Below are 55,808 nucleotides of genomic sequence, written 5' to 3'. Positions count from 1 at the left end.
GGGCTCCTGGTGGACGCCGAACGACGCCTGCACGAGGAGGGAATCGCGGGCGACGTCTACCTCTTCAAGAACAACACCGACTCCGCCGGCAACTCCTACGGCTGCCACGAGAATTATCTGGTGGCCCGGCACGGGGAGTTCTCCCGGCTGGCGGACATCCTCATCCCGTTCCTGGTCACCCGCCAGCTGCTGTGCGGGGCCGGCAAGGTGCTGCAGACGCCGCGCGGGGCGGTGTACTGCGTCAGCCAGCGCGCCGAGCACATCTGGGAGGGGGTCTCCTCGGCGACGACCCGCTCGAGGCCCATCATCAACACGCGCGACGAGCCGCACGCGGACGCCGAGCGCTACCGTCGGCTGCACGTCATCGTGGGCGACTCGAACATGTCCGAGACGACCATGCTGCTCAAGGTCGGCGCCACCGACCTGGTGCTGCGCATGATCGAGGCGGGCACCGTGATGCGCGACCTCACCCTGGAGAACCCGATCCGGGCGATCCGCGAGGTCAGCCACGACATCACGGGGCGGCGCAAGGTACGCCTGGCCAGCGGCCGGGAGGCCTCCGCGCTGGAGGTGCAGCGCGAGTACTACGAGAAGGCGCTGGACTTCTGCGAGCGCCGGGGCATCCGCACCGGCACCGTCGAGCAGGTGCTGGAGCTGTGGGGCCGTACGCTGGACGCGATCGAGTCCGAGGACCTCGACCGCATCGGGACCGAGATCGACTGGGTCATGAAGTACAAGCTCCTCGAGCGGTACCGGGCCAAGCACAACATGACGATGTCGCACCCGAGGGTCGCGCAGATAGACCTCGCCTACCACGACATCCACCGTCGGCGGGGCCTGTACTACCTGCTGGAGAAAAAGGGACAAGCGGCTCGGATCTGCAACGATTTGAAGATCTTCGAGGGCAAGTCCGTTCCGCCGCAGACCACTCGGGCCCGGCTGCGGGGCGACTTCATCCGGCGGGCCCAGGAACAGCGCCGCGACTTCACCGTCGACTGGGTGCACCTCAAGCTCAATGACCAGGCCCAGCGCACGGTGTTGTGCAAGGACCCGTTCCGCTCGGTGGACGAACGGGTGGAGAAGCTGATCGCCGGAATGTGAGAGGCGCGTTCCGCCAGGGGACCGGCAAAATTCCCGGAACGTCACACGGGCGCCGTACGTTACACCGTGCGGCGCCCTTCTCACGCCGTAGAGTTGCGCGGACGCCATCCACAAGATCGATGATTACGAGGCCCCCACCGTGCGACGACGCTCACTTCTCATTGCCGTTCCCGCTGGACTGGCCACCCTCGCCGCGTGCGGCGACGACAAGTCCGACTCGGGCAAGGCCAGCGACAGCGCGTCGCCCTCGGCGCCCCGGACGTCCGCGGCGTCTCCGCCGAAGATCGTCGACGGACCGCTGCCGGCGATCACGGCGGGCACGGAGTTCGGTGAGAAGCCCACGGTCGCCAAGGGCAGCGGGGACCCCTCCAAGGACCTCGCGGTCAAGACGGTCATCGCGGGCGGCGGCAAGACGGTCGCGGAGAACGACTTCGTCGTCGCCCACTACCTGGGCCAGGTGTGGAGCACCGCCAAGGTGTTCGACAACTCCTACGACCGCAAGAGCCCGCTGGCCATCCAGCTCGCCCAGGGCTCCATCATCGACGGCTGGCGGTACGCGCTGACCGGAAAGAAGACCGGCAGCCGCGTCCAGATGGCCGTCCCGCCCACCTGGGGGTACGGCGAGCAGGGCAACGCGCAGGCGGGGATCAAGGGCACCGACACGCTGGTGTTCGTGGTCGACGTCCAGGACTCGTTCAACGCCAAGAGCTCCGCCAAGGGCACCGAGGCGGCCCAGGACGACAAGGACCTGCCCCGGGTCGGCACCAACACCGACGGCAAGGCCCCCGCCATCGAGGTGCCCGACGCGGACGCCCCGAAGAAGCTCGTGACGAGCTACGTCATCGAGGGCGACGGCGAGGAGGTCGGCGCCGAGAACAGCGTCCTGGTGCAGTACAAGGGGGTGCTGTGGGACGGCGGCAAGGAGTTCGACTCCACGTACGGCCGGGGCCAGCTGACGTCGTTCTCGCTGCAGCAGGTCGTCAAGGGCTGGGCGCAGGGGCTGACCGGCAAGAAGGTCGGCAGCCGGGTCCTCATCGTCATCCCGCCGGAGCTGGGTTACGGGGACAACCCGCCGGAGGGCAGCGGCATCAAGAAGGACTCGACCCTGGTCTTCTCGGTGGACATCCTCGCGAAGCTGTGACGTCGTGAGGATGTAAGACTGTGCGTGTTCGCCTTTCCGCAGACAAGCAGGAGCGTTAGACGTGAGCATCGACAAGCCCGAGATCGACTTCCCGGGCGGCGAGCCCCCGGCGGACCTCGAGATCAAGGACATCTGGGAGGGCGACGGCGAGGTGGCGCAGGCGGGCCAGACCGTCACCGTGCACTACGTCGGCGTGGCCTTCAGCACGGGCGAGGAGTTCGACGCCAGCTGGAACCGCGGCACCCCCTTCCGCTTCCCGCTGGGCGGCGGCCGGGTCATCAAGGGCTGGGACCAGGGCGTGCAGGGCATGAAGGTCGGCGGACGCCGTCAGCTGACCATCCCCGCCCACCTCGCCTACGGCAACCAGAGCCCCACCCCGGCGATCAAGCCCGGTGAGACCCTGATCTTCGTGGTCGACCTGCTCGGCGTCTGATCCGACCGGAGTCGATCATCCGGGGCCCATGCCTGTCCGGGCGTGGGCCCTCGGCTTTCACCGCGCCACCCCGGGGCGGTACGGTCATCGGTCGTAAGCACCATAGGGAGGCGAAGCGGGTCGATGGCCATTGCCAAGGCCGAGCGGCTGATGAATCTGGCGCTGTGTCTGCTCGGGACGCGGCGGCCACTCAGCAAGCGTGAGCTGCGCGAGTCCATCGAGGCGTACCTCGAAGCGGGCTCGGACGACTCCTTCAACCGCATGTTCGAGCGCGACAAGGACGATCTGCGCGAGCTCGGACTGGTGATCGAGACGGTGGAGAACCTCGACGGCGAGGTCGGCTACCTCGCCCGCCGCGACAGCAACCGGCTGCCGCCCATCACCCTCGACGCCGAGGAGGCCGCCGCCCTCGGGCTCGCCGCCAAGGTGTGGCAGCAGGCCCGGCTCGCCGGTGCGGCCAGCGGCGCCCTGCAGAAGCTGCGCGCGGCCGGCCTCCCCGAGGACGTCGACCCGTACGGCGCCCATGGCGCGCTGGAGCCGCGCATCCCGGTGCACGAGGCGGCGTTCGAACCCCTGATGCTGGCCTGCCGCGACCGTCGGCCGGTCGTCTTCGACTACCGCAAGGCCAACGCCGCCCAGCCCGGACAGCGGCACGTCGAACCGTGGGCGCTGGAGTGCTGGCGCGGCCACTGGTACCTGGCCGGCTGGGACCGCGACCGGGGCGCCGAGCGGGTCTTCCGGCTCTCCCGGATCACCGGGAAGGTGCGCTCGCGCAGCGGCCGGTTCACCGTCCCGGTGCCGGACGTCGTCACCGTGCGGGAGACCGTGGCGAGCTGGGCGGGGGAGACCGCCGACCGCTCGGCGCGGATCCGGCTGCGCTCCGACGCCGGTTACCCCCTCCGGGCGAAGGCCACGGTGGTGCGGGAGCTCGGTGACGGCTGGGACGAGTTGGAGATTCCGTACGGGCACGGCCTGGACGCCTGGCTGGTGGAGTTCGGACCGGACGTGGTGGTCCTGGAGCCCGCCGAGCTGCGGGCCGACGTGGTGGACCGGCTGCGTGCCGTGGCCAAGGGCTGAGGGGGAGCGGACAAGAACGTGGCAGGCAAACCGGTCAGGCCCGTGAACGCCATCGACCAGACCCGGCGGATGCTGTCCCTGGTGACGTATCTGCGGGAGCGCCCCGGCGCCCGGATCGAGGACGTGGCGCGCGCCTTCGGGATCACCGAGGACGAGCTGGTCTCCGACCTCGACGTGCTGCCCATGTGCGGCACCAGCTTCCGCGGCGGCGATCTGCTGGACATCGACACCGACGGCGAGCGCATCTGGTGGCACAACCCGGCCGCCCTCGGCGCCGAGGCGGCCGAGCCGCTGCGGCTCGCCGCCGACGAGGCCACCGCGCTGCTGGTCGCCGCCCGCGCCGTGGCCACGCTGCCCGGACTGCGCGAGGGCGACCGGCAGGCGCTGCTGCGGGCCACCGCGAAGGTGGAGACCGCGGCGGGCGAGGCGGCCGGCGCCAGCTCCCGGCTGTCGGTGACCTTCGAGTCCGAGGGCGGCGTCTTCGCGGACGTCGACCGGGCCATCGCCGAGCGCCGCAGACTGTGGATCCGCTACTACTCGCCCGCGCGCGACGAGGTCACCGAGCGGGAGATCGACCCCATCCGGCTGGTCAGCGTCGGGCACACGTACGTCGAGGCCTGGTGCCGGCGCTCCGAGGCGCGCCGCACCTTCCGGCTCGACCGGGTCGCCGAGATCCGCATCCTCGACGAGCCGTCCGCGCCGCCCGAGATCGAGCTGCGGGACCTGTCGGAAGGGCTGGTGCAGCCCGCGGCCGAGGACCCCGAGGTCGTGGTCGAGGTCGGGCCGGGCGGCCGCTGGGTCGCCGAGTACTACCCGCACGACAGCGCGGACGAGCTTCCCGACGGCGGGCTGCGCATCACCCTGCGCACGCCCGACCCGGCCTCGCTCAGACGGCTGGCGCTGCGGCTCGGCCGCGACGGCCGCATCGTCGAGCCGCACGCGCTGGCCGACAGCGCCCGGCAGGCGGCCCGCGAGGCGCTGGCGGCGTACGACGGGGTCGAGGCGGCCGGACGACCGGGGCCGCACGGACAGGACGACAGGCAGGAGCGAGGGCTTTGAGCGAGTCGGCGACGTCCGGTGCGCGGACGATGACGGTGGCGTCCGCGTTCGCGGGGATGAGAAGCGTGGCCCCGGTGATGTTCCGGGCGGGCTGCCCGGACTGCCGGGAGCGCTTCGAGCTCGCCGCGAGCGCGTTGCGCCTGGCCATCGGCGCCAGCAGCCGCACCACCTTCTACTCCTTCACCTGCCCCGAGTGCGGGGCGGCCGTCCGCAAGCCGGCGGGGGAGCGGATCGTGGAGCTGCTGACCGGCGGCGGGGTCCGGACGCTGCGGCTGCACTCGACCGTCTAGGCTCGCCCTCATGTTCTGGCCGATGTTCGCGGTTGCCGTGGGGTTCCTGGGTCTGCTGGTGATCGGGGTGCTCGCCGTCCGGGTCTTCGTCGAGGCGGAACGGCTCGGCAGGCAGGTCGCGGACTCGGCGCGCCGCATCGGCCGCGCCGCGGAGGACCTGGAACACGCGGCGGCCGCCGCGACCCGTTCCGCCGGATCCCTCTGACCGCCCCGGCCCGGCGCCCTCGACCGCCGAAGCGCTGCGGTCCGGCGCGGTGCCGGCGGCGGCACGCCGGTTCCCGTGTGCGAGCGGCGGCCGGAGGTCCGTGTCCCCCGCGCTCCCGGTGTCGCAGGGACGCAGCGCCTCGGTGCTCCGGGTGATCCGTGTCGTGGTGGGCGGGCCGCGGCCGGACGGGGCCCGGACGCGCGGGGCGTGGCGCGGAACGAACAGCGGTGCCGGTCGTCTCCGGTTCGCCCTGTCACCCTCCGGGTTCCGGCAGGTACGCTGCTGATCGCGGCCCGGAGAACGAGGCCCGGACCGCGGACGGGAGTACGCACGGGGATTGCCTCACGTTCACCCCTGAGCGTTACGATCGCTGACAACACGATCGTTCGGACGCATGTCCGGCCGATCGGACAGCCCCCCACCCCCAGCAGCCTCGGTGAGAAGGTAAAGACTTATGTTCGGAAGGCTCGGAGCCCCCGAGATCATTCTCATCCTCGTCGTCATCATCCTGCTGTTCGGCGCGAAGAAGCTTCCGGACATGGCGCGGTCGCTCGGAAAGTCCGCCCGCATCCTCAAGAGCGAGGCCAAGGCGATGAAGGAGGACAAGTCCTCCGCCCCGGCCGACCCGCCCGCCACCGGTGAGCAGCAGTCCCCGGCGCAGCGCACCATCCAGGCCGCTCCCGGCGACGTGACCAGCTCCCGCCCGGTCACGGAGCCGACGGACACGACCAAGCGCTGACGCAGGGCCGGTGAACTCCGGCCCGCCGCACGAGATGGGAACGTGGGTTGCTCAAGTCTGCCCGCAAGCAGAAGAAGGATCCCGAGGGGCGGATGCCCCTCGCGGAGCACCTTCGTGAGCTCCGCAACCGGCTCGCGAAGGCGCTGCTGGCCATCGTCCTGGTGACGGTCGCCGCAGCCTTCTTCTACAACGACATCATCAACTTCTTCACCGAGCCGGTCTTCGAGTCGGTCGGGTGCGAGAAGTCCTTCGCGGAACTCGCCCGCTCGACGAACGACGCGGAGCCGTGCGCCCAGATCACGATCAACGGTCTGCTCACGCCGTTCACGCTGGCACTGAAGGTCTCCCTGATGGCGGGCGTCGTACTGGCCTCGCCGGTCTGGCTGTACCAGCTGTGGGCCTTCGTCGCCCCGGGGCTGCACCGGCACGAGCGGAAGTACGCCTACGCGTTCGTCGCGACGGGCTTCCCGCTCTTCCTCGCCGGCGCCTACTTCGCGTACGCGGTGCTGCCGACCACCGCCGAGGTGCTCATCACGTTCACGCCCTTCGGCGTCGACAACCTGTTGCCGCTGGACGACCTGCTCGACCTCGTCACGCGCATGGTGGTCGTCTTCGGCCTCTCCTTCGAGCTGCCGCTGCTGCTGGTGATGCTCAACTTCACCGGGGCCATCACGGGCAGGCGGATGCTCGGCTGGTGGCGCGGCATGATCATGGGCATCACGCTGTTCGCGGCGATCGCCACGCCGAGCACCGACCCGCTGACCATGATGGCGCTCGCCGGACCGATCTGGGTCCTGTACTTCGGCGCGGTCGCCGTGGCCCTGATCAACGACCGCCGCAGGAGCCGACTGGAGGCCATGGGTCCCGCCGACGACGAGGCGTCCGAGCTGGATCTCACCCCCGAGGCCATCGACCCCGTGGAGCCCGTGGCCGCCCTGCCCGAGCAGACGGGCAAGGACCGGGTCAACGGTTATGACGACGTGACCTGAGGACCGCCTGGCAGCTCATAGGGTCACTCCCGTGACCAGCGAGATCACCCTCTTCGTCAATCCCGCCGCGGGCCGCGGCCGGGGCGCCCGCGCGGCGCGGCCGGCCGCTTCCGCGTTGCGGGACGCCGGCTTCTCGGTGCGGACCGTGCTCGGCGACGACCCGCGGGACGCCCTGGCCCGGGCGCGCGCCGCCGTCGAGGAGGGCACCGGCGCCCTGATCGCCGTCGGCGGCGACGGCATGGCGAACCTCGCCCTGCAGGCCGTCGTCGGCACCGGCACCCCCCTCGGCCTGGTCGCCGCCGGAACCGGCAACGACTTCGCCCGCGCGCTCGGCATGCCCCTGCGGGAACCGGCCGCGGCCGGCCGGATGATCGCCGACGCCCTCAAGTGCGGCCGGGTCCGCGACATCGACCTCGGCCGGGTCGGCGACCGCTGGTTCGGCGCCGTGCTCGCCTCCGGCTTCGACTCCCGGGTCAACGACCGAGGCAACCGGATGCGGCTGCCCCTCGGGCGCCTGAAGTACGACGTCGCGATGGTCGCCGAACTGGCCGCCCTCCGGCCGCTGGCCTACCGGATCGCCCTCGACGGCGGCGAGGTCCGCGAGGTCGAGGCGACGCTGGTGGCCGTCGGGAACGGGCCGTCGTACGGCGGCGGCATGCGGATATGCCCCGGCGCGGATCTCACCGACGGGCTGTTCGACATCACGGTGGTCGGCGGGTGCAGCCGGGCCACGCTGCTGAGGGTGTTCCCGAGGGTGTACCGGGGAACGCACGTCGACCACCCCGCGATCACCGTGCTGCGGGCGGCGAGCGTGGAGCTGGTCGCCGAGGAGGTCACCGGCTACGCGGACGGGGAGCCGGTGGGCCCGCTGCCGCTGACCGCGCGGTGCGTGCCGGGCGCCCTGCGGGTCGTCGGCCCCTGAGCCGGGCGGCCCCGTCGCCCGCCGGGACGGTCACGGATAATGATCGTCCTGTTGTCGGTGCGGCCCGGTACGCTCGAAAGTACGATGACAGAGGATCTCTCACCGGCCGAGCGGTACGCGGCAGCACGCAGGCGCGCTGCCGAGCAGGCCACCGCGCTCGCCTCCTTCCGCGAGATGTACGACTTCGGCCTCGACCCCTTCCAGATCGAGGCCTGCCAGGCGCTCGAGGCGGGGAAGGGCGTGCTGGTGGCCGCGCCCACCGGCTCCGGCAAGACGATCGTGGGCGAGTTCGCCGTCCACCTCGCCCTCCAGCAGGGCAAGAAGTGCTTCTACACGACCCCCATCAAGGCGCTGTCGAACCAGAAGTACGCCGACCTGTGCCGTCGCTACGGCGCGGACAAGGTGGGTCTGCTCACCGGCGACAACAGCGTGAACTCCGACGCACCGGTGGTCGTGATGACCACCGAGGTGCTGCGGAACATGCTGTACGCCGGTTCGCAGACCCTGCTCGGTCTCGGCCACGTGGTGATGGACGAGGTGCACTACCTCTCCGACCGCTTCCGGGGAGCCGTCTGGGAGGAAGTGATCATCCACCTCCCCGAGTCGGTGACCCTGGTCTCCCTGTCGGCGACGGTGTCGAACGCGGAGGAGTTCGGCGACTGGCTGGACACCGTCCGCGGCGACACCCAGGTGATCGTCTCCGAGCACCGGCCCGTGCCGCTGTTCCAGCACGTGCTGGCGGGACGCCGGATGTACGACCTGTTCGAGGAGGGCGAGGGCCGCAAGAAGGCCGTCAACCCCGACCTCACGCGCATGGCCCGGCTGGAGGCGAGCCGCCCGTCCTGGGGCGACCGCCGGCGCGGACGGGGCAACACGCGCGAGGCGGACCGGGAGCGGGAGCGCAGACAGCGCTCGCGCGTGTGGACGCCGAGCCGGCCGGAGGTCATCGAGCGACTCGACTCCGAGGGCCTGCTGCCGGCCATCACCTTCATCTTCAGCCGCGCCGCCTGCGAGGCCGCCGTCCAGCAGTGCCTGTACGCCGGGCTCCGGCTCAACGACGAGGAGGCGCGGGCGAAGGTCCGCTCCCTGGTCGAGGAGCGCACCGCCTCCATCCCGGCCGAGGACCTGCACGTCCTGGGCTACTACGAGTGGCTGGAGGGCCTGGAGCGCGGCATCGCCGCCCACCACGCGGGCATGCTGCCGACGTTCAAGGAGGTCGTCGAGGAGCTGTTCGTGCGCGGTCTGGTCAAGGCCGTGTTCGCGACCGAGACCCTCGCGCTCGGCATCAACATGCCCGCCCGCTCGGTGGTCCTGGAGAAGCTCGTCAAGTGGAACGGCGAGCAGCACGCCGACATCACCCCCGGCGAGTACACCCAGCTGACCGGCCGGGCCGGCCGGCGCGGCATCGACGTCGAGGGTCACGCGGTCGTGCTGTGGCAGCGCGGCATGAACCCCGAGCACCTCGCGGGACTGGCCGGCACGCGCACGTATCCGCTGCGCTCCAGCTTCAAGCCGTCGTACAACATGGCGGTCAACCTGGTGGAGCAGTTCGGGCGGCACCGCTCGCGCGAACTGCTCGAGACGTCCTTCGCGCAGTTCCAGGCGGACAAGTCGGTCGTGGGCATCTCCCGGCAGGTGCAGCGCAACGAGGAGGGTCTGGAGGGCTACAGGGCCTCCATGACCTGCCACCTCGGCGACTTCGAGGAGTACGCGCGGCTGCGCCGCGAGCTGAAGGACCGGGAGAACGAGCTGGCCCGGCAGGGCGCGGTGCAGCGCCGTGCGGAGGCCGCCGTCGCGCTGGAGAAGCTCAAGCCCGGTGACATCATCCACGTGCCCACCGGCAAGTACGCGGGACTGGCGCTGGTCCTCGACCCCGGTCTGTCCGCGGGGCGGTCCAACGGCCACCGCGGCTTCGACCACCACGACGGTCCGCGCCCGCTGGTGCTGACCGCCGAGCGACAGGTCAAGCGGCTGGCGTCGATCGACTTCCCGGTGCCGGTCGAGGCGCTGGAGCGGATGCGGATCCCGAAGTCCTTCAACCCGCGCTCCCCGCAGTCCCGCCGGGACCTCGCCTCCGCGCTGCGCACCAAGGCCGGGCACATCGCGCCGGAGCGGCACCGCAAGCAGCGCTCCCAGGCGGCCGACGACCGGGAGATCGCACGGCTGCGCAAGGTGTTGCGGGCGCACCCGTGCCACGGCTGCCAGGACCGGGAGGACCACGCCCGCTGGGCCGAGCGCTACCACCGGCTGTTGCGCGACACCTCGCAGCTGGAGCGCCGCATCGAGGGCCGGACGAACACCATCGCCCGCACCTTCGACCGGATCGTCGCGCTGCTGACCGAGATGGACTACCTGCGCGGCGACGAGGTCACCGAGCACGGCAAGCGGTTGGCCCGGCTGTACGGCGAACTCGACCTGCTGGCCAGCGAGTGCCTGCGCGAGGGCGTCTGGGAGGGGCTCGCCCCCGCCGAACTGGCCGCGTGCGTGTCGGCGTTGGTGTACGAGTCCCGGGTCTCCGACGACGCGATGGCGCCCAAGCTGCCCTCGGGCAGGGCGAAGGCGGCGCTCGGCGAGATGGTCCGCATCTGGGGGCGGCTGGACGCCCTGGAGGAGGACTTCCGGATCAGCCAGACGGAGGGCGTGGGCCAGCGCGAGCCCGACCTCGGCTTCGCCTGGGCCGCCTACACGTGGGCGTCGGGCAAGGGCCTGGACGAGGTGCTGCGCGAGGCGGAGATGCCGGCCGGCGACTTCGTGCGCTGGTGCAAGCAGGTCATCGACGTGCTGGGGCAGATCTCGGCCGCCGCGCCGTCCGTCGAGGGCTCTACGGTCGCCAGGAACGCCCGCAAGGCGGTCGACGGACTGCTGCGCGGCGTGGTCGCCTACTCGTCCGTGGGCTGAACCGCCCGGCCCGTCACCCCCGATGAGCCCGGTGCGCCCCGCGCGCGCCGGGCTCCTGCCTTCCGCGCGCCCTCGTCCGGGGGCGTCACCGCCCGGCTCCGCGGGCAGGATCGTGAGGACCGGGGCCTTCCTCACCCGTGACGGTGAGTGGTCTTCGCACTCCCGACCGCGGTGACGCATTGTGTTCGAGTGGCCGCATGGCGTGCAAACGACCTGAGCGTACTCCTGCCCCAGGGGCCGTTTCCGGCACTTGCTGAATATGACATGGCGATGATCCTGTCGGACTAAGCTCGCCCGCAGCGCACCGAGTTGAGATGAATTCGTGCGCTTGTTCCCCTATGTGCACGTTTTCCGACCGTCAGTCGATTCGTTTCAGAGGGCCCACATGGCGAGTGTCCACCATCCCTACACACGCGTGCTGTTGCTGCCGGCCATAACGATGGCCGCGGCGACCGGAGCCGCCGTCGCCCTGGTGGCGGAGCCCGCCCGGATCGCCGTCGGCGTGTGCGGCGCCGTCGCGACCCTGCTGGTGACCGCCGCCGCGGCCGAGGCGGTGCGCCGCGGCCGTGCACTGCGGGAGGCGCAGGCCGAGCACGACCGTCACCGTGCGTATCTGGAGGCCCGGATCGCCGCCCACGACACGGAGACGGACCACTTCATCCGCCAGGTCGCCCCCGCGGCCCTGGACCACCTGCACAACGGCAACGACACCGACGAGGTGATCCGCGCCCTGCCCCGGCTCAACCCGGCCTGGCGCGATCTGCCGGAGTACCAGATCCGGATGCTGCGGACGATGCTCAAGATCATCGACGACGAGGAGAACCTGCGCGACTCCGCCCAGCGCTCCTTCGTCAGCATCGCCCGCCGCGTCCAGGCGATCGTCCACCAGCAGGCCAAGGAGCTCCGCGAGATGGAGGAGGACCACGGCCGCAACCCCGAGGTCTTCGACGACCTGCTGCGCATCGACCACGGCACCGCGCTGATCGGCCGCCTCGCCGACTCCATCTCCGTCCTCGGCGGCGGCCGCCCCGGACGCCAGTGGCCCAACCCCGTCGCGCTCTACAGCGTGCTGCGCGGCGCCATGTCCCGCATCCTCGAGTACCGCCGCATCGACCTGAGGTCGATCGCCAAGGTCAACATCAAGGGCATCCACGTCGAGCCGGTCATCCACGCCGCCGCCGAACTCCTCGACAACGCCACCCGCTACTCGCCGCCGACCTCCAAGGTGAGCGTCACCGCCACCGAGGTGCAGACCGGCGTCGCCATCGAGATCGAGGACGCCGGCGTCAGCCTCGACGAGCAGGCCCGCGCCCGTATCGAAGGCATCCTCGAACAGGCCCAGAAGGGCACCGACCTCCAGGAGATCGGAGAGAACCCGCGCCTCGGCCTCGCCGTCGTCGGCCGGCTCTGCACCGCCTTCAACATGCAGGTCTCCCTGCGCGCCTCCGCCTACGGCGGCGTCCGCGCCGTCCTCGTCGTGCCCAGCGAGATGATCACCGACGAGCCCGGCGTGGGTCTCGCCCACGGCATCGGGGCGACCTCCGTGCCCCGACCGGTCGACGCCCTGCCGGGCCCGGAGCGCACCCCCAAGAAGCGCCGCCCCACCAGCCCCCGCATCCCCGCCACCGTCTCCCTCGAGGACGACGTCCCCGAGGTCACCGAGTGGGCCGCGAGCGGGCTGCCGCAGCGCCGCAGCCGGGTGAAGACCCCACTGGACCAGCAGTACGCCGAGCGGGCGGCCGCCGAGCGAGCCGAGCGGGAGGCCAGGGAGCGGGGCGAGGAGTACCACGACATCTGGGCCCGGCCCGAGCCCGAGAAGAAGCGGGACGACCGTGAACCCGGGCTGTGGGTCGACGCCTTCTGGGAGGGCCTGAAGAAGGACCTCGACCCGGGCGTCCACCCCACCGACTTCACCCGGAACCCGACCGCCTATCTGCATCTCATCAACGAACCGGCCCGCACCGAGGCCGATGACGAGGGAGACCCCAAGTGATCCAGCAGCGAGCCAACTTCGACTGGATGCTCAAGGAGCTCGCCGACGGCGTACCCGGCGTCGAGATGATCGTGGTGCTCTCCGCCGACGGCCTGCGCATCGCCCGCTACGGCGGCGAGCCGGACGCCGCCGACCGGGTGGCCGCGGCCTGTGCGGGCGTACAGAGCCTCGCCGGGGCCGTCGCCCAGGAACTCCCGCACGGCGACGGCGAGATGAAGATGGTGCTCATCGAGATCGACCAGGGTTACTTCTACCTGATGGCGGCCGGCGCCAACGCCTATCTCGCGGTGCTCTCCGACATGACCTGCGAACCCGGCCGCATGGGCGGCATGATGCGCGACCTCGTCGTCCGCATCGGCGCCCATCTGACCAGTCCGCCCCGACGGAACGGGCAGACCGTATGACTCCTCCGCAACGCCAGAGGCGCTTCCCCCGGAACGTCCCCCCTCCGCCTCCGCGACCGGCCGGACCGGCCGGGAAGAAGGGCGGGGGCGGCAACCCGGAGCGGCTGTACGTCGTCGCCGGACCGGACGGCGAACGTGCGGACATCGATCTCGTCACGCTGATCGTGGCCGGCTCCCCGGACCCCCCGCCCTCCGCCACCCCCGAGCAGGCGGCGCTGCTCAGGCTCTGTGCCGCCCCCCTGTCCGTGGCCGAACTGTCGGCCTATCTCAACCTGCCGTTCAGTGTGGTGACCGTGCTGCTCACCGAGATGCTGGCGGCGGAACTGGTTCAGGCGCGCTTCCCGGTCGTCCGCAAGGCGCTGCCCGACCGTTCCCTTCTCGAAGCGGTGATGCATGGACTTCAAAGGCTCTGAGACCCTCCCCGGCCCCCGCGCCGAGGACCAGTTGCCGCACACGGCACAGGCCGCGGTGAAGATCGTGATCGTGGGCGGATTCGGGGTCGGCAAGACGACCATGGTCGGCTCGGTCAGCGAGATCAAACCGCTGACGACCGAGGAGACCATGACACAGGCCGGCATCGGGGTCGACGACGACTTCGGTTCCGCGTCCAAGACGGCCACCACGGTCGCCATGGACTTCGGCCGCATCAAGATCACGGATCAGCTGGTGCTGTACCTGTTCGGCACCCCCGGCCAGGAGCGCTTCTGGTTCCTGTGGAACGGGCTGTTCGAGGGAGCGCTCGGCGCGGTCGTGCTGGTCGACACCCGCCGCCTCGAAGTCAGCTTCGACGTCATGGGGCGGCTGGAGGAACGCGGCGTGCCGTTCGTCGTCGCGGTCAACTCCTTCCCGGACGCCCCCCGTTACCCCGTCGCGGACCTGCGGTCCGCCCTCGACCTGTCCGAGCGCATCCCGATCATGGAGTGCGACGTACGGCGCCGCGCCTCCAGCCGTGACGTGCTGATGACCCTGATGCGGTTCCTGCACTCGCTCGCCATGACCGGCCCGCTCACCTGACCCCGGGCCCCCTTCCGCCCCGCTTTCCCCCTTCGGAGCGACCACTGTGACGCCTGAACCCACCTCCCCGACGGGAGACTCCACGACCGGAACGGACACCCCCCGGCCCGGCCCGCCCCCCGGCTGCCCCGCGCACAACCCGGGCCCCGGCGGACTGAGCCGGCTGCACGAGTCGCCGGACCTGAAGAAGCTGTACGAGGAACTGCGGGCCGAGCACGGCCCGGTGGCACCCGCGCTGCTCCACGACGACGTGCCGGTGTGGGTGGTCCTCGGCCACGCCGAGAACCAGCAACTGGTGCGCAGCCCCGCCCAGTACTGCAAGGACAGCCGGATCTGGTCCGCGCTCGCGGAAGGCCTGGTCAAACCCGACCACCCGCTGATGCCGCACATCGCCTGGCAGCCGATGTGCGCCCACGCCGAGGGCGACGAGCACCGGCGGCTGCGCGGCGCCATCGACGCCGCCGTGGCGGCCACCGACTTCCGCGGCCTGCGCCGGCACGTCAACCGCAGCGTCCAGCGCGTCGTCAACCGGTTCTGCGAGGCGGGCGAGGCCGACCTGGTCGGCCAGTACGCCGAGCACCTGCCGATGGCCGTGATGTGCCACGTCCTCGGCATGCCCGACGAGTACGACGACCGGATGGTCGAGGCCGCCCGCGACATGATCAAGGGCACCGAGACCGCGATCGCCAGCAACGCCTACGTCATGGAAGCCCTGGAACGCCTCACGGCCCGCAGCCGGGCCGAGCCGAAGGACGACTTCACCGGCCACCTCATCAGGCACCCGGCCGGGCTGACCGACGAGGAGGTCGCCCAGCACCTCAGGGTGGTGCTCATCGCCGCCTACGAGGCCACCGCCAACCTCCTCGCCAACGTGCTGCGCCAGGTGCTCATCGACCCGCGCTTCCGCTCCCAGCTCAACGGCGGCCAGATGACCGTGCCCCAGGCGGTGGAGCAACTACTCTGGGACGAACCGCCGTTCAGCACGATCTTCGCCTACTTCGCCAAGCAGGACACGGAGCTCGGCGGCCGGCGCATCCGCAAGGGCGACGGACTGCTGTTCGCGCCCGCGCCGGCCAACGTCGACCCCCGGGTGCGGCCCGACCCGACCGCCGACATGCAGGGCAACCGCTCGCACCTCGCCTTCGGCGGCGGCGCGCACGAGTGTCCCGGCCAGGACATCGGCCGCGTGGTCGCCGAAGTCGGCGTCGACGCACTGCTCATGCGGCTGCCCGACGTGGAACTCAGCGTCGGCGAGGAGGAGCTGTCCTTCACCGAGTCCATCGCCTCCCGGCACCTCGTGGAACTGCCCGTCCACTTCACGCCCCGGCCGCAGCAGGACGTGCTGCAGCGGCCCAGCCACAAGAACGACGCACCCCCGCAGCGCGACTGGCAGGTCGGCGCGACCCGGCCCGCGGCCCCCGCGCCCCACGTGCCGCCCGAGCCGGACGCCGAGGCACCCGCGCCGCAGCCCGCGCCGCCGCCCGTGCCGTCGCGGCCGGCCCCGCCGCAGGGCGCCTGGCAGCGCTTCCTGTGCTGGTGGCGCGGTTACTGACCGGCCGCCCACTCCTCGTACGAGGACCAGGCCGCGAGCGTTTGGCCGCTGGTGAACCGGTGCTCCGCACCCGTCACCGGATCGGTGAACTCCAGCTTCCGCGCCAGCAGTTGCAGCGGACGCCGGAAGTCGCCGGCCGGGACGGGGGCGGTCACCTCGGGATACAGCGGATCGCCGAGGATCGGCACGCCCAGAGCGTTCATGTGCACCCGCAGTTGATGGGTCTGCCCGGTGCGGGGCACCAGCCGGTACCGGCCGAGGCCGTCGGCCCGGTGGGCGGTGAGCTCGACGCGGGTCAGGGCGTTCGGCTCGCCCTCGACCTCTTCGGCGGTCAGCACCCCGCGCTCCTTCACGATCCGGCTGCGTACGGTCCGGGGCAGGTCGAGCGCCGGGTCGTACGGGGCGACGGCTTCGTACTCCTTGCGCACGAGACGGTCGCGGAACAGCGTCTGGTAGGCCCCGCGCTCCCCGGGCCGTAGCGTGAACAGCACCAGGCCCGCGGTGAGCCGGTCGAGACGGTGCGCGGCGCCGAGTTCCGGGACGCCCAGCTCGCGGCGGAGCCGGGCGAGCACGGTCTGGGTGACGTGGCTGCCGCGCGGGGTGGTGGCCAGGAAGTGGGGCTTGTCGACGACGACGATGTGCTCGTCCCGGTGGACGACCTCCAGCGGGAACGGCACCGGCACCTCGGCGGGCGGCTCCCGGTGGAACCACACGAACATGCCGGGTGCGTACGGTGCGTCCGCCGGTACGGCCCGTCCGTCCGCCCCGACGATCAGCCCCGCGGCGAACATCCCGTCCACGACACCGGGGCCCGCCGAAAGCCGTTGCACCAGGTGCTCCCGCACCGTGGCCCACCGGGTGCCGGCGGGCAGCCGCACCCGCACCGGGTCCACGCCGTCGCGCTGCGGCAGGGGAGAGGGTGGAATCGGCCGTCTGCGTCTCACATCGGGCAAGCGTACGGGGCCGCTCAGCCGTGGTCCCCGGTCGCCCGCCTCAGCTCCGCCTCGATCTCGTGGAGCGGTCTGCCCTCGGCCCGGGCGTACTCGGCCACCGCGAGCCGGACGTCACGGGCCAGGTCGCGCCAGGCCCGCCAGGCGGTCTCCCAGGTGATGGTCTGGCGCCCGCTCCACTTGGTCCGGGTGGGCGGGCCGTAGGCGTCCCGCAGCTGCCGGACCCGGGCGTGCGCCTCGTCCGCCGCGCGCTGCTTGGCCACGAGCTCGTCGAAGGTGTGTGCCACGCGCCCGGATCCTGCGGCAGTGGCCCCGCACGGGTGGGCCCGCCACGCCGCCGGCCGTGGTCCGGGGGGCCGCGGTTCACCTGATCAGCCCGCCGGGGCGGGCGGGGGCGCCCCGTGCTGGTGCGGGCCGGAGGGGGCCGGCGCGTCCGCGCCCCGGCCCCTCCGGGAAACCCGGTCGCGCCGGTCCGAGGACGGACACCCCCGGCCCGGCCCACCCACCGGCCGCGGGCGTTGCAGCAAGCCCGTCGGGGGGAGGTCAGGCGGAGGTCTTCACGCCTTCCTGCTCCGCCTCGATGCGGGCGTTCCAGTCGCGCTTGGAGGCCTGCCAGCCGTCCTCGTTGTGGCCGAGCCGCCAGTAGCCGGAGATCGACAGGTCCTCGCGCGGAATACCGCGCTCCACGCGCAGCAGGCGGCGCAGCTCCTTCACGCAGTGGGCCTCGCCGTGGACGAAGGCGTGCACCCGGCCCTCCGGGAAGTCGAGGCTTCGGACGGCCTCCACCAGGGCCTCGCCGACGGGCCGGCCACCGCGGTGCAGCCAGTGGACCTCCGCGTCGGAGTCGATCTTCTGCTCCTCCTCGGGACCGGAGATCTCCACGAAGGCGAACACCCTGGCGCCGTGCGGCAGCGCCTCCAGCGACCGGGCGATCGCGGGCAGCGCGCTCTCGTCACCGGCGAGCAGATGCCAGTCGGCGGCCGGGTCGGGCGCGTAGGCGCCGCCGGGCCCCATGAACCGGACGACCTCGCCCGGCCGGACGTTCGCCGCCCAGGGGCCGGCCAGGCCCGTGTCGCCATGGACCACGAAGTCCAGGGTCAGCTCACGGTGTTCGGGGTCCCACTGGCGCACCGTGTACGTCCGGGTCACCGGCCACTGCTCGCGCGGGAACTCCTCGCGGATGCGCTGGAGGTCGAAGGGCTCCGGATACGTCGCTCCCGCAGCCGGGAACAGCAGCTTGACGTAGTGATCGGTGCAGGTGTCCGCCGAGAAGCCGGAGAGCCCCTCACCACCGAGCACCACGCGCTGCATGTGCGGGGTCAGCCGCTCGGTGCGGACGACCTCGGCGGTGTGCGGCGCGCGCGGGGCGCGTACCGGTCGCTCTGCCATGAGGAGCCTCCCAGTTACCGTAGTTAGGTTTACCTAACCTAACACCTCGATCTCGGTCGACGCCTGGCCGGCGGATTTTCCGTCCTGTTCCGTGATGTGTGCGGTTCACGCCGAGAGGGTCGTCAGCAGGCGCTGCAGTGAGCCGCCCAGACCCCACCGGGCGGCCAGGGACTCCACCCCGGCAGGGTCGCGCGGCCCGCGCGGCAGCGCCGTGTCGACGTCCGGGAGCGGGACGTCGTCCGCGACCCGGACGACCTTGGGGGCGACCGCGAGATACGGCCGCGCCTCGTCCAGGCGCTTGCGCTGCGACGGCGTGAGCTTGGCCTGCGGGTCGTCCACGGCCGCCAGGATCCCGGCCAGGTCGCCGAACTCGGCCAGCAGCTTGGCGGCCGTCTTCTCCCCGATGCCCGGTACGCCCGGCAGGCCGTCGCTCGGATCACCGCGCAGCAGCGCCAGGTCCGCGTACCCCCTGCCGTCCACGCCATACTTCTCGCGCAGCACGGCCTCGTCGGTGAGCTGGAGCGTGCCGACGCCCTTCAGCGGGTACAGCACGCGCACCCCGCGCGCGTCGTCCACCAGCTGGTAGAGATCGCGGTCACCGGTGACGATGTCCACCGGTCCGCCGGCGCGGGCGGTGAACGTGCCGATCACGTCGTCCGCCTCGTACCCGGCGACCCCCACCCGCGCGACGCCCACCGCGTCGAGCACGCTCTCGATCACCGGTACCTGCGGGGACAGCGTGTCCGGCACCTCCTCCTCGTCCGGGCCCGCCGCACGCTCCTCGGCGACGCGGTGCGCCTTGTAGGAGGGGATCAGCTCCACCCGCCACTCCGGGCGCCAGTCGGCGTCCATGCAGGCCACCAGGCGGTCGGGACGGTGGTCCTTGACCAGGCGGTCGATGAAGTCGAGCAGTCCGCGCACGGCGTTCACCGGAGTGCCGTCCGGGGCCCTGACGGACTCGGGGACGCCGAAGTAGGCGCGGAAGTACAGGGAAGCGGTGTCGAGGAGCATCAGTCGTCCGGTCACGTCCCGCATCATGCCGCACCCCACCGACAGCGCCCCGCAGGAGCATGCGTATGTGTTACGCGCAACGAGTTGCGCTCTGCGCCATCTGTGTGAGGCGTCACACGAACACGTTTGCCCTGTGCAAAACCGGGGAGGCGCGGCCCCGGAGCGATGCCGGTTACAGATTCAACTGTTGTGGGCCGCGTGAGCCGTCCGCCGGACATCGCTCCTGCCATTTGCCGTCGAGACAAGAGGTACGCGTGTCATCCAGGCTTGAGGCCGAGCATCTGTTCAAGGTGTTCGGCAGACGACCGGACCAGGCGGTCGAACGACTGCGCCAGAAGAAGACCGACCGGGAGGAGCTGCGCGCCGACGGCACCACCGCCGCCGTCATCGACGCCTCGTTCACGGTGGAGCCGGGCGAGATCTTCGTCGTCATGGGCCTGTCGGGGTCCGGCAAGTCCACCCTGCTGCGGATGCTGAACGGCCTGCTCGAGCCCACCGCCGGACACGTGCGCTTCGGCGGCCAGGACCTGACCGCGCTGCCCGACCGGGAGCTGCGCGAGGTCCGCTCCAGGAAGATCAGCATGGTCTTCCAGCACTTCGCGCTGTTCCCGCACCGCAGCGTCCGTGAGAACGCCGCCTACGGTCTTGAAGTGCAGGGCGTGCCCCGCGCCGAGCGCGAACGCCGCGCCGACGAGGCGCTCGCCCTGTGCGGCCTGGCCGGCTGGGAGAAGTCGTGGCCCGACGAGCTGTCGGGCGGCATGCAGCAGCGCGTGGGGCTCGCCCGCGCGCTCGCCACCGACGCCGACCTGCTGCTGATGGACGAGTCCTTCAGCGCCCTCGACCCGCTGATCCGCCGCGACATGCAGGACCAGCTGATCGAACTGCAGAAGACGTTGAGGAAGACGATCGTCTTCATCACCCACGACCTCAACGAGGCCATGCGCCTGGGCGACCGGATCGCGGTGATGCGCGACGGCCGCATCGTGCAGATCGGCACCGCGCAGGACATCCTGATCCGCCCCGCCAACGACTACGTCGCCTCCTTCACCCAGGACGTCGACCGCGCCCGCGTGCTCACCGCCGGCGCCGTGATGGAGCGCGAGGTCCGCGGCGACGAGGCCGACTGCGGCTGCGAGACCGCGACGCCCGAGACGCCGTTCACCGACCTGTGCGCGATCAGTGCCCGTGTGCCGCACCCCGTGGCGGTGCTGGACGAGGGGGACGCGCTCGTCGGGGTCGTGCCCCGGCAGCGCCTCGTCGGCTTCCTCGGCGACGAGGAGTCCGATCCCGGTGTCTGCGACACCCCGCGAAACAAGGGCGGCGAGAAGGTGATGGCCCGTGCCTAGGATCCCGCTCGGCGACTGGGTCAACAGCACCGTCAACTGGCTGCTCGCCAACGTCACCTGGCTGTTCGACTTCTTCAAGGCCGTCTTCACCGGCGCCTACGACGGCGTCAACGCCGTCCTCCAGGCCCCCGAGCCGCTGATCCTCTGCGGCATCTTCGCGGTGATCGCCTTCTGGCTGCGCGGTACCTTCGCCGGTGTCCTCACCTTCGTCGGCTTCGCCTTCCTGGACTCCCTCGAGCTGTGGGAGGACTCGATGGTGACGCTGGCGCTGGTCATCGTCGCCACGGTGATCGCGCTGGTCATATCGGTGCCGGTCGGCATCTGGGCGGCCCGCTCGGACCGGGTCAGCGCCGTCGTCCGGCCGGTCCTGGACTTCATGCAGACGCTGCCCGCGATGATCTACCTCATCCCGGCGATCCTGTTCTTCGGGACCGGCTCCGCCCCGGGCATCGTCGCCACCCTGATCTTCGCGCTCGCCCCGGGCGTGCGCATGACCGAGCTGGGCATCCGCCAGGTCGACAAGGAACTGGTCGAGGCCGCCGAGGCGTTCGGCACCACTCCCCGCAACACCCTGCTGCGCGTGCAGCTGCCGCTGGCGCTGCCCACGGTGATGGCGGGTGTCAACCAGGTCATCATGCTGGGCCTGTCCATGGCCGCGATCGCCGGCATGGTCGGCACCGGCGGACTTGGCGGCGCGGTCATCGAGGCCATCGGACAGCTCAACATCGGTCTGGGCGCCGAGTCCGGCATCGCCATCGTCATCCTGGCGATCTACCTGGACCGCATGACCAGCGCCCTGGGCACCCAGGTCTCCCCGCTCGGCCGCCGCGCCGCCGCCAAGGCGCGCGCCGCGCAGGGGCTGAGGATCTGGTCCTACCGGCCCCGCCCGCAGGTCGCCGTGGTCGGCGTCGTCGTCCTCGCCCTGGTCGCGGGCGGCATGGGGATCTTCGGCAAGAGCTCCGGCGGCTCCGACGCCGCCGCCGACGGCGGGAACGTCGGCGACGGCAGGAAGGTCACCATCGGCTACATCCCCTGGGACGAGGGCGTCGCCTCCACCTTCCTGTGGAAGGAGATCCTGGAGCGGCGCGGCTTCGAGGTCGAGGCCAAGCAGTTCGAGGCCGGCCCGCTCTACACCGCCCTCGCGCAGGGCGACGTCGACTTCCAGACGGACGCCTGGCTGCCCACCACCCACGAGGCGTACTGGAAGAAGTACGGCGGGCAGCTCGACGACCTCGGCTCCTGGTACGGCGAGACGTCGCTGGAGCTGACCGTCCCGGCGTACATGGAGGACGTCGACAGCCTGGAGGACCTCAAGGGCAAGGCGTCCGCCTTCGGCGGGGAGATCACCGGCATCGAGTCCAGCGCCGGCATGATGGGCCTGCTGAAGAGCAAGGTCCTCAAGGAGTACGGCCTGGACGAGGAGTACGAGGTCGTCGACAGCTCCACGCCGGCGATGCTGGCCGAGCTCAAGCGGGCCTACAGCAAGAAGGAACCGGTCGTCGTCACCCTCTGGTCGCCGCACTGGGCGTACAGCGACTACGACCTGAAGAAGCTGGAGGACCCCAAGGGCAGCTGGGGCAAGGGCGACGGCGTGCACACGGTCTCGCGCAAGGGCTTCGCCGACGACAACCCGCTCGTCGGGAAGTGGCTGAAGGACTTCTCGATGACCGAGGAGGAGCTCACCGGCCTGGAAGCCGAGATCAACAAGGCCGGCAAGGGCGGGCAGCAGGACGCCGTCCGCGCCTGGCTGAAGGACAACCCGGGCGTCGTCGACAAGCTGGCCCCGACGGGGTCCGGCCCGGGCGGCGCCCCCGCCGAGGCGAAGCGGACGCTGGACGTGGCCTGGTTCCCCTGGGAGGAGGACGTCGCCGTCACCTACCTGTGGAAGAACGTCCTCGAGCGGCGCGGCTACACGATGAACCTCAAGCAGATGGACGTCGGCCCGGTCTACACCGGCCTCGCCTCCGGGGACCTCGACCTCAATTTCGACGCCTGGCTCCCGCACTCGCAGAAGAACTTCTACGAGCCGAACAAGGACAAGCTCACCGACCTCGGCACGTGGTACGAACCGGTCTCGCTGGAGATCTCCGTCCCCTCCTACGTCGAGGACGTCCAGTCCCTGGCGGACCTCAAGGGCAAGGCCGGCCTGTTCGGCGGGCGGATCGTCGGCATCGAACCGGGCACCGGCCAGATGGACCTCCTCAAGAACAAGGTCCTGCCGGCCTACGGCCTGGACGAGGAGTACGAGGTCGTCGACGGCTCCTCACCGGCGATGCTGGCCGAGCTCAAGCGGGCCTACGCCAAGAAGGAGCCCGTCGCGGTCACCCTCTGGTCGCCGCACTGGTCGTACAGCGAGTACGAGCTGACCAAGCTCGAGGACCCGAAGCGCGCCTGGGGCGAGAACAACACCATCCACACCATCGCGAGCAAGAAGTTCCCCGAGCAGTACCCGCAGCTCACCGAGTGGATCAAGGGCTTCCGGATGAGTGAGGACGAGCTCGGCACCCTGGAACGCGAGATCAAGGACCGCGGCCAGGGCCACGAGGAGGAGGCCGTGGCCGCCTGGCTGGAGGAGCATCCGGACATGGTGGAGCGGATGACCCCGCGGTAACCGCCGTACCGGCCGCCCCGAGGGGCGGGCCCGGCCCCGCACCCGACGGCGCGGCCGGGCCCGCCCCTCGGGCATGTCCGGGGCCGGACGGGAGCACGGTAGGAATCCGGACAACCACGCAGCGCGATGTCCTGCCCGGACCTCCCCGTGACCTTCCGCCGGGCGGGGGTGACAATGGCGGGAACACCCCGTTATCGCGCGCGGGAGGAACCGAGGGGCCCGCGGGGCGACTGGCGTGAACTGGCGGGTCGGCTCCGGTCACCTGTGACGGCGACGTGACAGGCGCCTGAAACGGTTTGCCGAACATGCGTAGGGTGCAGACAACTCACGACGAGGAGTGCGCCGGACGGGCGGCGGCACGGGGTGCGGGACGATCGGCGGAGGAGGGAGCCGGAGCGATGGGCGATCACAAGGAACAGCCCTTGCGGGTGGGCGCGGCCGTGCGGCGGCGACGCCGCGCGCTGGACCTCACCCTCGCCGTCGTGGCCGCGCGCAGCGGCCTGTCGGTCCCGTTCCTCAGCCAGATCGAGAACGAGCGGGCGCGTCCCAGCCAGAGCTCCCTGGAGAAGGTCGCGGACGCGCTGCGCACCACCGCCGTGGAGCTCCTCGCCGCCGCCGATCCCGCGTGCAGCGTGGACGTCGTCCGCGCCGAGGGCGCCGAGCCGTGGGCGGAACCGCACGTGCGCTCCCTGGTGCGCGGGCACCACCAGATGCACGCCTCCGAGTTCACCGGCGACCACGACGCCGGCCGTGAACTCCAGTTCCGCAACGACCAGTTGATGTACGTGGCCGACGGCGCCGTGGAGATCGAGGCGGAGGGCCGCGCGTACCGGCTCGGCCGCGGCGACACCCTGTACCTGACCGGAGGCGTCCGGCACCGCTGGCGGGCCACGGTCCCGGAGACGCGGCTGCTGGTCGTCGCCGTCGCCGAGCACATCGAGGCGCTGCGGGACAAGCCGCGCCGATGAGTCCCGCCAGGGTCGTCTCCCTCGTCCCGTCGCTGACGGAGGCCGTGGCGCTCTCCGCCCCCGGCGCCCTGGCCGGCGTCACCGACTGGTGCACGCACCCGGCCGGACTGGACGTCGTACGCGTCGGCGGCACGAAGAACCCGAAGACCGACCGGATCGTCGCCCTCGCCCCCGATCTGGTGATCGCCAACGAGGAGGAGAACCGCGAGCCCGACCTGGCGGCCCTGCGTGCGGCGGGCCTCGAGGTGCTGGTGACCGAGGTCCGGACGCTGCCCCAGGCCTTCGGCGAGCTGGAGCGGGTGCTCACGGCGTGCGGGGTGACCGCCCGCCCCCGCTGGCTCGACGAGGCCGAGGCGGCCTGGGCGGCGCCGCCGGCGCCCGCGGAGCGCCGGACGGCGGTCGTGCCCGTGTGGCGGCGCCCCTGGACGGTGCTGGGCCGGGACACCTTCGCGGGGGACCTGCTCTCCCGCCTCGGCGTCGACCACCTGTACGCCGGCCACCCGGAGCGCTATCCGCGGCTCCCGCTCGAGGCGCTGCGCGCGGCCGGCCCGGACCTCGTCGTGCTTCCCGACGAGCCCTACCGCTTCACTGCCGACGACGGCCCGGAGGCCTTCCGGGGCCTGCCCTGCGCGCTCGTCGACGGCCGGCGCCTCACCTGGTACGGCCCGTCGCTGGCCGAGGCGCCGACGGTGCTGGGGCGGGCCCTGCGAGCAGCGTCCCGCTGAACGGGCCGCGCGCCGTGTGCCGGGCGCCGGCCGGCCGGGTGCAGCGGACGAGCGCCGTCACGGTGCGGGCGACCACCACGTCATCGCGGAGCGCCCCGCCACCGGGAGCACCTCTCACGGCATAAGCTGGGCTTATGAGCAGAACGGATGACCACGACCATCCAGGGCACCGCTCTGCGAGCCCGGGGGCCCTGGCTCACCGGGTGCCGGACCTCGGGGCGCTGGAGCTGCTGCTGGCGGTGGCGCGACTGGGGAGCCTGGGCGGGGCGGCGCGGGAGGTGGGCATCACCCAGCCCGCCGCCAGCAGCCGGATCCGGTCGATGGAACGGCAGCTCGGGGTGGCCCTGGTCGACCGGTCGCCGCGCGGGTCGCGGCTGACGGACGCGGGGGCGCTGGTCACCGACTGGGCGCGGCGGATCGTGGAGGCGGCGGAGGCCTTCGACGCGGGCGCGCAGGCGCTGCGGGACCGCAGGGACTCGCGGCTGCGGGTGGCGGCGAGCATGACGATCGCCGAGTACCTGCTGCCGGGGTGGCTGCTGGCGCTGCGCGCGGACCGGCCGGACACGGCGGTGTCGCTGCTGGCCGGGAACTCCGCGGCGGTGGCGGAGCGGCTGCTGTCGGGGGAGGCGGACGTGGGGTTCGTGGAGGGTCTGACGGTGCCGACGGGGCTGGACTCCGCGGTGATCGCCCATGACCGGCTGATCGTGGTCACGGCGCCGTCGCACGCCTGGGCCCGTCGGCGGCGGCCGATCACGGCGGAGGAGCTGGCGAGTACGCCGTTGGTCCTGCGGGAGAAGGGCTCGGGGACGCGGCAGGTTCTGGACGCGGCGCTCGGGGGGCTGGCCCGGCCACTGATCGAGTTGTCCTCGACCACGGCGGTGAAGGCGGCGGCGGTGGGCGGGGCGGGGCCGGCGGTGTTGAGCGAGCTCGCGGTGGGGGAGGAGCTGGCGATGCGGCGGCTGGTGCGGATTCCCGTGGACGGGATCGCCCTGGCCCGGGATCTGCGCGCGGTGTGGCCGACGGGGCACCGGCCGACGGGGCCGGCGCGGGATCTGCTGTCGCTGACGCGGGGGTGAAGCCGGTGCGGGGACCGGGCGGGGGCGGATCGCGCGGCCCGGCGTTCACGGGGTTGTCGCGCCCACCCGTGCCGCGGGGGGGCCTCCCGGGCCCTTGAGGCACTGGGGGAGGCACGACCGCCCGCGGTTCGCGGCGGCGGTCAGTGCGCGCATGAGCCGTGCGTCCTCGCCCGTTTCCGGGTGCCACTGGACGCCCAGGACCCACGGGGACGTCGTGAGTTCGATCGCCTCCACTGTGCCGTCCTCCGCGTACGCCGAGGGGATCAGGCCGGCGCCCGGGCGGTCCACCGACCGGTGGTGGGCGGGGACGGAGGTCCGCTCCGGGACGATGCCGGCGTGGAGCGCGCCGGGGACCGGCTTGACCGGGTGGTGGCCGAAGACCCCCGGAGTCTCCGCGTGGCCGTCGATGTGCTGGACGAGGGCGCCGCCCAGGGCGACGTTCAGCAGTTGCACGCCCCGGCAGATGCCCGGCAGCGGGATCCGGCGGTGCAGGGCCGCCTCGGTCAGGGCGAGTTCCCGGGCGTCCCTGGTCCGGGCGGACGGCCCGGTGCGCACGTCGGGTTCGGCGCCGTAGCGGACGGGCTCCACGTCCGGGCCGCCCGCGATCACCAGGCCGTCGAGGTGGGCGACGGCGCCCGCCCGCTCCGGCGTGTCCGGGGGAGCAACGCGGCCGGCCCGCCCGCTCGCTGCACCAGTCGCGGACAACCGGCCGGCAGCAGCGCGGCGTCCAGCCGCCGCACTCCCCGGCGCACACCGGACTTCCGCGTACGTGCTGATGCCGATGAGCGGTCCGGGCGGCACGGCGGGCACCTCCCTTCCGTCCTCAGTCCCGTGACAGCTCCGCCTCGGCCGCCGCCAGCGCCGCGAATTCCTCCTCCGGCGCCTTCGCCACCAGATGTCTGCGGCTGTACAGACCGAAGTACGCCACCGCCACGATGTACACGGCCAGCGCGATGAACGCCGCCACCACGTCCACCAGGAACGTCGCCACCAGCGCCGCGCACGCCAGCACCAGGGCGACCGAGGAGGTCAGCACGCCGCCCGGTGTCCGGTACGGCCGCGGCAGCTCCGGCTCCCGGCGGCGCAGCACGATGTGCGAGAGGGACATCAGCGCGTACGAGATCGTCGCGCCGAAGACGGCGATGTTCAGCATGCGGGCGCCGTCGCCCGATCCGGCGGCCAGCGCGAAGCCGATCGCCCCCGGCGCCAGCAGACCGAGGTACGGTGCCCGGCGGCTGCTGGTGAGGGAGAGGAACCTGGGCAGGTAGCCCGCGCGGGACAGCGCGAACAGCTGGCGTGAACCGGCGTAGATCAGCGAGAAGAACGACGCGACCAGACCCGCGAGGCCCGCGTAGTTCACGATCCGGCTCAGCGTCGTCGCCTCGCCGTCCGGCTGGAGCGCCTCCACCAGCGGGTTGCCCGCGTCCTGGACCGCGGCCGAGCCGCGCGCCCCGGCCGCCGCGAAGAAGGTCACCACGGCCAGCGCCACCAGGATGCCCATGGACCAGCGGATCGCCCTCGGCAGCGTACGCGCCGGTTCCCTGGCCTCCTCGGCGGCCAGCGGCACACCCTCCACGCCCAGGAAGAACCACATGCCGAACGGGAACGCCGCCCAGATGCCCAGCAGTCCCATCGGCAGCCAGGAGTTCGCGCCGAACGCCGAGGGATCCACCGGGATGTCGTCCAGCGAGGACGCGTCGAACCCGGGCAGCGCACCCAGCGCGAACACCACCAGCGCCGCCACCGCGATACCCGTCACGACGAAGCTGAAGCGCAGCGCCTCGCCCACGCCCCACAGGTGGATGCCGATGAAGACGACGAAACAGGCCAGGTACACCGGCCGGCCGGCCTCCAGGCCGAACAGGCCCAGCGACTCGACGTAGTCGCCGATGAAGATGGAGATCGCGGCGGGCGCGAGCACGTACTCGATGAGGATCGCGGTCCCGGTGAGGAACCCGCCCCACGGCCCCAGCGCCCTGCGGGCGAAGCCGTAGCCGCCGCCGGCCGTGGGCAGGATCGACGACAGCTCGGCCAGGGCGAAGACCATGCAGGTGTACATGGTGCCCATCAGCACCATGGCGATCGCCAGGCCGCCGAAGCCGCCCTCGGCCAGGCCGAAGTTCCAGCCCGAGTAGTCGCCGGACACGACGTAGGCGACGCCGAGGCCGGTCAGCAGCAGCCAGCCGGCGCTGCCGCGGCGCAGCTTCCTGCGTTCGAGGTAGTCGTCCGCCTCGCCGGCGGGTTCGCGGGACGAGGGTGGAAGGCTCACAGGGCGACTCCCCGGGGGCGGCGACGGAGGGGCAGCGGAGCAATGGAACGAATCCAGACCTTTGTGGTCCCATACCTTCGCGGCGCGGACGCCGTGAGCGCAAGCCCCCTGCGTCGAACCCCGGTGAACCCGACCGCGTCACGCCCTCACGCCAGGAAGCCCCGCAGCAACGCCGCCGTCCCCGCGCAGTGCTCGCGCATCGTCTGCCGCGCCCCGTCCGCGTCCCCCTCCAGCACCGCCTCCACCAGGGCCGCGTGCTGCCGCTGCGAGTGCTCCAGGTTGCGCACCAGCAGCGGAATGCAGTCCAGCAGGTCGTTCACCGTCGCCCGGACCGCCGCGTACTGCCCGGTCAGCGTCGGCGAGCCGCACAGCTCCGCCAGGGTGAGGTGGAACAGCGTGTCCAGGCGCCGGTAGTCCGCCAGCGGCGCCTCCCGCGTGCCGGACAGCGCCCCGCGCAGCCGCGCCGCCTGCCCGTCCGTCAGCCCGTGCGCCGCGCAGAGCCCCGCAGCGCCCACCTCCAGCACCTCACGGAAGCGCAGCACGTCCTCGACGTCGGCCCCGGCGATCCGCCGCCGCAACTCCTCCTCTCCGGTGTCCGTCGAACGGGGCAGCACGAACGTTCCGCCGTACCTGCCGCGCCGCGACTCCACCAGGCCCTGGTCCTGGAGCACCTTCAGCACCTCGCGCAGCGTCACCCGGCTGATCCCCAGCCGCTCCGCCAGTTCCCGCTCGGCCGGCAGCCGTTCCCCGGCCGCCACCAGCCCCAGCCGCACCACCTGGAGGATCTGCTCCAGCGCCTCCTCGAAGCCGTTGCCCGCGCGGACCCGCCGCAGCACCGGCGCCAGGCGGTCCCCGACCGCGCCGGCCGCTTCCCGTGGCATCCGGCCGTGCCCCCTTCCCAAGCAATGGTTCCCAGCAATACCTTATGGCTCCCGGCGTGACCGAAGAAGCCCGAGGAGGCTCTCCCGTGGCAGACCGCACACCCCCGCTCACCGTCGAGGAACTGCACGCCCTCGTCGCCGGCGGTGAGATCGACACCGTCGTCCTGGCCTTCCCCGACATGCAGGGGCGGCTCCAGGGCAAGCGGTTCGCCGCGCGCTTCTTCCTCGACGAGGTGATCCGGCACGGCACCGAGGGCTGCAACTACCTGCTCGCCGTCGACGCCGACATGAACACCGTCGACGGCTACGCCATGTCCTCCTGGGAGACCGGCTACGGCGACTTCGCCATGTACCCCGACCTCGACACCCTGCGCCGGGTGCCGTGGAACGAGGGCACGGCCCTGGCCGTCGCCGACCTCGCCTGGACCGACGGCTCCCCGGTCGTCGCCGCACCCCGGCAGATACTGCGCCGCCAGCTGGACCGCCTCGCCGCCCTCGGCTACACCGCCCGGGTCGGCACCGAGCTGGAGTTCATCGTCTTCAAGGACACCTACGAGCAGGCCTGGGACGCCGGCTACCGCGGGCTCACCCCCGCCAACCGGTACAACGTCGACTACTCGGTGCTCGGCACCGGCCGCGTCGAGCCCCTGCTGCGCCGCATCCGCAACGAGATGGCCGGCGCCGGACTCGTCGTCGAGTCCGCCAAGGGCGAGTGCAGCCCCGGCCAGCACGAGATCGCCTTCCGCTACGACGAGGCCCTGGTCACCTGCGACCAGCACGCGGTCTACAAGACCGGCGCCAAGGAGATCGCCGCCCAGGAGGGCGTCTCGATCACCTTCATGGCCAAGTACAACGAGCGCGAGGGCAACTCCTGCCACATCCACCTCTCCCTCGCCGGCCCCGGCGGCGACAGCGTCATGCCGGACTCCGCCGAGGAGCCGGACGCCATGTCCGAGGTGATGCGTCACTTCCTCGCCGGGCAGCTCGTCGCGCTCCGTGAGTTCTCCCTGCTCTACGCCCCGCACATCAACTCGTACAAGAGGTTCCAGCCCGGCTCCTTCGCCCCGACCGCCGTCGCCTGGGGACACGACAACCGCACCTGCGCCCTGCGCGTGGTCGGCCACGGCCGCTCCCTGCGCTTCGAGAACCGGCTGCCCGGCGGCGACGTCAACCCCCACCTCGCCGTGGCCGGCATGGTCGCCGCGGGGCTGTACGGCATCGAGCGGAAACTGGAGCTGCCCGAGCCCTGCCCCGGCAACGCCTACACCGCCGGCTTCGAGCACGTCCCCACCACCCTGCGCGAGGCCGCCGAGTTGTGGGAGAACAGCGCGATCGCCGAGGCGGCCTTCGGCGACGAGGTGGTCGCGCACTACCGCAACATGGCGCGCGTCGAGACCGACGCCTTCGACGCCGCGGTCACCGACTGGGAGCTGCGCCGCTCCTTCGAACGCATGTGAGGCCCTCCTTGTCCGACCAGCCCCCCGAGCTCCAGGTGCGCAACCCCGCGACCGAGGAGGTCATCGCCACCGTCCCGGCCGCGGCCCCCGCCGACGTCGACGCCGCCGTCGTACGCGCCGCACGCGCGCAGACCGCCTGGGCCGCCCTCGCGCCCGGCGACCGGGCCCGGCTGCTGCGCCGGTTCGCCGGCACGGTCGACGGGCACGTCGAGGAACTGGCCCGCCTGGAGGTCCGCGAGGCCGGCCACACTCTCGGCAACGCCCGCTGGGAGGCGGGCAACGTCCGCGACCTGCTCGACTACGCGGCCGGGGGAGTGGAACGCCTCACCGGCCGCCAGATCCCGGTCCCCGGCGGGGTCGACGTCACCTTCCTCGAGCCCCTCGGCGTCGTCGGCGTCATCGCCCCCTGGAACTTCCCGATGCCGATCGCGGCCTGGGGCGCCGTCCCCGCCCTCGCCGCCGGCAACGCGGTGCTCCTCAAACCCGCCGAGACCACCCCGCTCACCGCCCTGCGCCTGGCCGGACTGGCCCTGGAGGCCGGCCTGCCCGAGGGCTTGTTCCAGGTGCTCCCCGGACACGGCCCGGTCGCCGGGAACGCCCTCGTGGAACACCCCGGCGTCGCCAAGATCGTGTTCACCGGGTCGACGGCCGTGGGCAGACAGGTGTGGGCCAGGGGCGCGGACCGCCTCAAGCGCGTCACCCTGGAACTCGGCGGCAAGAGCCCCAACCTCGTCTTCGCCGACGCCGACCTGGAGGCCGCCGCCGCGGCCGCCCCCATGTCCTTCCTCGACAACGCGGGACAGGACTGCTGCGCCCGCACCCGCATCCTGGTCGAGCGCTCCGTGCACGACCGGTTCCTGGAACTGCTCGCCCCCGCGATCGAGGCGGTCCGGGTGGGCGACCCGGCCGACGAGACCGTGGACATGGGCCCGCTGATCTCCGCCGCCCAGCTCGCCCGCGTCCGCTCCTACGCCACCGACGCCCTCGACGGCATCCGCGGCAAGGCCCCCGAGGGCCCCGGCTACTGGTTCCCGCCCACCGTCCTCACCGGCGTCGACCCCCGCGCGCGCGTGGCCGTCGAGGAGGTCTTCGGACCCGTCGCCGTCGTCCTCCCCTTCGACGACGAGGCCGACGCCGTACGCCTGGCCAACGCCACCGACTACGGCCTCTCGGGCTCCCTGTGGACCCGCGACGTCGGCCGCGCCCTGCGCGTCTCCCGGGCGGTGCGCGCGGGCAACCTGTCCGTCAACTCCCACTCCAGCGTCCGCTACTGGACGCCCTTCGGCGGGTTCAAGCAATCCGGCGTCGGGCGCGAGCTCGGCCCGGACGCGCTGGCCGCCTTCACCGAGACCAAGAACGTCTTCATCAGCACGGAGGCCTGAGGGCGCATGAGCGAAGAGAACATCTGCCGCCGACTGGTCGGCCGCACCGCCGTCGTCACCGGAGCCGGCAGCGGCATCGGCCTCGCGACCGCCCGCCGGCTCGCCTCCGAGGGCGCGCACGTCGTCTGCGGGGACGTGGACGAGACACGCGGCAAGGCCGCCGCCGAGGAGACCGGCGGCACCTTCGTCGAGGTCGACGTCACCGACCCGGAGCAGGTCGAGGCGCTCTTCCGGACCGCGTACGACACCTACGGCAGCGTCGACGTCGCCTTCAACAACGCCGGCATCTCCCCGCCCGACGACGACTCCATCCTGGAGACCGGCCTCGACGCCTGGAAGCGAGTCCAGGAGGTCAACCTCACCTCCGTCTACCTGTGCTGCAAGGCGGCCCTGCCCTACATGCGACGCCAGGGCAAGGGCTCCATCATCAACACCGCGTCCTTCGTGGCCCGGATGGGGGCGGCCACCAGCCAGATCTCGTACACCGCATCCAAGGGCGGCGTCCTCGCCATGTCCCGGGAACTCGGCGTGCAGTTCGCCCGCGAGGGCATCCGCGTCAACGCCCTGTGCCCCGGACCGGTCAACACCCCGCTCCTGCAGGAGCTGTTCGCCAAGGACCCCGAGCGCGCCGCCCGCCGCCTGGTGCACATCCCGCTCGGCCGGTTCGCCGAGGCCGAGGAGATCGCCGCCGCCGTCGCCTTCCTGGCCAGCGACGACTCCTCCTTCGTCAACGCCACCGACTTCCTGGTGGACGGCGGGATCTCGGGGGCGTACGTCACACCGCTGTAGCGTTCGCCCTACAGTGCCCGGATGAGCATGACGCCCCCGTCCGGCTGGTACCGCGACCCGCACGCCCCGCACCTGGAACGCTGGTGGGACGGCACGGCCTGGACCGAGCACCGGCGCACGCCCGGGGCTCCCGCCGTGCCGCCGCCCCCGTCCGGCGGCGGGACCGGCCGCGCGAGGGCGATCGCCCTCACCACCGCCGGCGCCGTGCTGGTCGCGGCGGTCGTCACCGGCGCGGTGCTCCTCGGCGGGGACGAGCGCGAACCGGGGACGCGCACCGCTCCCACCTCCGCCACGTCCGCTCCCGAGTCCCCGTCGCCGTCCGCGTCCGAGCCGTCCGCCGGGGACCCGGACGTGGTCGAGGACCAGCTCAACGGGATCACCTTCCCGCTCCTCGACGGCTGGGTCCGCCCCGAGAACGTGGCCCAGGACGACGTCGTCATGACCACCGACGGCACCTACGACTGCCCCGGCGACGGCAGCGTCTGCCGGCACGGCCTCGTCATCTCCCGCACGGTCACCGAGAACGACGAGACCTCGCCCGAGGCGCTCGCCGAGGAGGACGTATCCGAGGCGGCCGACGCGGCCTTCGACGAGGACCTCCTCGGCCGGCGCCCCTACGGCGGCCTGGAGTCCCACGAGGTCGTGAAGTCCGGCCCGGTCGCGGTGGCGGGCCGCGCCGGCTACTTCGTGCGCTGGCGCGTCACCACCGCCGAGGGACCCGGCGGCTACGTGCAGTCGCTGGTGTTCCCCTCCAGTGTCGGCACCGGGCCCCCGGTCCTCGTCCGCTACGTCTTCGACGCCGGACGGGACGGTCCGCCCCTCGCCGACATGGACCGGATCACCGAGGGCATCCGCTCGGTCACCGACCCGGCCTCCGGCGGCGGCGTCGGCAGCAGCATCGGCCCGGCGGACTGAGCCGTCACAGGAACGTGCGGCCCTCGCCCCGGTACGTCGGCACGGTCGCCGTCACCGCGTCGCCCTCCACCAGGTGCAGCGCGTCGAACCGCTCGCACAGCTCGCCCGCCTTGGCGTGCCGGAACCACACCGTGTCGCCGATCAGGAGATCGTCGGCGGGCGAGCCCAGCAGCGGCGTCTGCACCTCACCGGCCCCTTCCTGGGAGTCGTACCGCAGCCCCTCGGGCAGATACGGCGCCGGCAGCCGGTCCGCGCCGGGCGCGCCCGACGCCGGATAGCCCCCGCCCAGCACCGTCACCACGCCGACACCGGGCCGCCGCACGACGGGCAGGGCGAACAGGGCCGCCGGACGCCCGCTGAACGACGTGTAGTTGTCGAACAGGCGCGGCACGTACAGCCCCGAACCGGCCGCGATCTCGGTGACCGCGTCCTCCGCGGCGGTGTGCTGCATACTGCCCGTACCGCCGCCGTTGACGTACTCCAGATCCGGCACGACCGCCCGCACCGCCCGCACCACCGCGGCCCGCCGCTCGGCGAGTTCACGGCGCGCGGCGGTCTGCATCAGCCGCACCGCACGCGACCGCAGCGGACGTCCGGCCACCGCGTCGCCGACACCGGCCACATGACCCTCGTACGCCATGATCCCGACGACCCGGAACCCGGGCCGCCGGGCCACCGCGCGCGCGAACTCGGCGACCTGGGCGGGGGAGTGCAGCGGGGAACGCCGGGCACCGATCCGCACCCGCCCGCCCAGCAGCCTCAGGGACGTGTCCAGCTCCAGGCAGACGCGCACCACCTCACCGCCGCCCGCGCGCGAGGCGTCGATCAGGTCCAGCTGCGCCGGATCGTCGACCATGACCGTGACGGCGGCGGCGAGCTCGGGATCGGCGGCGAGCTCGGCGTAGCGGGCGCGGTCGGCGGAGGGGTAGGCCAGCAGGACGTCGTCGAAACCGGAGCGGGCCAGCCACAGGGACTCGGCGAGGGTGAACGACATGACGCCCGCGAAACCGTCCCGGGCGAGGACCCGTTCGAGCAGCGCACGGCAGCGCACGGACTTGCTCGCGACCCGGACCGGCTTCCCGCCCGCCCTGCGGACCAGATCGTCCGCGTTGGCGTCGAAGGCCCCCAGGTCCACGATCGCGAAGGGGGCGTCGAGGCGGGCGGTGGCCCGCTCGTAACGGGCCCGGTCGGCGGCGCGCGCAGTCATGTGCGCAGCCTGCCAGACGGGATTACCGCACGGTAGGGGATGTTCCGGGCAGATGCCGCGGCCCCGTGGACTGGCTCCCGTTCGACGCGGACCACGCCGTAGAGTGACGCGCACGCACGGCGGAACGGGCCGGCCGGACGGCCGGGCCGGGATGACGCGCCGTCCGTGCGGGTATCTGTGCCCGGGACGAGTCCGTGCCGGGCGGGCACGACGAAACGGGGGGTGCATGAGCACGGAAGCGCGCCGCGCCTCCCACCCCCCGCGCCCCACCGTCCCTCCGCGCCCCGCGCACCCGCCGGGACCGGCCGGGCCCGACACGGAGGAACGGAAGGGCCCGGACGACGCGGCCCGCCCCACGGCCCCGGAGGCCGGCGCCCCCCGGGGCCGCACCTTTGGCGGCTCCGGTCCCTTCACCCTCCGCGAACCGGCCCCCGCGGCCGCCGACGGCCCCCGTGGGGAGACCGCACGCGGTGCGGGCGCGTTCGAACCGCACGAGCCCGCCCGTACGGACGCCGACGGCGCGGACGGTCCTTCGGCGCCCCCGCCGCGTTCTCCGCGCTTCGGCGAGGGGGCCTCCGCCGGCACGGCCCCCGCCGCCCCCCCGCCTCCGCGTGCCTCCGCCCGCTTCCCCGACACGCCGCCGGCCGCGGGCCGGGGCACGCGGTCACCGGGCGGCTCACCCTCCGTACCGTCGCGGCCCGCCCACCGGTCCACCGCACGCGGCACGGGCACCCCTCCCGAAACCGAGTCGGAGACCACCACCCGGCTGCGCGCCGTGCGGCCGGACACGGACGGCCCGCGCCGTCCGAGCACACCGTCCGGCGCACGCCCGGGCCCCGGCGGCGCGGGCCGTTCCGGGACGGACCCGGCGTACGCGCCGCCCCGCCCCGCGTGGCGGCCGGGCGCCGGGTCCGTCCCGGACGCACGCCGTGCCGGCACGGGCCCGGCGCACGCCCCCGACCCCGCTCTCTCCTGGAGCGCCCCCGTGGCGCCGGGCGGTACGCCCGGAGCGGGGCGGCCCCTGGTGTCGTTCGGGGAGCCGGAGGGGTACGGCGAGGGCGCGCGGCCCCGGCCGCTCGGCCGGCGGGGGCGGTCGCAGGCCGTCGCGGCCGCCGCCTGTCTCGTCCTCGGGACGGGACTCATCGGCGGAGCCGTCACCGGGAGCTGGCTCGCCGGGGACTCCGACGCACCCGGCGCCCCGCACGGCTTCGCCGCCGTCCGGACCCTGTGGCACAACGTCCCGGTCGACCAGCTGTTCCCGCCCACCGTGCAGGGCGAGGGCGCCGGCCCCGGCGGCGCCGACCGGACCTGGACCCGTATCGCCGTGGCCCCCGACAGCGGCTGCGAGGACGCCTTCGACGCCCTGCTGCGCAAGGTCCTCGCCCCCGTCGGCTGCGAGCGCCTGCTGCGCGCCACCTACACCGACGCCACCCAGAGCCACGTCACCACCGTCGGCCTGCTGTTCACCGAGGCCGACGCCGCCGCCATGACCTCCCTCGCCCGCCGTTTCGACGCCGAACGCCTGGACCGCCGTACCGACCTGATGCCCCTGCCGTACGCGGCGAAGGACACCGCCGCCGCCGGGTTCGGCGCCGGACAGCGCGCCACCTGGTCGATCTCCGTCCTCACGGACGTCCCCGCCGTCGTCTACGCCGTCACCGGCTGGGCCGACGGGCGCACCGTCGACACCCCGCAACCCGCCGAGGACGCCATGGAGTCCGGAGCCACCACCGCCCCCGCCCAGGCAGGTCTCGGCCACGAGGCCCAGGGCCTCGCCGACCGCGTCGAGCGAGGCCTGCGCAGGAAGGCCGACACCGCCACGGAGCAGCCGTCATGAGACCCGTCACCGGCCGGCGCCCCGCCGCGGCGGCACTCGGCGGCCTCCTCGCCGTCGCCCTCGTGCTCGTCCCCGCCACCGCCGCGCACGCCGACGGCATCCGCGCCCGCCAGTGGTCCCTGGAGGCCATGCACACCGAGGAGGCGTGGCGGACCACGAAGGGCGCGGGCGTGACCGTCGCCGTCCTGGACACCGGCGTCGAGGCCGACCACCCCGACCTCGACGGCAACGTCCTCGCCGGCAAGGACCTCGTCGGTTTCGGCGCGAGCGAGGGCGACCGCGCCTGGGCCCGCCACGGCACCGCCATGGCCGGGATCATCGCCGGCCACGGACACGGCCCCGGCAACGCCGACGGCGTCATGGGCATCGCGCCCGAGGCGAAGATCCTCCCCGTCCGCGTGATCCTGGAGGACGGCGACCCCTCCCGCGCCGAGGCCCGCAAGACCCGCGGCAACGCCCTCGCCGAGGGCATCCGCTGGGCCGCCGACCACGGCGCCGACGTCATCAACCTCTCCCTCGGCGACGACTCCGCCTCCGCACACCCCGAACCCAGCGAGGACCAGGCCATCCAGTACGCCCTGCGCAAGGGCGTCACCGTCGTCGCCTCCGCCGGGAACGGCGGCGAGAAGGGCGACCACGTCTCCTACCCGGCCGCCTACCCGGGCGTCATCGCCGCCGCCGCCGTCGACCGCTACGGCACCCGCGCCCCGTTCTCCACCCGCCGCTGGTACGCCACGGTCAGCGCCCCCGGCGTCGACGTGATCATCGCCGACCCCGACCACAAGTACTACGAGGGCTGGGGCACCAGCGCCGCCGCCGCGTTCGTCTCCGGGGCCGTCGCCCTGGTCAGGGCGGCCCACCCGGATCTGAACCCGACCCAGATCAAGCGGCTCCTGGAGGACACCGCCCGCAACGCCCCCGCCGACGGCCGGGACGACTCCCGCGGCTTCGGCTTCGTCGATCCGGCCGCCGCGATCGAGGCCGCGTCCCGGATGAAGCCCGAGGGCCTGAAGCCGGCGGCGTACGGCGAAAAGTACTTCGGCCCCGGCCCGGACGCCGCCGGCTCCGACGACGGCACCGCCGGCTGGGCGGCCCCCCTGGCGGGCGGCGCCGGCGGTGTGCTGCTGGTCGCCGCGGTGGTCCTGTGGCGCGGCCGCCGCACCCGGCACGACGCGGATTGAGGCCCCGCCGCGTCCCCGGTGAACACGGACGCCGCCGCCCGCGCCGCGGCCTCGGTCAGCGCGATCCCCTCCTCCCGGTCGCGTTGCCCCGCGACAGCGCCGTCACCAGGTGGTCGTGGCCGTCGGCCGTCACCCGTCCGATGCTGTCGATCACCCACAGCCCGGTGGTGCCGCGCCGCAGCCGGCCGTTCCTCAACGCCCGTCCCGGGCCGTCGGCCGCCCGCGAGACCGACGGGGATACGGTCTCCGGCCGCGGGTGCGTCCACGAGGTCATGCACACCGTCCCCGCCGCCGCGGTCCGCCGGGGGAGTCCACGGCCGCGATGGCCGGGGCGGTGGCTGTGCGAACCGCTGGAGGGAGCCGGGATCCGGCTCGGATCTCGGTGAGAGGCCGGTGAGGAACGTCCTCGGTCCCCCGATAGGCTCGGTGACCGTGGCGAACAAGAACATCCCCGACTCCCCGTTCCGCGACGACGACGGCGCCGCCGACCCCCGGCTGAGCGCCGCGCTCGCCGCCTGGGCCGAGGACGGCAACGCCGTCGGCCCCGTCCTGGAGGCACTCAAGGGCGCCCGGCTGCTCGTCCCCGTCGTGGCCCTGCTCGGCGAGGTGGAGGAGGACGAGGACGGCCTGCGCCGCGAGAAGACCAGCGACATGGCCGTACCGACCCTGAAGGCCGGCGGGCGCACCGCCCTGCCCGTCTTCACGTCCACCGAGTCGCTCGCCCGCTGGGACCCGGCGGCCCGCCCCGTCGCCGTACCGCTGCACCAGGCGTTGCAGGCCGCCGCGCACGAGAAGGCGGACACGGTCGTCCTGGACATGTCGGGTCCGGTCCCCTTCGAGCTGACCGGTCCCACGCTGCTCGCCCTCGCCGAGGGCCGCACCAGCACCGACCCGCTGGCCGACCCGGCCGTCGCCCGGGCCGTACGGGCCGTCGTCGCCGCGGAGCCCGCCGTGCTGCGGGCCCACCTCGGGCCCGGGCAGGCCGATGGCACCCTCGCCCTGGTCCTCGACCCGGACGCCTCCGTCGGCGAGGCCGCCCGTGCCGTGGCCCGGCGGCTCGCCGCCGACGAAACACTGAGGGCCCGCCTGGTGAGCGGCCTCGACCTGGCAGTCCTGCCGGCCGGGACCACGCTTCCGGGCGAGCCCCTGTACGTACGTCCCTGACGTCCTAGCCGTAGAGCGGTCCGGTGTACTTCTCGCCCGGGCCCTGACCGGGCTCGTCCGGGACCAGGGAGGCCTCGCGGAACGCCAGCTGCAACGACTTCAGACCGTCGCGCAGCGGCGCCGCGTGGAACGAGCTGATCTCCGTCGCGGAGGCGTCCAGCAGACCGGCCAGCGCGTGCACCAGCTTGCGTGCCTCGTCCAGGTCCTTGAACTTGTCGCCCTCCTCGGTCAGACCGAGCTTCACGGCGGCGGCGCTCATCAGATTGACGGCGACCGTCACGATCACCTCGACGGCCGGGACCTCGGCGATGTCGCGGGCCATGGTGTCGAAGTCGGGGCTGCCGGAGGTCTCGGGGGTGTCCGAGGGGGAGGTGTCACTCATGCCCCACACGATAGGCGCAGCGGGACGCCCTCCTGACGGCAGGAGGCGGGAGACGGCCCGTTGGTGCGCCTCGCCGGGAGCTGCTAACCTTGTGTAACGACCGGTCGGACCCGTATGCCTCACGGCGCGCGAGCCCGGCCCACAAGTGGAGGCTTCGAACTCCCACCTGGCCGCCCTCAGGGCGGCGGGTCACCGGTCAGGCGGTCCCGTCCCCGAGGCGGCGACCCGCCCGATGACGCGCCCCGCGGTCCCCGTGGCGGTGCTCCGGTAGTTCGAGGAGCCCCGCCTGTGATCGTCCGGGGCATTTTCTTTGCTCCGGCGCGGTCAGGTCTAACGAATACAGACGTTACGCGGCTGTCCGCCAGACCGTCGCGTGGTGCTACCGAGGAGGATCCATCAGCGCCGAGCCCCGCATCAACGACCGGATTCGCGTTCCCGAGGTGCGACTTGTCGGTCCCAGTGGCGAGCAGGTCGGGATTGTCCCGCTTGCCAAGGCCCTGGAGCTTGCGCAGGAGTACGACCTCGACCTCGTCGAGGTCGCGGCGAACGCCCGTCCGCCCGTGTGCAAGCTCATGGACTACGGGAAGTTCAAGTACGAGTCGGCCATGAAGGCCCGTGAGGCGCGCAAGAACCAGGCGCACACGGTCATCAAGGAGATGAAGCTCCGGCCGAAGATCGACCCGCACGACTATGACACCAAGAAGGGTCACGTCGTCCGGTTCCTCAAGCAGGGCGACAAGGTCAAGATCACGATCATGTTCCGTGGTCGCGAGCAGTCCCGGCCGGAACTCGGCTACCGGCTGCTGCAGCGTCTCGCGGAGGACGTGGCCGACCTCGGGTTCGTGGAGTCGAACCCGAAGCAGGACGGCCGCAACATGATCATGGTCCTCGGTCCGCACAAGAAGAAGACCGAGGCGATGGCCGAGGCTCGCCAGGCGCAGGAAGCCCGCAAGGCGGAGGCGAAGGCCAATCCCGGCAAGTCGCAGAACGCCGCGGACGCCGAGGCCCAGCCGGCCGAGGAACCTGCCGAGGCGTGACTCCCGGGGGCGCGAGCCCCAGGAAGCAAACCGATACAAGTACGACGCTCCACCGTGCCCGGTTCTCATGACCGGGCACCGGGGCGCCACCGACGAGGAGAGAACGGCGCTATGCCGAAGAACAAGTCGCACAGCGGTGCCAGCAAGCGCTTCAAGGTCACCGGCTCCGGCAAGGTGCTCCGTGAGCGCGCCGGCAAGCGCCACCTGCTCGAGCACAAGTCGTCCCGCGTGACGCGTCGCCTCACCGGCAACGCCGAGATGGCCCCGGGCGACGCCGCGAAGATCAAGAAGCTTCTCGGCAAGTGACGTACGGGCGCCGCTGAGCGCCGTACGGCAGGACCGGGACCCAATCGATACCGGGCCGTGTGAGGACAACCACGGCCCCGCTACAAGGAGTCAAACAAGTGGCACGCGTCAAGCGGGCAGTCAACGCCCACAAGAAGCGCCGGGCGATCCTCGAGCAGGCCTCCGGCTACCGCGGTCAGCGCTCGCGCCTGTACCGCAAGGCCAAGGAGCAGGTCACCCACTCGCTGGTCTACAACTACAACGACCGCAAGAAGCGCAAGGGTGACTTCCGCCAGCTGTGGATCCAGCGCATCAACGCCGCTGCCCGCGCCAACGGCATCACGTACAACCGGTTCATCCAGGGTCTGAAGGCCGCGAACGTCGAGGTCGACCGCAAGATCCTGGCCGAGCTGGCCGTCAACGACGCCACCGCGTTCGCCGCGCTCGTCGAGGTCGCGCAGAAGGCGCTGCCGGCGGACGTGAACGCGCCCAAGGCGGCGTGACGCCGCGCCGGCTCTGAGCCGGACGTGAGTGTGGGACCCGCAGGCTTCATCGCTTGCGGGTCCTGTTGTTGTGATCGTCAGTCGCGGCTGTCCGGCTGCGGGTCCGCTGTGGCCGGCCGCGCTGCCTCCCCGCGCCCCCGGGGAGCCGCACGGCCGCGTGTTGAGTACTCCCGAAGGTGACGAAGAAGATGGCCCCCGTCAGCCCCGAGCTGATCTCTCCCCGCTCCGTCCGAGTGAGTGCCGCCCGACGGCTCGCCAAGCGGAACTTCCGGGGGAAGGAGCGGCTGTTCCTCGCCGAGGGGCCGCAGGCCGTGCGGGAGGCCGCCGGGCACCGGAGCGGGAGCACCGCCACGCTCGTCGAGCTGTTCACCACCGTCGAGGCCGCCGAGCGGTACGCCGACATCGTCGGAACGGTCCGGGACGCCGGGGCCCGGGTGCACCTCGCCTCCGAGGACGTCATCGCCGACATCTCCACCACCGTCACCCCGCAGGGGCTCGTCGGGATCTGCCGGTTCCTGGACACGCCGTTCGAGGAGATCCTCGCCGCCCGGCCCCGCCTCGTCGCCGTCCTCGCCCACGTACGCGACCCCGGGAACGCCGGCACCGTGCTGCGGTGCGCCGACGCCGCCGGAGCCGAGGCCGTCGTCCTCACCGACGCCTCCGTCGACCTGTACAACCCCAAGGCCGTACGCGCCTCCGTCGGCTCCCTGTTCCATCTGCCCGTCGCCGTGGGCGTCCCCGTCGAACAGGCCGTGACCGGACTGCGGGACGCGGGCGTGCGGCTGCTCGCCGCCGACGGCGCCGGGGACCGGGACCTCGACGACGAGCTCGACAAGGGCGCCATGGGCGGGCCCACCGCCTGGGTCTTCGGCAACGAGGCGTGGGGCCTGCCGGAGGAGACCCGCGCCCTGGCCGACGCCGTCGTCCGCGTCCCGATCCACGGAAAGGCGGAGAGCCTGAACCTCGCCACCGCCGCCGCCGTATGTCTCTACGCGTCGGCGCGTGCACAGCGCGCCGCCGGAGGGTGCCGCTCCGTCACCGGGAGCTAGTAGGGTGACCAGCTCGGGGACCCTCCCCCAGGCTCTCGGCAGGGCTCGAGCACGGGGCGCCCCGAGGACGTTCCGAGAGGTGGGGTACGGGGATGAGCGTCGGCACGAGCAGCGCACCGGGAGCGGAGCGGACGGCGCGCCCGCCCGCGCCCCGGCCCGGTGACCTCGCCGAACTCGGCATCGACCCCGACCAGCTGCCCGACGGACTCGTCGTCGCCGACGAACACGGACGGGTGATCTGCTTCAACGCCGCCGCCGCCCGCATCACCGCCGTACCCGCCGGGCGGGCCCTCGGGCAGCCGCTGGAGACCGCCCTGCCCCTGGAGGACCTGGAGGGCCGCCGCTGGTGGCAGCTCACCGACCCCTACGGCGGCCTCGCCATCCGGGTCCGCCAGCCCGAACGCAACCTGCTGCTCCCCGGAGGCCGGGAAGTCCTGGTCTCCGCCCGTTACGTCCGCGACGAACCCGCCGGCCCGGTCCGCCGCGTCGTCGTCACCCTGCGCGACACCGAGGCCCGGCGCCGCACCGAGCGCAGCCACGCCGAACTGATCGCCACCGTCGCCCACGAACTGCGCTCCCCGCTCACCTCCGTCAAGGGCTTCACCGCCACCCTGCTCGCCAAGTGGGAGCGGTTCACCGACGACCAGAAGCGGCTGATGCTGGAGACCGTCGACGCCGACGCCGACCGGGTCACCCGGCTCATCGCCGAACTGCTCGACATATCCCGCATCGACTCCGGGCGCCTGGAGGTGCGCCGCCAGCCCGTCGACATCGGGGCCGCCGTCGGACGGCACATCCAGGCCTACGTCGCCGCCGGGCAGCGGGCCGACCGCTTCCTGCTGCGGGTGCAGCGCCCGCTGCCCGATCTGTGGGCCGACCCCGACAAGGTCGACCAGGTGCTCGGCAACCTGCTGGAAAATGCGGTGCGGCACGGCGAGGGAACCGTCACGATTGACATCACGCCCTCGGCGTCCCCCCGCGAACGGGAGGACGCCGGTACGTCGGTCACGGTGAGCGACGAAGGGCCCGGCATCCCGGAGGAGTCCATGAACCGCGTCTTCACCCGCTTCTGGCGGGGCAGCAAGCGCGGCGGGACGGGCCTGGGGCTGTACATCGTCAAGGGCATCGTCGAAGCCCACGGCGGCACCATCACGGTCGGACGCGCCCCCGGAGGCGGCGCGCAGTTCCGATTTACGTTGCCCGTGGCGGCGCCCGCGTATCTCACCTGAGATCCGGCCCCGCCCCACGGGCGCATTCGCCTGCCCCGGCACCGTTAGACTCGGCCTTTGGCACCTTTGTGTCCCAAAAACCTGGACGCACCGTCCACGAGTCGGTACGGGGACCATCAGCCTGGGGGACCTCCCAGCGGCAGCTGGGGACAATCGGAAGCACGGGAAGAGATGTCGGCACCGAATAAGTCGTACGACCCTGTCGAGGTCGAGGCGTTGAAACCGGAAGAGATCGAGCGCATGCGGGACGAGGCGCTCGCCGCCTTCGCCGCCGCGGACTCCCTCGACGCGCTCCAGGAGGCCAAGGTCGCCCACACCGGCGCCGCCTCCCCGCTGGCGCTGGCCAACCGCGAGATCGGCGCCCTGCCGCCGCACGCCAAGGCGGACGCCGGCAAGCGCGTCGGCCAGGCGCGCGGTGCCGTGAACAAGGGCCTCGCCGCCCGCCAGGCCGAACTCGAGGCCGAGCGCGACGCGCGCGTCCTGGTCGAGGAGGCCGTGGACGTCACGCTGCCCCACGACCGCGTCCCAGCCGGCGCCCGGCACCCGCTCACCACGCTGTCGGAGCGCATCGAGGACATCTTCGTGGCCATGGGCTACGAGGTCGCCGAGGGCCCCCAGGTCGAGGCCGAGTGGTTCAACTTCGACGCCCTCAACATCGGCCCGGACCACCCGGCCCGCGGCGAGGCCGACACCTTCTTCGTCGAGGGCCCCCAGGGCGGCGCCGAGTCCGGCGTCGTGCTGCGCACCCACACCTCGCCCGTGCAGATCCGCTCCCTGCTCGACCGCGAGCCGCCGGTCTACGTGATCTGTCCCGGCCGCGTGTACCGCACCGACGAGCTGGACGCCACGCACACCCCCGTCTTCCACCAGGTCGAGCTGCTCGCCGTGGACGAGGGCCTGACCATGGCGGACCTCAAGGGAACCCTGGACCACATGGTCCAGTCGCTGTTCGGCGCGGAGATGAAGACCCGGCTGCGGCCGAACTTCTTCCCCTTCACCGAGCCGAGTGCCGAGATGGACATGCTCTGCTACGTCTGCAAGGGCGCGTCCGTCGGCAACCCCGACCGGCCCTGCCGCACCTGTTCGTCCGAGGGCTGGATCGAACTCGGCGGCTGCGGCATGGTCAACCCGCGGGTGCTCACCGCCTGCGGCGTCGACCCCGAGAAGTACAGCGGCTTCGCCTTCGGGTTCGGCATCGAGCGGATGCTGATGTTCCGCCACAACGTCGAGGACATGCGAGACATGGTCGAGGGTGACGTCCGGTTCACCCGGCCGTTCGGGATGGAGATCTGATGCGGATCCCGCTTTCTTGGCTGCGGGAGTACGTCGACCTGCCGGCGACGGAGACCGGCCGTGACGTGCAGGCCAAGCTCATTTCGGCCGGGCTCGAGGTCGAGACCGTCGAGCACCTCGGCGCCGACCTCAAGGGCCCCCTCGTCGTCGGCCAGGTGCTGACCATCGAGGAGCTGGAGGGCTTCAAGAAGCCGATCCGCTTCTGCACGGTCGACGTCGGACAGGCCAACGGTACCGGCGAGCCCCAGGAGATCGTCTGCGGCGCCCGCAACTTCGCCGTCGGCGACAAGGTCGTCGTGGTCCTTCCCGGCGCCACCCTGCCCGGCGGCTTCACGATCAGCGCGCGCAAGACCTACGGCAAGACGTCCCACGGCATGATCTGCTCCAGCGACGAGCTGGGCATGGGCGACGACGGCACGCACGGCATCATCGTGCTGCCGCCGGAGACCGAGGTCGGCAAGGACGCCATCGAGCTGCTCGAACTGGTCGACGAGGTCCTGGACATCGCCGTCACCGCCAACCGCGGCGACTGCCTGTCCATCCGCGGCGTCGCCCGCGAGACCGCCATCGCCTACGGCCTGCCGCTGCGCGACCCGGCCCTGCTCGACGTGCCGGGGCCGAACGCCTTCGGCTACCCGGTGAAGGTCTCCGACCCGGCCGGCTGCGACCGCTTCACCGCCCGCACGGTGACCGGCCTCAGCCCCGAGGCGCGCTCCCCGATCTGGCTGAAGCGCCGGCTCCAGAAGGTCGGCATGCGCCCGATCTCGCTCGCCGTCGACGTCACCAACTACGTGATGATGGAGCTCGGCCAGCCGCTGCACGCGTACGACCGGAACCTGCTCCAGGGCACCATCGGGGTGCGCCGGGCCGAGGAGGGCGAGAAGATCGTCACCCTCGACGGCGTCGAGCGGAAGCTGCACGCCGAGGACCTGGTCATCACCGACGACCGCGGCCCCATCGGGCTGGCCGGCGTCATGGGCGGCGCCGACACGGAGATCGCCGATCACAGCGACACCGAGAGCGCGACGAGTGACGTGGTCATCGAGGCCGCCCACTTCGACCAGGTGTCCATCGCGCGCACCGCCCGCCGCCACAAGCTGTCCTCCGAGGCGTCCCGCCGCTTCGAGCGAGGCGTCGACCCGCAGGCCGCCGCCGCTGCCGCGCAGCGCACCGTCGACCTGCTGGTGCTGCTCGCGGGCGGCACCGCCGAGGCCGGCGTCACCGAGGTCGTCGCCCCGACCGCGCCGCGCACCATCACCGTCGCCTCCGACCACCCGGACAAGGTCGCGGGCGTGACGTACGGCCGCGAGACCGTCGTACGCCGCCTCCAGGAGGTCGGCTGTGACGTGTACGGCCAGGACGAGCTGATCGTCACGGTCCCGTCCTGGCGGCCCGACCTCACCGACCCCAACGACCTGGCCGAAGAGGTCATCCGTCTGGAGGGCTACGAGAACCTGCCCTCCACGCTGCCCAGGCCCCCGGCGGGCCGCGGCCTGACCGCCCGCCAGCGTCTGCACCGCCGTGTCGGCCGGGCCCTGGCCGGGGCCGGTTACGTCGAGGCGCTGAACTACCCGTTCGTCAGTGAGCAGGTCTTCGACCGGCTCGGCCTGGAGGCCGACGACCCGGCCCGCCGTGTCGTCAGGCTGGTCAACCCGCTCAGCGACGAGGAGCCCGCGCTGCGCACCTCGCTGCTGCCGGGCCTGCTCGGCGCGCTGCGCCGCAACGACGGCCGGGGCTCGCACGACCTCGCGCTGTTCGAGACCGGCCTGGTCTTCCAGCCGCGCGAGGAGCAGCGGGCCGCCGCGAACCTGTCCGTGGACCGGCGCCCCAGCGAGGAGGACATCGCCGCGCTGGACGCCGCGCTGCCCCACCAGCCGCGGCATGTCGCCGTCGTGCTGACCGGGGCCCGCGAGCAGGCCGGCTGGTGGGGCAAGGGCCGCCCGGCCGACTGGGCCGACGCGGTCGAGGCGGCCCGGACCGTCGCCCGCGAGGCCGGCGCCGAACTGGGCGTCCGCAAGGGCCAGTACGGGCCGTGGCACCCGGGCCGCTGCGCCGAGCTGACCGTCACCGTCGACGGTGCCGAGCGTGTCATCGGCCACGCCGGTGAACTGCACCCGCGCGTCCTGAAGACCCTGGGGCTGCCCGCGCGCAGCTGTGCGATGGAGCTGGACCTGGACGCCCTGGAGCAGGTCGGCCACGACACCCCGCAGGCGCCGGGCATCTCCACCTTCCCGGTCGCCACGCAGGACGTCGCACTGGTCGTCGACGCGTTCGTGCCCGCCTCGGACGTCGAGGCGGCGCTGCGCGAGGGCGCCGGTGAACTGCTGGAGTCCATCCGCCTGTTCGACGTGTACGAGAACGCCGAGCAGTTGGGCGAGGGCCGCAAGTCCCTGGCGTACGCGCTGCGCTTCCGGGCGAGTGACCGCACGCTGACCGTCGACGAGGCCTCGGCGGCCCGCGAATCGGCGGTCACCCTCGCGGGCGACCGCACCGGAGCGGTCCTGAGGGGCTGACGCCCCGTTCCAGCCCGTCCGGCGTTCGAGGACGAGGGGGCTGGGGGCGCGGCCCCAGGGACGGGAAGGGGCGGCGGGGGCGAAAATCCCCTGCCCGCGCCGGAGGCCGGCCCACGGGGCCGGTAACCGCCGCTTTCCGGGGGTGCGAGGGGCGCGACAGACGCCTCCCGCACCCCCGACACCCCTCATCCCGCCGGTCACCTCACTCGTTCGGGTGACTATTCAAGGCGATACGTCCGGATCAGGCCATGTGGCCGACAGAATCAGACCGGCCTCTCGGGGCCGGTCTGCGCTGTCCGGGCCTATTGGGGGGCCATCGGCATGATCCGTTTCAAGCCTGGGGCTCCCCGCAGGGTGCCGCCCCGGTTCCTGTCCTCGCGGGTGCCCACCCTCGCGGTGCCCACGGCCTTGGGCGCCACCGCGGTCGCCTACCGGCTGACCTGCCCGCTCGCCTACGACGACGCCCTAGGCGCGCGCCTCGTCAGCAGCGCCGTGATGTGCAGGATCATCACCGGTCTGGTGATGCACGTCCGGCACCGGCTGCTGCGCGAACTGCGGCGGGCCCGTCAGGTCGCGGAGGCCGCGCAGAGCGCGCTGCTGCGGCCGCCGCCCCCACGGGTCGACGGCCTGGCCACCGCCGCGGCCCACCTTTCCGCCGACCCGGGAGCCCGGATCGGCGGCGACCTGTACGAGGTGGTCGCCACCGAGCACGGCGTACGGGTCGTCATCGGTGACGTCCGAGGGCACGGAATCGGCGCCGTACGGACCGTCGCCGCCGTCCTCGGCAGCTTCCGCGAGGCCGCCCACGACGAGGCCGAACTCGCCGGCGTACTGCGCCGGCTGGAGCGGGCGATGGCCCGGCACCTGAGGGAGCGGGCCCACGGCGGGCACCACCCGGCGGATCCCGCCCAGGACGGCGCGCCCGATGAGGAGTTCGTCACCGTCCTGCTGCTGGAGATCCTCCCGGACGGCGGCGTACGGGCACTGAACTGCGGCCACCCCTGGCCGCACCTGCTGACCGGCGCACGGGCCGAGCCGCTCGCCCGCACCGATCCGCTCCCGCCGCTCGGCCCGTTCCCGCTGCCGTCCGAACTCCCCGCCGTCGACTGCGGACCCCTGCTGCCCGGCGACGCACTCGTCCTGCACACGGACGGGGTCGAGGAGGCACGGGACGCCGAGGGCGGGTTCCTCCCCCTGCGGGCCGTCCTCGCCGAGGCCGCGCGCGAGCACCCGCTCACCGCCCGGTCCGTGTTGCGCACGGTCCTCACGGCGCTGCTGCGGCACACCGCCGGCCCGCCGAAGGACGACGTGGCGCTGCTGGTCCTCAGGAACGAGCGGCACGTGGGGAGCACCCCCGCAGGGGTGCGGGCGCCCGAGCGGCCGGCCACCACGCACCCGCATCCGACGAGCCACCTCCAGTCCCCGGCGTGACCGGCGGCGCCACGCCGTCCGTCCCGCCGCGGAGTGTCGGGCAGGCAGCAGGGCGGACGGCGCGGAAACGGGCCGCCGCACTGTACGAGGGGGAGCGGATGGAGGAGACCGCGGACGACGGGCGGCACGTGCATTCGGACTGGCTGGCGTTCGGCAGGACGGAGGACCGCGTCGACGAGAAGTACGAGCAGGAAGCCCCACACCGGAATTCAGGCCTACGGTTCCGACCGCAGGGACGCCGGCGCCATGAAGCGTCTGATCGTCTCCTTCGCGAAGGAGGTCGAGAAGCCGGACGAGTGCGACGAAGGAGCGTCGTGAGGGACGGGCCGTCCCGGGAGTGACGCGGCTCCGCCCAGCCGTCGGCCGGCGGGAACGACCGTGGGCCCGGCCCGGAACCACCGGACCGGGCCCACAGCCGCGGTGTCAGACGTAGGTGTAGAACCCCGACCCCGTCTTGCGGCCCAGCCGCCCCGCGTCGACCATCCGCTGCAGCAGCGGCGGCGCGGCGTACAGCGGCTCCTTGTACTCCTCGTACATCGAGTGCGCCACCGAGGCCACCGTGTCCAGGCCGATCAGGTCGGACAGCTTCAGCGGGCCCATCGGGTGGGCGCAGCCCATCTCCATGCCGTTGTCGATGTCCTCGCGGCTGGCGATGCCCGACTCGAACATCCGGATCGCGGAGAGCAGGTACGGGATCAGCAGCGCGTTCACCACGAAGCCGGAGCGGTCCTGGGCGCGGATCGCGTGCTTGCCCAGCACCTTCTCGGTGAAGACCTGGGCCCGGCTCAGCGTGCCCTCGGAGGTGGTGAGCGCCGGGATCAGCTCGACCAGCTTCTGCACCGGGGCCGGGTTGAAGAAGTGGATGCCGATGACGTGGTCCGGCCGCGAGGTGGCGACCGCCAGCTTCACCAGCGGGATGGAGGAGGTGTTGGAGGCCAGGATCGCGTCCGGCCGGGTCACCACCTGGTCGAGGACCTGGAAGATCTCGGTCTTGACCTGCTCGTTCTCGACCACGGCCTCGATCACCAGATCACGGTCGGCGAACTCGCCGAGGTCCGTGGTGAAGCTCAGCCGGGCCTGCGTGGACGCCAGCTCCTCCTCGGAGATCTTGCCGCGCTCGGCCGCCTTCGACAGGGAGTTGAACAGCCGGGTACGGCCGATCTCCAGGGCTTCGCCGGTGGTCTCGGCGACCTTGACGTCCAGTCCGGCACGGGCGCACACCTCGGCGATCCCCGCACCCATCTGACCGCAGCCCACCACTCCGACGCGTTCGATGTCGGTCACATCGGTCCTTTCGCTCCTGCTTATGGCCGTGGCAGGTCGCCGGGTTGCGGCCCTGCTCCGTCCGTGCACGTTACTCCGAAGTATCGATGATCGATCGCAAGGGTGGGAGACCCCGGGCGCAGGACCGTGACCGAGCAGGGATTCCCCGGCGTTCCAGGGAAGGGCACGACGGGGCGGATGTGATGCGGGGCGCTCGCGACGGCACGCCGAACCGCTCGCCCACCTTGACGCGGCCGTCCGCAGCCGCGGCCCGCAACCGAAGTGGTCCGGGACCCGGAGGATCCGGCCGTACGTGGGGAGGACCCCCCACAAGGCGGGTGGCCCGGCCCGGCGGGGCCGGCCGGGCCGTCCCGCCGCCCCACGCCGGCCGCCGGGCACCCGGGAGCGCACGGGTACGTCCTCCCCGCCGTCCGCGAGGTGACGGCGGGCCCGGTCGGGGACGGCGCGGGGGTCGCACCCCCGCACCGCTCTAGCGCCGGCGCGTCGCCCCGTGCCGGATCTCGGTGTCGGGGCCGGGCGAGCACACGCCCTCGTGTCCGTCCTCGAAGCGGACCCGGTAGGGCGGATCGCCCTTCGGGCCGAGCACTTCGACGATCTCGCCGACCTTGTCGTGCTGGCCGACCACCCTGCCGTGCTGGACAAGCTGGTCGCCCTCGGTTGCGCGCATCGGGGCCTCCTTTCAACCGCGTGCCCGCTGGGTGACGGCGATGCACACGAGCACGGCCGCGGCCGTCAGCGGGGCGGCCGCCGTCAGGTGCTCGTTCAGCAGCAGCACCGACCACACCAGTGTGAGCAGCGGCTGGGCCAACTGCAACTGGCTGGCCCTGGGGATGCCGATGGCCGCCATGCCCCGGTACCAGACGATCAGCCCGAGGAACTGCGAACCCGCCGCCACCCACAGCAGGCCGGTCACGCTGTGCGCGGTCAGCCGGACGGGCTCGGCGGTCAGCGCGACCGCGGCGACGGGCAGGGTGAGCGGCAGGCAGAGGACCAGCGCCCAGCCGATCACCTGCCAGCCCGGCATCACCCGGGCCAGCCTGCCGCCCTCGGTGTAGCCGGCCGCGCACACCAGGAGCGCCCCGAAGAGGTACAGGTCGGCCGTGGTCAGCGCGCCGCCGCTCTGCTGCGCGGTGAACGCCAGTACCACCGCCGCTCCCGCGAGGGCCGCCACCCAGAAGGCGCGCGAGGGCCTGGAGCCGACCCGCAGGGCGGACAGCAGCGCCGTGGTCAGAGGGAGCAGGCCCACCACGACGGCCGCGTGCGCGGTGGTCGAGGTCTGCAGCGCCAGGGTGGTCAGCATCGGGAAGCCGAGCACCACCCCGGCGCCGACCACCGCGAGCCCGGGCCAGTGCTTCCGGGCCGGCGGCGGCACCCGCAGCGCGAGCAGACAGCCGCCGGCGATCAGCGCCGCGAGCACACTGCGCACGGCCACCAGCGACCAGGGCCCGAACCCTTCGAGACCCCAGGCGGTGGCCGGGAAGGTGAGGGAGAAGGCGATCACGCCGAGGGCGGCTTGGAGGGTGCCGAAGCCGCGGCGGTCGCGGGATGTGGCGACCGCTATCGGCGGCGCGGCGGTAGCGCTACTCTGTGCTCTCATGCATGAGCGTAGCAGCGTCGGTGACCTGGTGGAACAGCTGCGGAGAGAGCTGGACCGCTACTCTCCCGGTGGAAAGCTCCCCTCCAGCCGGGCTCTGGTGGAGCGGTTCCGGGTGAGTCCGGTGACCGTCTCCCGGGCGTTGGCGCAGCTCGCCGCCGAAGGCCTGGTGGTCACCCGGCCCGGCGCCGGCGCCTTCCGTGCCCGGCCCCGGACGACGCCCGCGCCCGCCGGGGACACGTCCTGGCAGGAGGTGGCGCTCAGCGCCGACGGCGCCGCCGACCTCGTACCGCGTTCGGTGGACGCCTCCGGTGTGCTGGTCTCGCTGGCCGCGCCGCCGCCCGGCGTGATCGAGTTCAACGGCGGCTATCTGCACCCCTCCCTGCAGCCGGAGCGGGCCATGGCGGCGGCGCTGTCCCGGGCCGGGCGCCGGCCGGGCGCCTGGGGACGACCGCCCGTGGAAGGGCTGCCGGAGCTGCGTGAGTGGTTCGCGCGCAGCATCGGCGGTCCGGTGACGGCGGCCGGCGTGCTGGTCACCTCGGGCGGGCAGTCCGCGCTGACCACCGCCCTGCGCGCGCTCGCCCCGCCGGGCGCCCCCGTCCTCGTCGAGTCGCCCACCTACCCGGGCATGCTGGCCATCGCCCGCGCGGCGGGGCTGCGCCCGGTGCCCGTCCCGGTGGACGCGGACGGCGTACGGCCCGCGCTGCTCGCGGACGCGTTCCGGGCGACCGGCGCCCGGGTCCTCGTCTGCCAGCCGCTGTTCCAGAACCCCACCGGCGCCGTGCTCGCCCCCCACCGGCGCGGCGAGGTGCTGAGCATCGCCCGGGAGGCGGACGCCTTCGTGGTCGAGGACGACTTCGTACGGCGGCTGGTGCACGAGGACGCGGGCCCGCTGCCGCGCCCGCTCGCCGCCGACGACCCCGACGGGGTGGTGGTGCACGTCTGCTCGCTGACCAAGGCGACCTCGCCCAGTTTCCGGGTGGGCGCGCTCGCCGCGCACGGCCCGGTCCTCGAACGGCTGCGGGCCATCCAGATCGTCGACACCTTCTTCGTGCCCCGGCCCCTTCAGGAGGCCACGCTGGAACTCGTCGGCTCACCCGCCTGGCCGCGCCACCTGCGCGCGGTCTCGGCCGCGCTGCGGACCCGCCGGGACGAGATGACCGCCGCGCTCCGCCTGCACCTGCCCGAACTCGTCCTGCCGCACGTCCCGTCCGGCGGCTACCACCTGTGGCCGCGGCTGCCCGCCGGCGCGGCGGAGTCCGCCCTGACCGCCGCCGCCCTGCGCGCGGGCGTCGCCGTCACCCCCGGCCGCCCCTATTTCAGCGCCGAACCCCCGGCCGGTCACCTCCGCCTGAGCTTCGCGGCGGTGGCCGGCGCCGGGGAGATCGCCGAGGGGGTGCGGCGCCTGCGCACGGCCTGCGACGAGGTGCTGGGACACGGGGGATAGCCGTTCGACGCCGCCCCGTCCGGCCTGCGAGCATCCGGCCATGACCGACATCCCGCGCCTGCCCGAGGGCTACGAGACCTCCACCGACCCCGCCCGGATCGACGCCGAACGCGTGCACCGGTGGCTGTCCACCGACGCCTACTGGGCGCTGGGCCGCTCCCGCGAGCAGCAGGACCGGGCGATCGAGGGGTCGCTCAACTTCGGCGTCCACGACACGCTCTCGGGGGAGCAGGTGGCGTACGCCCGGGTCATCACCGACCGGGCGACCTTCGCCTGGCTGTGCGACGTGTACGTGGACCCGTCGGTGCGCGGCAAGGGCGTCGGCACCGCCCTGGTGGCGGCCGTGCGGGAGGAGCTGCGGCCCTGGGGGCTGAAGCGGATCATGCTGGCCACGCACGACGCGCACGGCGTCTACGCCAGGCTCGGGTTCCGGCCGCTGGAGCGGCCCGACCACTGGATGGCGCTCGTCGAAGGATGACGGCGCGTTCCGGGGCGCTCGCCCCTCCCGTCCTCGCCGGCCGGTGAAGCCGGACGCGCCTCGGGCGGCGGCTCGGTGACACCCCTTGACCCGCGCACCGCGGCGGCCCACGATCGCCGCATGGCACTTCGGGTCACGTTCGTCGCCGCCGCGGGGAGCTCCTCGGTGCTCGCCGAACGCTTCGAGGACGACCGGCCGCTGGACCGGGCCGGCTGGAGCGAGGTGCAACGGGTCGTGCACGAACTGCTGCCGCTCGCCGCGGCCGATCTGCGCTACTGCTCCCCGGCCCCGCGCAGCCGCGCCACCGGGGAAGGCCTCGGATACGCACCACTGGTGCAACCCGCGCTGCGTGACTGCGACATGGGGCGCTGGCGAGGGCTGACCCTGGGGGAGGCGATGGCCCGGGAACCGGGGACCGTGGACGCCTGGCTCGCCGACCTGCGGTCCGCCCCGTACGGCGGGGAGTCGCTGCCGGCCTTCATCGGCCGGGTCGGCGGCTGGCTCGACACCCGGCCGGTCGAGGACGGCTGCCTGGTCGTCGCGGTGGCCGAGCCGTCGGTGATCCGTGCCGCCCTGGTGTACGTGCTCAAGGCCCCGCCCGCCACGTACTGGAACATCGACGTCCGCTCGCTGTCGACGATCGGCGTCGCCGGCCGGGCGGGCCGCTGGAGCCTGCGCATCGAGGGGGCGTCCGCTCAGACCGCGCGCGCGTAGCCGGTGGTGAGTTCCAGGTCCTTCGCGGGACCGCGCACCCGCCAGACGGTCCGCCAGTGGTCCGCGTCCCGGACGGTGAACTCGCCCCGGTAGAGGTCGGCCGAACAGGGGTGGTCGGCGACGTACCGTCCCGTGGTCAGGTCCAGGTCGTGGAAGGGGCGCCCGTCCGCGAACCGTACGTCCGCCGTGCCGCCCGGTCCGGGCAGGAAGCGCAGGGTCCGCCCGGCGGGCCGGGTGACACCGTGCCAGGTGAAGTCGCCGGACTCGCGCTGCAGCAGACCGCCGCCCTCCATCGGGCCGAAAACGACCGTCCCCTCGAAGTGTCCCTCCTCGCCGCTCGCCAGGTCCCGCACGGTCCGTTCCGCCCGCCAGCGGCCGCTCAGGTAGCCCAGTGCGTCGGGCACTGGCCAGAACTCGTTCATCCCGCCTCGTTCCCGCGTGGTGTCCTTCGCCGCACGCCCCATTGACGTGTTCCTGCCTCCTCCCTATCTTGCCGTTCGAAGTGCTGACCGATGATCGATATGTCGAACACTCCTAGAGTCGCTCCCCACTCCCAGAGAGAGCCGCCGAGTATCCATGTCACGCACCGTACGCAGCCGCACCCGCCTCAGAATCGGACTCACCGCCACCGCGCTCCTGACGGCCGCCACCCTCGTTCCGGCCCCCGCGCACGCCGGGGACGCCCCGGACTACACGATCACCGTCGACCCGGAGGCCGAGGGCGCGGAGATCGACGACACGATGTACGGGGTCTTCTTCGAGGACATCAACCGGGCCGCCGACGGCGGTCTGTACGCCGAGCTCGTGCAGAACCGGTCCTTCGAGTACTCCACCGCCGACAACGGCTCCTACACGCCCCTGACCTCCTGGGTGGTGGACGGCACGGCCGAGGTGGTGAACGACGACGGCCGGCTCAACGAGCGCAACCGCAACTACCTCTCGCTGGGGGCCGGTTCGTCGGTCACGAACTCCGGCTACAACACCGGCATCCGCGTGGAGGAGGACAAGCGGTACGACTTCTCGGTGTGGGCCCGCACCGGGAGCGCCGGCACCCTCACCGTCACCCTGAAGGACGCCGCCGGTGAACTCGCCAGGACGCGCAAGGTGGCCGTCGAGGGCGACTGGACCAAGTACACGGCCACGTTCACCGCGTCCCGCACCAGCAACCGCGGCCGCCTCGCCGTCGCCTCCTCCGGCGCCGCCGCCCTCGACATGGTGTCGCTGTTCCCGCGCGACACCTACAAGAAGCAGTCCAACGGCCTGCGCAAGGACCTCGCCGAGAAGATCGCCGCACTGGAGCCGGGCTTCGTCCGCTTCCCCGGCGGATGCCTGGTCAACACCGGCTCCATGGAGGACTACAGCGAGGCCTCCGGCTGGCAGCGCAAGCGCTCCTACCAGTGGAAGGACACCGTCGGCCCGGTCGAGGAACGCGCCACCAACGCCAACTTCTGGGGGTACAACCAGAGTTACGGCCTCGGCTACTACGAGTACTTCCGCTTCGCCGAGGACGTCGGCGCGATGCCGCTGCCCGTCGTCCCCGCACTGGTCACCGGCTGCGGCCAGAACAGGGCCACCGACGACCCCGCGCTGCTGA

At 72.8% G+C, this 55,808-nt stretch carries 54 protein-coding genes (2 of these 54 only partly in view); 40 read left to right on the top strand and 14 right to left on the bottom strand.

The window, feature by feature from the left end; translation table 11 throughout:
* The 16 genes from pafA to ACZ8ZB_RS06830 all read left to right on the top strand — a co-directional run.
* Nucleotides 1-1,101: the 3' portion of a Pup--protein ligase gene (gene pafA / locus ACZ8ZB_RS06905; RefSeq protein ID WP_142196373.1), read on the top strand. 261 nt of this gene lie to the left of the window's left edge; the window shows 1,101 of its 1,362 coding nt (coding positions 262-1,362); its start codon lies off the left edge, out of view; the stop codon is at nucleotides 1,099-1,101.
* A 139-nt stretch (nucleotides 1,102-1,240) separates the two neighbouring features.
* A complete protein-coding gene (locus ACZ8ZB_RS06900) occupies nucleotides 1,241-2,242 on the top strand; it encodes an FKBP-type peptidyl-prolyl cis-trans isomerase (RefSeq protein WP_470736814.1) in 1,002 nt (333 codons plus the stop codon).
* A 61-nt stretch (nucleotides 2,243-2,303) separates the two neighbouring features.
* Entirely contained in the window at nucleotides 2,304-2,675 is a 372-nt protein-coding gene (locus ACZ8ZB_RS06895) for an FKBP-type peptidyl-prolyl cis-trans isomerase (protein ID WP_030835713.1), read from the top strand.
* A gap of 123 nt (nucleotides 2,676-2,798) precedes the next feature.
* Nucleotides 2,799-3,752: a helix-turn-helix transcriptional regulator gene (locus ACZ8ZB_RS06890; protein ID WP_381231304.1), complete on the top strand. Its 954-nt coding sequence runs from the start codon at nucleotides 2,799-2,801 to the stop codon at nucleotides 3,750-3,752.
* 18 nt (nucleotides 3,753-3,770) lie between these two features.
* On the top strand, nucleotides 3,771-4,811 hold the full coding sequence (locus tag ACZ8ZB_RS06885) for a helix-turn-helix transcriptional regulator (protein ID WP_470736813.1): 1,041 nt from the start codon (nucleotides 3,771-3,773) through the stop codon (nucleotides 4,809-4,811).
* Nucleotides 4,808-5,101, top strand: a complete 294-nt coding sequence (locus ACZ8ZB_RS06880) for a hypothetical protein (protein ID WP_470736812.1) — start codon at nucleotides 4,808-4,810, stop codon at nucleotides 5,099-5,101. The genes ACZ8ZB_RS06885 and ACZ8ZB_RS06880 overlap by 4 nt, the downstream gene beginning before the upstream one ends.
* Before the next feature lie 10 nt (nucleotides 5,102-5,111).
* Nucleotides 5,112-5,306 carry a hypothetical protein gene (locus ACZ8ZB_RS06875; RefSeq protein ID WP_470736811.1) on the top strand — a complete coding sequence of 65 codons (195 nt, stop codon included), beginning with the start codon at nucleotides 5,112-5,114 and terminating at the stop codon, nucleotides 5,304-5,306.
* A gap of 454 nt (nucleotides 5,307-5,760) precedes the next feature.
* Nucleotides 5,761-6,045: a Sec-independent protein translocase subunit TatA gene (tatA, locus tag ACZ8ZB_RS06870; RefSeq protein ID WP_470736810.1), complete on the top strand. Its 285-nt coding sequence runs from the start codon at nucleotides 5,761-5,763 to the stop codon at nucleotides 6,043-6,045.
* A 47-nt stretch (nucleotides 6,046-6,092) separates the two neighbouring features.
* A complete protein-coding gene (tatC, locus tag ACZ8ZB_RS06865; protein WP_470736809.1) occupies nucleotides 6,093-7,034 on the top strand; it encodes a twin-arginine translocase subunit TatC in 942 nt (313 codons plus the stop codon).
* 31 nt (nucleotides 7,035-7,065) lie between these two features.
* Nucleotides 7,066-7,956, top strand: a complete 891-nt coding sequence (locus tag ACZ8ZB_RS06860) for a diacylglycerol kinase (protein WP_470736808.1) — start codon at nucleotides 7,066-7,068, stop codon at nucleotides 7,954-7,956.
* A 39-nt stretch (nucleotides 7,957-7,995) separates the two neighbouring features.
* A complete protein-coding gene (locus tag ACZ8ZB_RS06855; RefSeq protein ID WP_470736807.1) occupies nucleotides 7,996-10,854 on the top strand; it encodes a DEAD/DEAH box helicase in 2,859 nt (952 codons plus the stop codon).
* Between the two features lie 385 nt (nucleotides 10,855-11,239).
* Nucleotides 11,240-12,847, top strand: coding sequence for an ATP-binding protein (locus ACZ8ZB_RS06850; RefSeq protein ID WP_470736806.1), 1,608 nt, complete (start codon nucleotides 11,240-11,242; stop codon nucleotides 12,845-12,847).
* Nucleotides 12,844-13,251 (top strand): roadblock/LC7 domain-containing protein, encoded by a 408-nt coding sequence (locus ACZ8ZB_RS06845; RefSeq protein WP_030835682.1) that lies wholly within the window; start codon nucleotides 12,844-12,846, stop codon nucleotides 13,249-13,251. Before ACZ8ZB_RS06850 ends, ACZ8ZB_RS06845 begins: the two co-directional genes overlap by 4 nt.
* Nucleotides 13,248-13,664, top strand: coding sequence for a DUF742 domain-containing protein (locus ACZ8ZB_RS06840; protein WP_470736805.1), 417 nt, complete (start codon nucleotides 13,248-13,250; stop codon nucleotides 13,662-13,664). Before ACZ8ZB_RS06845 ends, ACZ8ZB_RS06840 begins: the two co-directional genes overlap by 4 nt.
* Entirely contained in the window at nucleotides 13,645-14,265 is a 621-nt protein-coding gene (locus ACZ8ZB_RS06835) for a GTP-binding protein (protein WP_470736804.1), read from the top strand. Before ACZ8ZB_RS06840 ends, ACZ8ZB_RS06835 begins: the two co-directional genes overlap by 20 nt.
* Nucleotides 14,266-14,311: 46 nt before the next feature.
* Nucleotides 14,312-15,817 carry a cytochrome P450 gene (locus ACZ8ZB_RS06830; RefSeq protein WP_470736803.1) on the top strand — a complete coding sequence of 502 codons (1,506 nt, stop codon included), beginning with the start codon at nucleotides 14,312-14,314 and terminating at the stop codon, nucleotides 15,815-15,817.
* On the opposite strand, the gene ACZ8ZB_RS06825 is transcribed toward ACZ8ZB_RS06830, so the two are convergent.
* From ACZ8ZB_RS06825 to ACZ8ZB_RS06810, 4 genes are all read right to left on the bottom strand, one after another.
* Nucleotides 15,811-16,761 carry an RluA family pseudouridine synthase gene (locus ACZ8ZB_RS06825; protein ID WP_470736802.1) on the bottom strand — a complete coding sequence of 317 codons (951 nt, stop codon included), beginning with the start codon at nucleotides 16,759-16,761 and terminating at the stop codon, nucleotides 15,811-15,813. The genes ACZ8ZB_RS06830 and ACZ8ZB_RS06825 overlap by 7 nt on opposite strands.
* Before the next feature lie 23 nt (nucleotides 16,762-16,784).
* On the bottom strand, nucleotides 16,785-17,054 hold the full coding sequence (locus ACZ8ZB_RS06820) for a hypothetical protein (RefSeq protein ID WP_470736801.1): 270 nt from the start codon (nucleotides 17,052-17,054) through the stop codon (nucleotides 16,785-16,787).
* A 256-nt stretch (nucleotides 17,055-17,310) separates the two neighbouring features.
* Nucleotides 17,311-18,156 (bottom strand): siderophore-interacting protein, encoded by an 846-nt coding sequence (locus tag ACZ8ZB_RS06815; protein WP_470736800.1) that lies wholly within the window; start codon nucleotides 18,154-18,156, stop codon nucleotides 17,311-17,313.
* Between the two features lie 105 nt (nucleotides 18,157-18,261).
* Entirely contained in the window at nucleotides 18,262-19,191 is a 930-nt protein-coding gene (locus ACZ8ZB_RS06810) for a 5'-3' exonuclease (protein WP_470741434.1), read from the bottom strand.
* A gap of 230 nt (nucleotides 19,192-19,421) precedes the next feature.
* Here ACZ8ZB_RS06810 and ACZ8ZB_RS06805 point away from each other — a divergent pair, with 230 nt between their 5' ends.
* The 5 genes from ACZ8ZB_RS06805 (at nucleotide 19,422) to ACZ8ZB_RS06785 (ending at nucleotide 25,893) form a co-directional block, all read left to right on the top strand.
* The gene (locus ACZ8ZB_RS06805; protein WP_470736799.1) at nucleotides 19,422-20,513 is read left to right on the top strand and encodes a quaternary amine ABC transporter ATP-binding protein; all 1,092 of its coding nucleotides are present in this window, start codon (nucleotides 19,422-19,424) and stop codon (nucleotides 20,511-20,513) included.
* A complete protein-coding gene (locus tag ACZ8ZB_RS06800) occupies nucleotides 20,506-23,124 on the top strand; it encodes an ABC transporter permease/substrate binding protein (RefSeq protein WP_470736798.1) in 2,619 nt (872 codons plus the stop codon). Before ACZ8ZB_RS06805 ends, ACZ8ZB_RS06800 begins: the two co-directional genes overlap by 8 nt.
* Nucleotides 23,125-23,522: 398 nt before the next feature.
* Nucleotides 23,523-24,092 carry a helix-turn-helix domain-containing protein gene (locus tag ACZ8ZB_RS06795; protein WP_470736797.1) on the top strand — a complete coding sequence of 190 codons (570 nt, stop codon included), beginning with the start codon at nucleotides 23,523-23,525 and terminating at the stop codon, nucleotides 24,090-24,092.
* The gene (locus ACZ8ZB_RS06790; RefSeq protein ID WP_470736796.1) at nucleotides 24,089-24,817 is read left to right on the top strand and encodes a helical backbone metal receptor; all 729 of its coding nucleotides are present in this window, start codon (nucleotides 24,089-24,091) and stop codon (nucleotides 24,815-24,817) included. The genes ACZ8ZB_RS06795 and ACZ8ZB_RS06790 overlap by 4 nt, the downstream gene beginning before the upstream one ends.
* A 134-nt stretch (nucleotides 24,818-24,951) precedes the next feature.
* Complete coding sequence (locus ACZ8ZB_RS06785; protein ID WP_470736795.1) at nucleotides 24,952-25,893, top strand: LysR family transcriptional regulator; 942 nt, start codon at nucleotides 24,952-24,954, stop codon at nucleotides 25,891-25,893.
* A 45-nt stretch (nucleotides 25,894-25,938) separates the two neighbouring features.
* Here the strand turns inward: ACZ8ZB_RS06785 and ACZ8ZB_RS06780 are convergent, their stop codons facing one another.
* The 3 genes from ACZ8ZB_RS06780 to ACZ8ZB_RS06770 all read right to left on the bottom strand — a co-directional run bounded on the left by ACZ8ZB_RS06780 (nucleotide 25,939) and on the right by ACZ8ZB_RS06770 (nucleotide 29,043).
* Nucleotides 25,939-26,694: a gamma-glutamyl-gamma-aminobutyrate hydrolase family protein gene (locus tag ACZ8ZB_RS06780; protein ID WP_470736794.1), complete on the bottom strand. Its 756-nt coding sequence runs from the start codon at nucleotides 26,692-26,694 to the stop codon at nucleotides 25,939-25,941.
* 22 nt (nucleotides 26,695-26,716) lie between these two features.
* Nucleotides 26,717-28,162, bottom strand: coding sequence for an ethanolamine permease (eat, locus tag ACZ8ZB_RS06775; RefSeq protein ID WP_470736793.1), 1,446 nt, complete (start codon nucleotides 28,160-28,162; stop codon nucleotides 26,717-26,719).
* 146 nt (nucleotides 28,163-28,308) lie between these two features.
* Nucleotides 28,309-29,043: a FadR/GntR family transcriptional regulator gene (locus tag ACZ8ZB_RS06770; RefSeq protein WP_470736792.1), complete on the bottom strand. Its 735-nt coding sequence runs from the start codon at nucleotides 29,041-29,043 to the stop codon at nucleotides 28,309-28,311.
* Between the two features lie 86 nt (nucleotides 29,044-29,129).
* Between ACZ8ZB_RS06770 and ACZ8ZB_RS06765 the strand changes: the two genes are divergently transcribed.
* Genes ACZ8ZB_RS06765 through ACZ8ZB_RS06750 form a run of 4 tightly spaced genes read left to right on the top strand, consistent with a single transcriptional unit; the run spans nucleotide 29,130 to nucleotide 33,586 of the window.
* Entirely contained in the window at nucleotides 29,130-30,500 is a 1,371-nt protein-coding gene (locus ACZ8ZB_RS06765; protein ID WP_470736791.1) for a glutamine synthetase family protein, read from the top strand.
* An 8-nt stretch (nucleotides 30,501-30,508) separates the two neighbouring features.
* Nucleotides 30,509-31,882, top strand: a complete 1,374-nt coding sequence (locus tag ACZ8ZB_RS06760) for an aldehyde dehydrogenase family protein (protein ID WP_470736790.1) — start codon at nucleotides 30,509-30,511, stop codon at nucleotides 31,880-31,882.
* 6 nt (nucleotides 31,883-31,888) lie between these two features.
* Nucleotides 31,889-32,671 carry a 3-oxoacyl-ACP reductase gene (locus ACZ8ZB_RS06755; RefSeq protein WP_470736789.1) on the top strand — a complete coding sequence of 261 codons (783 nt, stop codon included), beginning with the start codon at nucleotides 31,889-31,891 and terminating at the stop codon, nucleotides 32,669-32,671.
* A 27-nt stretch (nucleotides 32,672-32,698) separates the two neighbouring features.
* Complete coding sequence (locus tag ACZ8ZB_RS06750) at nucleotides 32,699-33,586, top strand: DUF2510 domain-containing protein (RefSeq protein WP_470741433.1); 888 nt, start codon at nucleotides 32,699-32,701, stop codon at nucleotides 33,584-33,586.
* A 4-nt stretch (nucleotides 33,587-33,590) separates the two neighbouring features.
* Here the strand turns inward: ACZ8ZB_RS06750 and ACZ8ZB_RS06745 are convergent, their stop codons facing one another.
* Nucleotides 33,591-34,793, bottom strand: a complete 1,203-nt coding sequence (locus ACZ8ZB_RS06745; protein WP_470736788.1) for an amino acid deaminase/aldolase — start codon at nucleotides 34,791-34,793, stop codon at nucleotides 33,591-33,593.
* A gap of 226 nt (nucleotides 34,794-35,019) precedes the next feature.
* On the opposite strand from ACZ8ZB_RS06745, the gene ACZ8ZB_RS06740 reads away from it, so the two are divergent.
* Both ACZ8ZB_RS06740 and mycP read left to right on the top strand, forming a co-directional pair.
* Nucleotides 35,020-36,630, top strand: coding sequence for a hypothetical protein (locus tag ACZ8ZB_RS06740; RefSeq protein ID WP_470736787.1), 1,611 nt, complete (start codon nucleotides 35,020-35,022; stop codon nucleotides 36,628-36,630).
* Nucleotides 36,627-37,811: a type VII secretion-associated serine protease mycosin gene (gene mycP, locus ACZ8ZB_RS06735; RefSeq protein WP_470736786.1), complete on the top strand. Its 1,185-nt coding sequence runs from the start codon at nucleotides 36,627-36,629 to the stop codon at nucleotides 37,809-37,811. Before ACZ8ZB_RS06740 ends, mycP begins: the two co-directional genes overlap by 4 nt.
* A gap of 55 nt (nucleotides 37,812-37,866) precedes the next feature.
* Here the strand turns inward: mycP and ACZ8ZB_RS06730 are convergent, their stop codons facing one another.
* The gene (locus tag ACZ8ZB_RS06730; RefSeq protein ID WP_470736785.1) at nucleotides 37,867-38,085 is read right to left on the bottom strand and encodes a hypothetical protein; all 219 of its coding nucleotides are present in this window, start codon (nucleotides 38,083-38,085) and stop codon (nucleotides 37,867-37,869) included.
* A gap of 158 nt (nucleotides 38,086-38,243) precedes the next feature.
* Between ACZ8ZB_RS06730 and ACZ8ZB_RS06725 the strand changes: the two genes are divergently transcribed.
* Complete coding sequence (locus ACZ8ZB_RS06725; RefSeq protein ID WP_470736784.1) at nucleotides 38,244-38,975, top strand: SseB family protein; 732 nt, start codon at nucleotides 38,244-38,246, stop codon at nucleotides 38,973-38,975.
* Between the two features lie 4 nt (nucleotides 38,976-38,979).
* Here the strand turns inward: ACZ8ZB_RS06725 and ACZ8ZB_RS06720 are convergent, their stop codons facing one another.
* Complete coding sequence (locus ACZ8ZB_RS06720) at nucleotides 38,980-39,357, bottom strand: DUF1844 domain-containing protein (RefSeq protein ID WP_470736783.1); 378 nt, start codon at nucleotides 39,355-39,357, stop codon at nucleotides 38,980-38,982.
* 395 nt (nucleotides 39,358-39,752) lie between these two features.
* Here ACZ8ZB_RS06720 and infC point away from each other — a divergent pair, with 395 nt between their 5' ends.
* The 8 genes from infC (at nucleotide 39,753) to ACZ8ZB_RS06680 (ending at nucleotide 48,697) form a co-directional block, all read left to right on the top strand.
* On the top strand, nucleotides 39,753-40,394 hold the full coding sequence (gene infC / locus ACZ8ZB_RS06715; RefSeq protein ID WP_078662092.1) for a translation initiation factor IF-3: 642 nt from the start codon (nucleotides 39,753-39,755) through the stop codon (nucleotides 40,392-40,394).
* A 111-nt stretch (nucleotides 40,395-40,505) separates the two neighbouring features.
* Nucleotides 40,506-40,700 (top strand): 50S ribosomal protein L35, encoded by a 195-nt coding sequence (rpmI, locus tag ACZ8ZB_RS06710; protein ID WP_004933563.1) that lies wholly within the window; start codon nucleotides 40,506-40,508, stop codon nucleotides 40,698-40,700.
* Nucleotides 40,701-40,798: 98 nt separating this feature from the next.
* Complete coding sequence (rplT, locus tag ACZ8ZB_RS06705) at nucleotides 40,799-41,182, top strand: 50S ribosomal protein L20 (RefSeq protein ID WP_004933571.1); 384 nt, start codon at nucleotides 40,799-40,801, stop codon at nucleotides 41,180-41,182.
* Between the two features lie 188 nt (nucleotides 41,183-41,370).
* Entirely contained in the window at nucleotides 41,371-42,231 is an 861-nt protein-coding gene (locus ACZ8ZB_RS06700) for a TrmH family RNA methyltransferase (protein WP_470736782.1), read from the top strand.
* A gap of 92 nt (nucleotides 42,232-42,323) precedes the next feature.
* Nucleotides 42,324-43,460, top strand: coding sequence for a sensor histidine kinase (locus tag ACZ8ZB_RS06695; protein WP_470736781.1), 1,137 nt, complete (start codon nucleotides 42,324-42,326; stop codon nucleotides 43,458-43,460).
* Between the two features lie 171 nt (nucleotides 43,461-43,631).
* The gene (gene pheS / locus ACZ8ZB_RS06690; protein ID WP_470736780.1) at nucleotides 43,632-44,753 is read left to right on the top strand and encodes a phenylalanine--tRNA ligase subunit alpha; all 1,122 of its coding nucleotides are present in this window, start codon (nucleotides 43,632-43,634) and stop codon (nucleotides 44,751-44,753) included.
* Complete coding sequence (gene pheT, locus ACZ8ZB_RS06685) at nucleotides 44,753-47,266, top strand: phenylalanine--tRNA ligase subunit beta (RefSeq protein WP_470736779.1); 2,514 nt, start codon at nucleotides 44,753-44,755, stop codon at nucleotides 47,264-47,266. Before pheS ends, pheT begins: the two co-directional genes overlap by 1 nt.
* Before the next feature lie 321 nt (nucleotides 47,267-47,587).
* Nucleotides 47,588-48,697, top strand: coding sequence for a PP2C family protein-serine/threonine phosphatase (locus ACZ8ZB_RS06680; RefSeq protein ID WP_470736778.1), 1,110 nt, complete (start codon nucleotides 47,588-47,590; stop codon nucleotides 48,695-48,697).
* Nucleotides 48,698-49,120: 423 nt separating this feature from the next.
* Here the strand turns inward: ACZ8ZB_RS06680 and ACZ8ZB_RS06675 are convergent, their stop codons facing one another.
* From ACZ8ZB_RS06675 to ACZ8ZB_RS06665, 3 genes are all read right to left on the bottom strand, one after another.
* Entirely contained in the window at nucleotides 49,121-49,981 is an 861-nt protein-coding gene (locus ACZ8ZB_RS06675; RefSeq protein ID WP_470736777.1) for a 3-hydroxybutyryl-CoA dehydrogenase, read from the bottom strand.
* 469 nt (nucleotides 49,982-50,450) lie between these two features.
* The gene (locus tag ACZ8ZB_RS06670; protein ID WP_470736776.1) at nucleotides 50,451-50,648 is read right to left on the bottom strand and encodes a DUF1918 domain-containing protein; all 198 of its coding nucleotides are present in this window, start codon (nucleotides 50,646-50,648) and stop codon (nucleotides 50,451-50,453) included.
* Nucleotides 50,649-50,660: 12 nt separating this feature from the next.
* Nucleotides 50,661-51,578, bottom strand: coding sequence for a DMT family transporter (locus ACZ8ZB_RS06665; protein WP_470736775.1), 918 nt, complete (start codon nucleotides 51,576-51,578; stop codon nucleotides 50,661-50,663).
* Between ACZ8ZB_RS06665 and ACZ8ZB_RS06660 the strand changes: the two genes are divergently transcribed.
* The 3 genes from ACZ8ZB_RS06660 (at nucleotide 51,577) to ACZ8ZB_RS06650 (ending at nucleotide 54,214) form a co-directional block, all read left to right on the top strand.
* Nucleotides 51,577-53,022, top strand: coding sequence for an aminotransferase-like domain-containing protein (locus tag ACZ8ZB_RS06660; protein ID WP_470736774.1), 1,446 nt, complete (start codon nucleotides 51,577-51,579; stop codon nucleotides 53,020-53,022). The genes ACZ8ZB_RS06665 and ACZ8ZB_RS06660 overlap by 2 nt on opposite strands.
* Nucleotides 53,023-53,062: 40 nt before the next feature.
* The gene (locus ACZ8ZB_RS06655) at nucleotides 53,063-53,500 is read left to right on the top strand and encodes a GNAT family N-acetyltransferase (protein ID WP_470736773.1); all 438 of its coding nucleotides are present in this window, start codon (nucleotides 53,063-53,065) and stop codon (nucleotides 53,498-53,500) included.
* 120 nt (nucleotides 53,501-53,620) lie between these two features.
* Entirely contained in the window at nucleotides 53,621-54,214 is a 594-nt protein-coding gene (locus ACZ8ZB_RS06650; RefSeq protein WP_470736772.1) for a histidine phosphatase family protein, read from the top strand.
* On the opposite strand, the gene ACZ8ZB_RS06645 is transcribed toward ACZ8ZB_RS06650, so the two are convergent.
* Nucleotides 54,196-54,636, bottom strand: a complete 441-nt coding sequence (locus ACZ8ZB_RS06645; RefSeq protein WP_470736771.1) for a DUF6314 family protein — start codon at nucleotides 54,634-54,636, stop codon at nucleotides 54,196-54,198. The genes ACZ8ZB_RS06650 and ACZ8ZB_RS06645 overlap by 19 nt on opposite strands.
* 154 nt (nucleotides 54,637-54,790) lie before the next feature.
* On the opposite strand from ACZ8ZB_RS06645, the gene ACZ8ZB_RS06640 reads away from it, so the two are divergent.
* On the top strand, nucleotides 54,791-55,808 hold the 5' end (the start) of the coding sequence (locus ACZ8ZB_RS06640; protein ID WP_470736770.1) for an alpha-L-arabinofuranosidase C-terminal domain-containing protein. Its footprint extends 1,472 nt past the window's final position; only the first 1,018 of its 2,490 coding nucleotides appear in the window; the start codon lies at nucleotides 54,791-54,793; its stop codon lies beyond the right edge, outside the window.

The sequence above is a fragment of the Streptomyces sp. 12E genome, assembly GCF_055633275.1.
This window is presented reverse-complemented; position numbering and strand designations above follow the sequence as displayed.

What these genes read in the sequence shown, in the direction of transcription:
- ACZ8ZB_RS06650 (WP_470736772.1), top strand. Translation starts at nt 53,621, where the DNA reads ATGGCACTTCGGGTCACGTTCGTCGCCGCCGCGGGGAGCTCCTCGGTG.
- pheS (WP_470736780.1), top strand. Translation starts at nt 43,632, where the DNA reads ATGTCGGCACCGAATAAGTCGTACGACCCTGTCGAGGTCGAGGCGTTG.
- rpmI (WP_004933563.1), top strand. Translation starts at nt 40,506, where the DNA reads ATGCCGAAGAACAAGTCGCACAGCGGTGCCAGCAAGCGCTTCAAGGTC.
- ACZ8ZB_RS06755 (WP_470736789.1), top strand. Translation starts at nt 31,889, where the DNA reads ATGAGCGAAGAGAACATCTGCCGCCGACTGGTCGGCCGCACCGCCGTC.
- ACZ8ZB_RS06795 (WP_470736797.1), top strand. Translation starts at nt 23,523, where the DNA reads ATGGGCGATCACAAGGAACAGCCCTTGCGGGTGGGCGCGGCCGTGCGG.
- mycP (WP_470736786.1), top strand. Translation starts at nt 36,627, where the DNA reads ATGAGACCCGTCACCGGCCGGCGCCCCGCCGCGGCGGCACTCGGCGGC.
- ACZ8ZB_RS06745 (WP_470736788.1), bottom strand. Translation starts at nt 34,793, where the DNA reads ATGACTGCGCGCGCCGCCGACCGGGCCCGTTACGAGCGGGCCACCGCC.
- ACZ8ZB_RS06770 (WP_470736792.1), bottom strand. Translation starts at nt 29,043, where the DNA reads ATGCCACGGGAAGCGGCCGGCGCGGTCGGGGACCGCCTGGCGCCGGTG.
- ACZ8ZB_RS06840 (WP_470736805.1), top strand. Translation starts at nt 13,248, where the DNA reads ATGACTCCTCCGCAACGCCAGAGGCGCTTCCCCCGGAACGTCCCCCCT.
- ACZ8ZB_RS06790 (WP_470736796.1), top strand. Translation starts at nt 24,089, where the DNA reads ATGAGTCCCGCCAGGGTCGTCTCCCTCGTCCCGTCGCTGACGGAGGCC.
- tatA (WP_470736810.1), top strand. Translation starts at nt 5,761, where the DNA reads ATGTTCGGAAGGCTCGGAGCCCCCGAGATCATTCTCATCCTCGTCGTC.
- ACZ8ZB_RS06680 (WP_470736778.1), top strand. Translation starts at nt 47,588, where the DNA reads ATGATCCGTTTCAAGCCTGGGGCTCCCCGCAGGGTGCCGCCCCGGTTC.
- ACZ8ZB_RS06815 (WP_470736800.1), bottom strand. Translation starts at nt 18,156, where the DNA reads ATGGCAGAGCGACCGGTACGCGCCCCGCGCGCGCCGCACACCGCCGAG.
- ACZ8ZB_RS06810 (WP_470741434.1), bottom strand. Translation starts at nt 19,191, where the DNA reads ATGCGGGACGTGACCGGACGACTGATGCTCCTCGACACCGCTTCCCTG.
- ACZ8ZB_RS06730 (WP_470736785.1), bottom strand. Translation starts at nt 38,085, where the DNA reads ATGACCTCGTGGACGCACCCGCGGCCGGAGACCGTATCCCCGTCGGTC.
- ACZ8ZB_RS06655 (WP_470736773.1), top strand. Translation starts at nt 53,063, where the DNA reads ATGACCGACATCCCGCGCCTGCCCGAGGGCTACGAGACCTCCACCGAC.
- ACZ8ZB_RS06890 (WP_381231304.1), top strand. Translation starts at nt 2,799, where the DNA reads ATGGCCATTGCCAAGGCCGAGCGGCTGATGAATCTGGCGCTGTGTCTG.
- pheT (WP_470736779.1), top strand. Translation starts at nt 44,753, where the DNA reads ATGCGGATCCCGCTTTCTTGGCTGCGGGAGTACGTCGACCTGCCGGCG.
- ACZ8ZB_RS06750 (WP_470741433.1), top strand. Translation starts at nt 32,699, where the DNA reads ATGACGCCCCCGTCCGGCTGGTACCGCGACCCGCACGCCCCGCACCTG.
- ACZ8ZB_RS06695 (WP_470736781.1), top strand. Translation starts at nt 42,324, where the DNA reads ATGAGCGTCGGCACGAGCAGCGCACCGGGAGCGGAGCGGACGGCGCGC.
- ACZ8ZB_RS06875 (WP_470736811.1), top strand. Translation starts at nt 5,112, where the DNA reads ATGTTCTGGCCGATGTTCGCGGTTGCCGTGGGGTTCCTGGGTCTGCTG.
- ACZ8ZB_RS06850 (WP_470736806.1), top strand. Translation starts at nt 11,240, where the DNA reads ATGGCGAGTGTCCACCATCCCTACACACGCGTGCTGTTGCTGCCGGCC.
- ACZ8ZB_RS06660 (WP_470736774.1), top strand. Translation starts at nt 51,577, where the DNA reads ATGCATGAGCGTAGCAGCGTCGGTGACCTGGTGGAACAGCTGCGGAGA.
- ACZ8ZB_RS06645 (WP_470736771.1), bottom strand. Translation starts at nt 54,636, where the DNA reads ATGAACGAGTTCTGGCCAGTGCCCGACGCACTGGGCTACCTGAGCGGC.
- ACZ8ZB_RS06720 (WP_470736783.1), bottom strand. Translation starts at nt 39,357, where the DNA reads ATGAGTGACACCTCCCCCTCGGACACCCCCGAGACCTCCGGCAGCCCC.
- ACZ8ZB_RS06835 (WP_470736804.1), top strand. Translation starts at nt 13,645, where the DNA reads ATGGACTTCAAAGGCTCTGAGACCCTCCCCGGCCCCCGCGCCGAGGAC.
- ACZ8ZB_RS06855 (WP_470736807.1), top strand. Translation starts at nt 7,996, where the DNA reads ATGATCGTCCTGTTGTCGGTGCGGCCCGGTACGCTCGAAAGTACGATG.
- ACZ8ZB_RS06740 (WP_470736787.1), top strand. Translation starts at nt 35,020, where the DNA reads ATGAGCACGGAAGCGCGCCGCGCCTCCCACCCCCCGCGCCCCACCGTC.
- ACZ8ZB_RS06700 (WP_470736782.1), top strand. Translation starts at nt 41,371, where the DNA reads ATGGCCCCCGTCAGCCCCGAGCTGATCTCTCCCCGCTCCGTCCGAGTG.
- ACZ8ZB_RS06670 (WP_470736776.1), bottom strand. Translation starts at nt 50,648, where the DNA reads ATGCGCGCAACCGAGGGCGACCAGCTTGTCCAGCACGGCAGGGTGGTC.
- ACZ8ZB_RS06785 (WP_470736795.1), top strand. Translation starts at nt 24,952, where the DNA reads ATGAGCAGAACGGATGACCACGACCATCCAGGGCACCGCTCTGCGAGC.
- ACZ8ZB_RS06665 (WP_470736775.1), bottom strand. Translation starts at nt 51,578, where the DNA reads ATGAGAGCACAGAGTAGCGCTACCGCCGCGCCGCCGATAGCGGTCGCC.